This is a genomic window from Bartonella sp. HY761 (assembly GCF_026743145.1).
Lineage (GTDB): Bacteria > Pseudomonadota > Alphaproteobacteria > Rhizobiales > Rhizobiaceae > HY038.
On record NZ_CP104889.1, the window covers coordinates 1 to 55,938 of the forward strand.

At 39.5% G+C, this 55,938-nt stretch carries 50 protein-coding genes and 1 pseudogene; 21 read left to right on the top strand and 30 right to left on the bottom strand.

Features of this window, described 5'->3' with window-relative positions; genetic code table 11:
* Positions 1-120 precede the first annotated feature (120 nt).
* From N6A79_RS15435 to N6A79_RS15445, 3 genes are all read left to right on the top strand, one after another.
* Positions 121-1,176: a replication initiator protein A gene (locus tag N6A79_RS15435; protein ID WP_262080949.1), complete on the top strand. Its 1,056-nt coding sequence runs from the start codon at positions 121-123 to the stop codon at positions 1,174-1,176.
* Between the two features lie 107 nt (positions 1,177-1,283).
* Entirely contained in the window at positions 1,284-1,538 is a 255-nt protein-coding gene (locus tag N6A79_RS15440; protein WP_262080950.1) for a ribbon-helix-helix domain-containing protein, read from the top strand.
* 1 nt (position 1,539) lies between these two features.
* Complete coding sequence (locus N6A79_RS15445; RefSeq protein WP_262080951.1) at positions 1,540-1,857, top strand: type II toxin-antitoxin system RelE/ParE family toxin; 318 nt, start codon at positions 1,540-1,542, stop codon at positions 1,855-1,857.
* Positions 1,858-1,981: 124 nt separating this feature from the next.
* Here N6A79_RS15445 and N6A79_RS15450 read toward each other — a convergent pair whose 3' ends face one another.
* From N6A79_RS15450 to N6A79_RS15460, 3 genes are all read right to left on the bottom strand, one after another.
* Complete coding sequence (locus N6A79_RS15450; protein ID WP_263499754.1) at positions 1,982-2,380, bottom strand: stability/partitioning determinant; 399 nt, start codon at positions 2,378-2,380, stop codon at positions 1,982-1,984.
* Positions 2,381-3,067, bottom strand: coding sequence for a ParA family protein (locus N6A79_RS15455; RefSeq protein ID WP_262080953.1), 687 nt, complete (start codon positions 3,065-3,067; stop codon positions 2,381-2,383).
* Positions 3,068-3,354: 287 nt separating this feature from the next.
* Entirely contained in the window at positions 3,355-3,885 is a 531-nt protein-coding gene (locus N6A79_RS15460) for a hypothetical protein (protein WP_263499755.1), read from the bottom strand.
* Positions 3,886-4,138: 253 nt separating this feature from the next.
* Here N6A79_RS15460 and N6A79_RS15465 point away from each other — a divergent pair, with 253 nt between their 5' ends.
* Positions 4,139-4,825, top strand: a complete 687-nt coding sequence (locus N6A79_RS15465; protein ID WP_262080953.1) for a ParA family protein — start codon at positions 4,139-4,141, stop codon at positions 4,823-4,825.
* The gene (locus N6A79_RS15470; protein ID WP_263499754.1) at positions 4,826-5,224 is read left to right on the top strand and encodes a stability/partitioning determinant; all 399 of its coding nucleotides are present in this window, start codon (positions 4,826-4,828) and stop codon (positions 5,222-5,224) included.
* 124 nt (positions 5,225-5,348) lie between these two features.
* Here the strand turns inward: N6A79_RS15470 and N6A79_RS15475 are convergent, their stop codons facing one another.
* From N6A79_RS15475 to N6A79_RS15485, 3 genes are all read right to left on the bottom strand, one after another.
* The gene (locus tag N6A79_RS15475) at positions 5,349-5,666 is read right to left on the bottom strand and encodes a type II toxin-antitoxin system RelE/ParE family toxin (RefSeq protein ID WP_262080951.1); all 318 of its coding nucleotides are present in this window, start codon (positions 5,664-5,666) and stop codon (positions 5,349-5,351) included.
* Position 5,667: 1 nt separating this feature from the next.
* On the bottom strand, positions 5,668-5,922 hold the full coding sequence (locus N6A79_RS15480; protein WP_262080950.1) for a ribbon-helix-helix domain-containing protein: 255 nt from the start codon (positions 5,920-5,922) through the stop codon (positions 5,668-5,670).
* 107 nt (positions 5,923-6,029) lie between these two features.
* Positions 6,030-7,085 (bottom strand): replication initiator protein A, encoded by a 1,056-nt coding sequence (locus N6A79_RS15485; protein WP_262080949.1) that lies wholly within the window; start codon positions 7,083-7,085, stop codon positions 6,030-6,032.
* A gap of 544 nt (positions 7,086-7,629) precedes the next feature.
* Here N6A79_RS15485 and N6A79_RS15490 point away from each other — a divergent pair.
* From N6A79_RS15490 to N6A79_RS15540, 11 genes are all read left to right on the top strand, one after another.
* Positions 7,630-7,965 (top strand): PRD domain-containing protein, encoded by a 336-nt coding sequence (locus tag N6A79_RS15490; RefSeq protein ID WP_262080948.1) that lies wholly within the window; start codon positions 7,630-7,632, stop codon positions 7,963-7,965.
* Positions 7,966-8,094: 129 nt separating this feature from the next.
* The gene (locus N6A79_RS15495; RefSeq protein ID WP_262080947.1) at positions 8,095-8,457 is read left to right on the top strand and encodes a glycine-rich SFCGS family protein; all 363 of its coding nucleotides are present in this window, start codon (positions 8,095-8,097) and stop codon (positions 8,455-8,457) included.
* Between the two features lie 3 nt (positions 8,458-8,460).
* Entirely contained in the window at positions 8,461-8,754 is a 294-nt protein-coding gene (locus N6A79_RS15500) for a DUF4312 family protein (RefSeq protein WP_262080946.1), read from the top strand.
* Positions 8,755-8,785: 31 nt separating this feature from the next.
* Complete coding sequence (locus tag N6A79_RS15505) at positions 8,786-9,562, top strand: DUF4311 domain-containing protein (protein WP_263499757.1); 777 nt, start codon at positions 8,786-8,788, stop codon at positions 9,560-9,562.
* 8 nt (positions 9,563-9,570) lie between these two features.
* Positions 9,571-10,239, top strand: coding sequence for a DUF4310 family protein (locus N6A79_RS15510; protein ID WP_263499758.1), 669 nt, complete (start codon positions 9,571-9,573; stop codon positions 10,237-10,239).
* Positions 10,240-10,318: 79 nt separating this feature from the next.
* A complete protein-coding gene (locus N6A79_RS15515) occupies positions 10,319-11,455 on the top strand; it encodes an amidohydrolase/deacetylase family metallohydrolase (RefSeq protein WP_263499759.1) in 1,137 nt (378 codons plus the stop codon).
* Entirely contained in the window at positions 11,439-12,551 is a 1,113-nt protein-coding gene (locus N6A79_RS15520) for a DgaE family pyridoxal phosphate-dependent ammonia lyase (RefSeq protein ID WP_263499760.1), read from the top strand. Before N6A79_RS15515 ends, N6A79_RS15520 begins: the two co-directional genes overlap by 17 nt.
* Position 12,552: 1 nt before the next feature.
* A complete protein-coding gene (gene dagF / locus N6A79_RS15525) occupies positions 12,553-13,293 on the top strand; it encodes a 2-dehydro-3-deoxy-phosphogluconate aldolase (protein WP_263499761.1) in 741 nt (246 codons plus the stop codon).
* Between the two features lie 115 nt (positions 13,294-13,408).
* Positions 13,409-15,340: a BglG family transcription antiterminator gene (locus tag N6A79_RS15530; RefSeq protein ID WP_263499762.1), complete on the top strand. Its 1,932-nt coding sequence runs from the start codon at positions 13,409-13,411 to the stop codon at positions 15,338-15,340.
* A gap of 64 nt (positions 15,341-15,404) precedes the next feature.
* Positions 15,405-17,420 carry a phosphoenolpyruvate--protein phosphotransferase gene (ptsP, locus tag N6A79_RS15535; protein ID WP_263499763.1) on the top strand — a complete coding sequence of 672 codons (2,016 nt, stop codon included), beginning with the start codon at positions 15,405-15,407 and terminating at the stop codon, positions 17,418-17,420.
* A 471-nt stretch (positions 17,421-17,891) separates the two neighbouring features.
* Positions 17,892-18,140: a hypothetical protein gene (locus N6A79_RS15540; protein ID WP_263499764.1), complete on the top strand. Its 249-nt coding sequence runs from the start codon at positions 17,892-17,894 to the stop codon at positions 18,138-18,140.
* On the opposite strand, the gene tssA is transcribed toward N6A79_RS15540, so the two are convergent.
* The 23 genes from tssA to N6A79_RS15655 all read right to left on the bottom strand — a co-directional run bounded on the left by tssA (position 18,137) and on the right by N6A79_RS15655 (position 52,075).
* A complete protein-coding gene (gene tssA, locus N6A79_RS15545) occupies positions 18,137-19,651 on the bottom strand; it encodes a type VI secretion system protein TssA (protein WP_263499765.1) in 1,515 nt (504 codons plus the stop codon). The genes N6A79_RS15540 and tssA overlap by 4 nt on opposite strands.
* Positions 19,651-23,307 (bottom strand): type VI secretion system membrane subunit TssM, encoded by a 3,657-nt coding sequence (gene tssM, locus N6A79_RS15550; protein WP_263499766.1) that lies wholly within the window; start codon positions 23,305-23,307, stop codon positions 19,651-19,653. Before tssM ends, tssA begins: the two co-directional genes overlap by 1 nt.
* Positions 23,308-23,321: 14 nt before the next feature.
* Positions 23,322-24,125 carry a type VI secretion protein gene (locus tag N6A79_RS15555; protein ID WP_263499767.1) on the bottom strand — a complete coding sequence of 268 codons (804 nt, stop codon included), beginning with the start codon at positions 24,123-24,125 and terminating at the stop codon, positions 23,322-23,324.
* Positions 24,122-25,684, bottom strand: coding sequence for a sigma 54-interacting transcriptional regulator (locus N6A79_RS15560; RefSeq protein ID WP_263499768.1), 1,563 nt, complete (start codon positions 25,682-25,684; stop codon positions 24,122-24,124). Before N6A79_RS15560 ends, N6A79_RS15555 begins: the two co-directional genes overlap by 4 nt.
* Positions 25,684-28,347 (bottom strand): type VI secretion system ATPase TssH, encoded by a 2,664-nt coding sequence (tssH, locus tag N6A79_RS15565; protein ID WP_263499769.1) that lies wholly within the window; start codon positions 28,345-28,347, stop codon positions 25,684-25,686. Before tssH ends, N6A79_RS15560 begins: the two co-directional genes overlap by 1 nt.
* A 53-nt stretch (positions 28,348-28,400) precedes the next feature.
* Positions 28,401-29,252 (bottom strand): type IVB secretion system protein IcmH/DotU, encoded by an 852-nt coding sequence (gene icmH, locus N6A79_RS15570; RefSeq protein ID WP_262080924.1) that lies wholly within the window; start codon positions 29,250-29,252, stop codon positions 28,401-28,403.
* Positions 29,249-30,610 carry a type VI secretion system baseplate subunit TssK gene (gene tssK / locus N6A79_RS15575; protein WP_262080922.1) on the bottom strand — a complete coding sequence of 454 codons (1,362 nt, stop codon included), beginning with the start codon at positions 30,608-30,610 and terminating at the stop codon, positions 29,249-29,251. The genes icmH and tssK overlap by 4 nt, the downstream gene beginning before the upstream one ends.
* Positions 30,611-30,619: 9 nt before the next feature.
* The gene (gene tssJ, locus N6A79_RS15580; protein ID WP_262080920.1) at positions 30,620-31,165 is read right to left on the bottom strand and encodes a type VI secretion system lipoprotein TssJ; all 546 of its coding nucleotides are present in this window, start codon (positions 31,163-31,165) and stop codon (positions 30,620-30,622) included.
* Positions 31,166-31,168: 3 nt separating this feature from the next.
* Positions 31,169-32,665: a type VI secretion system-associated FHA domain protein TagH gene (gene tagH / locus N6A79_RS15585; protein ID WP_262080919.1), complete on the bottom strand. Its 1,497-nt coding sequence runs from the start codon at positions 32,663-32,665 to the stop codon at positions 31,169-31,171.
* 5 nt (positions 32,666-32,670) lie between these two features.
* Positions 32,671-33,690, bottom strand: coding sequence for a type VI secretion system baseplate subunit TssG (tssG, locus tag N6A79_RS15590; protein WP_262080918.1), 1,020 nt, complete (start codon positions 33,688-33,690; stop codon positions 32,671-32,673).
* Entirely contained in the window at positions 33,654-35,417 is a 1,764-nt protein-coding gene (tssF, locus tag N6A79_RS15595; RefSeq protein ID WP_262080973.1) for a type VI secretion system baseplate subunit TssF, read from the bottom strand. Before tssF ends, tssG begins: the two co-directional genes overlap by 37 nt.
* 77 nt (positions 35,418-35,494) lie before the next feature.
* A complete protein-coding gene (tssE, locus tag N6A79_RS15600; RefSeq protein ID WP_263499740.1) occupies positions 35,495-35,980 on the bottom strand; it encodes a type VI secretion system baseplate subunit TssE in 486 nt (161 codons plus the stop codon).
* An 11-nt stretch (positions 35,981-35,991) separates the two neighbouring features.
* Complete coding sequence (tssC, locus tag N6A79_RS15605) at positions 35,992-37,500, bottom strand: type VI secretion system contractile sheath large subunit (protein WP_262080971.1); 1,509 nt, start codon at positions 37,498-37,500, stop codon at positions 35,992-35,994.
* Positions 37,501-37,583: 83 nt separating this feature from the next.
* On the bottom strand, positions 37,584-38,120 hold the full coding sequence (gene tssB, locus N6A79_RS15610; protein ID WP_262080970.1) for a type VI secretion system contractile sheath small subunit: 537 nt from the start codon (positions 38,118-38,120) through the stop codon (positions 37,584-37,586).
* Between the two features lie 711 nt (positions 38,121-38,831).
* Complete coding sequence (locus N6A79_RS15615; protein ID WP_268547689.1) at positions 38,832-40,610, bottom strand: ABC transporter ATP-binding protein; 1,779 nt, start codon at positions 40,608-40,610, stop codon at positions 38,832-38,834.
* Positions 40,603-42,402, bottom strand: a complete 1,800-nt coding sequence (locus N6A79_RS15620) for an ABC transporter ATP-binding protein (protein ID WP_263499742.1) — start codon at positions 42,400-42,402, stop codon at positions 40,603-40,605. Before N6A79_RS15620 ends, N6A79_RS15615 begins: the two co-directional genes overlap by 8 nt.
* Before the next feature lie 17 nt (positions 42,403-42,419).
* On the bottom strand, positions 42,420-43,724 hold the full coding sequence (locus N6A79_RS15625; RefSeq protein WP_263499743.1) for an MFS transporter: 1,305 nt from the start codon (positions 43,722-43,724) through the stop codon (positions 42,420-42,422).
* Between the two features lie 5 nt (positions 43,725-43,729).
* Entirely contained in the window at positions 43,730-45,847 is a 2,118-nt protein-coding gene (locus N6A79_RS15630) for a TonB-dependent receptor (protein ID WP_263499744.1), read from the bottom strand.
* A gap of 152 nt (positions 45,848-45,999) precedes the next feature.
* The gene (locus N6A79_RS15635; protein ID WP_263499745.1) at positions 46,000-48,270 is read right to left on the bottom strand and encodes a TonB-dependent receptor; all 2,271 of its coding nucleotides are present in this window, start codon (positions 48,268-48,270) and stop codon (positions 46,000-46,002) included.
* A gap of 16 nt (positions 48,271-48,286) precedes the next feature.
* Positions 48,287-49,609: an MFS transporter gene (locus N6A79_RS15640; RefSeq protein ID WP_263499746.1), complete on the bottom strand. Its 1,323-nt coding sequence runs from the start codon at positions 49,607-49,609 to the stop codon at positions 48,287-48,289.
* Between the two features lie 180 nt (positions 49,610-49,789).
* A complete protein-coding gene (locus N6A79_RS15645) occupies positions 49,790-50,758 on the bottom strand; it encodes a helix-turn-helix transcriptional regulator (RefSeq protein ID WP_263499747.1) in 969 nt (322 codons plus the stop codon).
* A gap of 84 nt (positions 50,759-50,842) precedes the next feature.
* The gene (locus tag N6A79_RS15650; RefSeq protein WP_263499748.1) at positions 50,843-51,658 is read right to left on the bottom strand and encodes a helix-turn-helix transcriptional regulator; all 816 of its coding nucleotides are present in this window, start codon (positions 51,656-51,658) and stop codon (positions 50,843-50,845) included.
* 222 nt (positions 51,659-51,880) lie between these two features.
* Positions 51,881-52,075, bottom strand: a complete 195-nt coding sequence (locus N6A79_RS15655; protein ID WP_263499749.1) for a hypothetical protein — start codon at positions 52,073-52,075, stop codon at positions 51,881-51,883.
* 15 nt (positions 52,076-52,090) lie between these two features.
* Here N6A79_RS15655 and N6A79_RS15660 point away from each other — a divergent pair, with 15 nt between their 5' ends.
* The 3 genes from N6A79_RS15660 to N6A79_RS15670 all read left to right on the top strand — a co-directional run bounded on the left by N6A79_RS15660 (position 52,091) and on the right by N6A79_RS15670 (position 53,092).
* The gene (locus N6A79_RS15660; RefSeq protein WP_268547692.1) at positions 52,091-52,273 is read left to right on the top strand and encodes a hypothetical protein; all 183 of its coding nucleotides are present in this window, start codon (positions 52,091-52,093) and stop codon (positions 52,271-52,273) included.
* A 198-nt stretch (positions 52,274-52,471) separates the two neighbouring features.
* Complete coding sequence (locus tag N6A79_RS15665) at positions 52,472-52,921, top strand: SMI1/KNR4 family protein (RefSeq protein WP_263499751.1); 450 nt, start codon at positions 52,472-52,474, stop codon at positions 52,919-52,921.
* Positions 52,922-52,969: 48 nt separating this feature from the next.
* Positions 52,970-53,092 carry a hypothetical protein gene (locus N6A79_RS15670; protein ID WP_268547694.1) on the top strand — a complete coding sequence of 41 codons (123 nt, stop codon included), beginning with the start codon at positions 52,970-52,972 and terminating at the stop codon, positions 53,090-53,092.
* 45 nt (positions 53,093-53,137) lie between these two features.
* On the opposite strand, the gene N6A79_RS15675 is transcribed toward N6A79_RS15670, so the two are convergent.
* A complete protein-coding gene (locus N6A79_RS15675) occupies positions 53,138-53,788 on the bottom strand; it encodes a hypothetical protein (protein ID WP_263499752.1) in 651 nt (216 codons plus the stop codon).
* A gap of 237 nt (positions 53,789-54,025) precedes the next feature.
* Between N6A79_RS15675 and N6A79_RS15680 the strand changes: the two are divergent.
* Both N6A79_RS15680 and N6A79_RS15685 read left to right on the top strand, forming a co-directional pair.
* Positions 54,026-54,320, top strand: a pseudogene (locus tag N6A79_RS15680) (DDE-type integrase/transposase/recombinase); the annotation flags it as partial.
* Between the two features lie 948 nt (positions 54,321-55,268).
* A complete protein-coding gene (locus tag N6A79_RS15685) occupies positions 55,269-55,820 on the top strand; it encodes a recombinase family protein (protein WP_262080955.1) in 552 nt (183 codons plus the stop codon).
* Positions 55,821-55,938: the final 118 nt, after the last annotated feature.

Genomic DNA, 55,938 nt, shown 5'->3' on the forward strand with positions numbered 1-55,938 from the left:
AAGTGTGTTTTATTTTGCGGTTTGGTACCTAATACCACGAACTTTGGTACCTAAAATCTTGATATTGGCACCTGATAACACGAATCTTGACAACGGTACCTAAAAACACGAATATAGGCTATGGAACCTGATAACACGAATAGATTCTCTCAGCTTATACCCGATCGTCATCCGCAACATGATTTGTTCATTTGTGATGTGTCTGATGCTGTTTTGAAAGATGTGATGCAACATTTGGAGCATCCCTTTTATTCTCTATCCAAAAAGCCGGAAACCTGTGTGCGCCGTTATGAGCATAATGGCCATTGGTTGGAAATTACGCCAAGTGTTAAAGGCCTTGCGACTATTTATGATAAAGATATCCTGATTTATTGTATTTCGCAGATTATGCATAAGATCAAACAAGGAAAGCCGGTTTCACAGCGCGTTCGGATTAATAGTCGTGATTTATTGATGTTTACCAATCGTGGTACATCGGGGCGTGATTATATGGCATTGATTGAAGCCCTTGATCGGCTTGAAGGCACCCGCATTCGCACGAATATTGTAACGGGTGACGAAGAACAGATTGATGGTTTTGGTTTGATTGATGCTTCCTCTATTCGTCGTAAACACGGTCTTGATGGCCGTTTATTATGGTGTGAAGTTAAATTATCCGATTGGGTTTTTAGTGCAATTGAAGCACAAGAAGTTTTAACTCTGCACCGCGATTATTTCCGGTTGCGAAAACCACTTGAGCGGCGTGTTTATGAAATTGCCCGTAAGCATTGCGGTCAACAAGATAGCTGGAAAATAAGCCTTGCTTTATTGTTAAAGAAAACGGGTTCGCAAAGTTCAGAAAAACGGTTTCGTCAAATGATCCGCAATCTTGCCCAACACGATCATTTGCCAGATTATCATGTTGCTTTTGAAGCTGAGCATGACATGGTAATGTTTAAAAACCGTGGCACGATGAAAATCACCCATCATGTTGAAAATCGACCAATATGGACTGGGCAACTTAGTAGTGCTGTCTATGTTGATGCACGCGAAGCGGCACCTGGTTGGGATATTTATATGTTAGAAGATGAGTGGCGGGCTTGGCTTGCAGAAAATGAGATTACGCCCAATTATCCAGAAAAGCATTTTCTAAAATTTTGTTCAAGTTGGTTTTCAAAAAGAGGAAAGCCGGCTTAAGCCCCCCCCTGCTCTAGGGTCAGGACCTAACGCTTGATCTTATCATTGCTAAAAATATTCTTTTCTGCTATGTAAGTATATATAATTATATGTAATACAGGTGATTTATGCCCCGCACAACAATTATGACCGTTCGCCTTGGCGAAACATTAAGTGATTATGTATCCTCACAAGTTGGCGGTCATGGGTGCTATGATAATATAAGTGAATATGTACGTGATCTTATTCGTAAAGATAAGGCACAGCATGAAGCCCAAACCTTTGATCGCTTAAAAAGTGAATTACAATTGGCTTTTGCAGCTCCCGATGAAAGTTATTGTGCACTTTCAGCTGATGATATCATAAAGCGTAATCGCACGTAAGATGGCTCATTATCTCATTCAGGAAGCGGCAAGCTATCGTCTTGACGAGATTTACCGCTACAGCCAACATGTTTGGGGCGACACACAGGCAGAGGCTTATATTCGTGGTCTTTTTGATGCCTTTGATAAAATAGCCAATCAAACTCTTATATCGCGGGTTATTCCTGCAGAATTTGGTGTCAATGGCTATTTTTGCCGCTATCAGCATCATTATATCTATTGGAAACGACTTTCTTCAGGCGATGTTGGTATTGTGACCATCTTACATGAAAAGATGCATCAAAGTGAGCGGATACGAGAACTTTTTGATACGCCTTAGAGTGTGTTGTTTGATTGATTGTTAAAACAATAAAGCGCTTTTTTATTTTTTAATTTGTCGCACATCCAGCCCAAAAATTGAAACAACTTTTGGCAAAAATGCTTTTTAAAAAAAGCCCCCTGCCCTATTTGGCTTTATATTCTTTTTCTAACAAGGCAACAGCTTTTTCCAATGTTTCACCAAGTCCCCATTCTTGACTATCGGCAATGGCGCAAAAGGCTGCAATGGTTTCTGGTCGCGCTTTAAGATTGAACTGGGCATTGCGTCCAGTACGGCGGCGGCGAGGCAAAGCCACCTCTTCTTTTATGATTGGCGCTGCTTTTTTGGGTTCACGACTTTTAAAGCCTGCAGCTTTTGCAGCTTGACTTGCTATTTCACTAGCTAGCTGTTTGGTATCTTCTTCTTGACCATTTGATGAAATATCTTTCGCTTTATCCGCTTTCTTTTCTTTAGGCGCCCATTCATCAAGATTGAAATCATCCAAACTATCAGCAAAGCCAAGACTTGCTCTTTGTTTTGTCATTTATGCCCCCTGCCCGCTTTCATTGACTTGCTTTAATTTCGCTATAACTTCACCAGTGAATTCTTGCGCATTGATACGGGCCTTTTCAATATTATTAACTTGCTCATTGGTTAAGGCAGATAAAAGCCCACCATAATCAAAAATATCACGATAGGCAGCGCGTTCGACAATTGAAGTTTGAAAAACATCAATGCCGGCTTGATTGAGTTGATCGCGTACATTTTTAAACGAACGGGATATAACAGCTGCACTTGTGCGCGTGAATAAGATACTATGGGGAATGGGTCTTCGCGCGAGGCGTTCTTGATTGCGAATGAGCTTAATAGTTTTAGCCGCCCCTCTTGCATCCATAGAAGCGCCTTGAGCAGGAATAATCACTAAATCTGACATACCAATAGCATTAGCTACCATCAAGCTAGCCGTACCTTCCAAATCGACAATAACAAATTGCGCCTTCTCTGCCGCCTCTTCTATCGCATCAACAATGCTATCTTCGCTCACATCAGCAATAATGGTAATATTATCGGGCTTGCCATCCAACTTTCCCCATTGGGAAATCCACCGTTCAGGATCTGCATCGATGATGGTGACTTTTGCACCTCGGCTAGCAAGTTCGCTAGCAAGAAGCAACGCAGATGTGGTTTTGCCTGCCCCGCCCTTTGGATTTGCAAATGATATGGTTGGCATAATCATTCCCTTTTTTAATAATATTGACGCATAACTACATCATAGTAGCTAACAAATAGCTAACCGATATTAAAAAAGTACCAAAAGCCTATCAATAAACTATCAATATATTATCTGATAGCTATCTAGTAGCTGTTAGATATCTTATTGATATTTACAAGATATTTGGAAAATATGTTTAGGCATAACAGTTAGAAGCAAAGCATAAGTTAGCACGAATTGATAATGATCCAATTGCTACCCATCATTTTATCATCACATAAATATAATCTTAGCCGTTAGCCAGTTTACTGTATTTGACACTTCTTCAAAACGTCTGAGATCATTTCACCCAATTCCCCATCATTGGTAGTAAACGCGTATGAATTATTTACGCCTTGATACGTCGTTTCAAATTTAACTGTCTTCGCTTTTTGCAAATATCCCATAAATTGACGAAAATTTTGGGCTGTAGCGATTTTATCATCAACATAAATGAAGGCGCTCTGCGATCCTGCGCTTACCTCAGCAGATATGATCAAACTATTCATCTCGTCAAAAGTAACCTTTATATCTGTGATGCCACTTTTAAAACCGCCAAACTCCCATATTTTATACCTAAATCGTCCACCATCACCAGGTATACAATCAAAATAAATATCGGGACCACCATAACCATCTAGACCATTGGCATTTTGAACAACATATACTGTTTTCTTCAATTCGTCATTATAGCGCGAATAAGTTTGGTAATATTCTGTTTCAAAATCATCGGCAGCAGCCAAGAAGGGCAGGTACGTAAATGCAAAGACAGCAGTTGCTATAATTTTAGCTATCATAATTCTTTCAACTTTTCTTTTTACGTCGATGTTTACTTAACAAGTTATATAACTTTTAAAAGCGACTGGCGAATACTTTCACAATATATTTTAATTGAATTCCATACTTGATATCTAACAGCTACTAGATAGCTATCAGATAATATATTGATAGTTTATTGATAGGCTTTTGGTACTTTTTTAATATCGGTTAGCTATTTGTTAGCTACTATGATGTAGTTATGCGTCAATATTATTAAAAAAGGGAATGATTATGCCAACCATATCATTTGCAAATCCAAAGGGCGGGGCAGGCAAAACCACATCTGCGTTGCTTCTTGCTAGCGAACTTGCTAGCCGAGGTGCAAAAGTCACCATCATCGATGCAGATCCTGAACGGTGGATTTCCCAATGGGGAAAGTTGGATGGCAAGCCCGATAATATTACCATTATTGCTGATGTGAGCGAAGATAGCATTGTTGATGCGATAGAAGAGGCGGCAGAGAAGGCGCAATTTGTTATTGTCGATTTGGAAGGTACGGCTAGCTTGATGGTAGCTAATGCTATTGGTATGTCAGATTTAGTGATTATTCCTGCTCAAGGCGCTTCTATGGATGCAAGAGGGGCGGCTAAAACTATTAAGCTCATTCGCAATCAAGAACGCCTCGCGCGAAGACCCATTCCCCATAGTATCTTATTCACGCGCACAAGTGCAGCTGTTATATCCCGTTCGTTTAAAAATGTACGCGATCAACTCAATCAAGCCGGCATTGATGTTTTTCAAACTTCAATTGTCGAACGCGCTGCCTATCGTGATATTTTTGATTATGGTGGGCTTTTATCTGCCTTAACCAATGAGCAAGTTAATAATATTGAAAAGGCCCGTATCAATGCGCAAGAATTCACTGGTGAAGTTATAGCGAAATTAAAGCAAGTCAATGAAAGCGGGCAGGGGGCATAAATGACAAAACAAAGAGCAAGTCTTGGCTTTGCTGATAGTTTGGATGATTTCAATCTTGATGAATGGGCGCCTAAAGAAAAGAAAGCGGATAAAGCGAAAGATATTTCATCAAATGGTCAAGAAGAAGATACCAAACAGCTAGCTAGTGAAATAGCAAGTCAAGCTGCAAAAGCTGCAGGCTTTAAAAGTCGTGAACCCAAAAAAGCAGCGCCAATCATAAAAGAAGAGGTGGCTTTGCCTCGCCGCCGCCGTACTGGACGCAATGCCCAGTTCAATCTTAAAGCGCGACCAGAAACCATTGCAGCCTTTTGCGCCATTGCCGATAGTCAAGAATGGGGACTTGGTGAAACATTGGAAAAAGCTGTTGCCTTGTTAGAAAAAGAATATAAAGCCAAATAGGGCAGGGGGCTTTTTTTAAAAAGCATTTTTGCCAAAAGTTGTTTCAATTTTTGGGCTGGATGTGCGACAAATTAAAAAATAAAAAAGCGCTTTATTGTTTTAACAATCAATCAAACAACACACTCTAAGGCGTATCAAAAAGTTCTCGTATCCGCTCACTTTGATGCATCTTTTCATGTAAGATGGTCACAATACCAACATCGCCTGAAGAAAGTCGTTTCCAATAGATATAATGATGCTGATAGCGGCAAAAATAGCCATTGACACCAAATTCTGCAGGAATAACCCGCGATATAAGAGTTTGATTGGCTATTTTATCAAAGGCATCAAAAAGACCACGAATATAAGCCTCTGCCTGTGTGTCGCCCCAAACATGTTGGCTGTAGCGGTAAATCTCGTCAAGACGATAGCTTGCCGCTTCCTGAATGAGATAATGAGCCATCTTACGTGCGATTACGCTTTATGATATCATCAGCTGAAAGTGCACAATAACTTTCATCGGGAGCTGCAAAAGCCAATTGTAATTCACTTTTTAAGCGATCAAAGGTTTGGGCTTCATGCTGTGCCTTATCTTTACGAATAAGATCACGTACATATTCACTTATATTATCATAGCACCCATGACCGCCAACTTGTGAGGATACATAATCACTTAATGTTTCGCCAAGGCGAACGGTCATAATTGTTGTGCGGGGCATAAATCACCTGTATTACATATAATTATATATACTTACATAGCAGAAAAGAATATTTTTAGCAATGATAAGATCAAGCGTTAGGTCCTGACCCTAGAGCAGGGGGGGGCTTAAGCCGGCTTTCCTCTTTTTGAAAACCAACTTGAACAAAATTTTAGAAAATGCTTTTCTGGATAATTGGGCGTAATCTCATTTTCTGCAAGCCAAGCCCGCCACTCATCTTCTAACATATAAATATCCCAACCAGGTGCCGCTTCGCGTGCATCAACATAGACAGCACTACTAAGTTGCCCAGTCCATATTGGTCGATTTTCAACATGATGGGTGATTTTCATCGTGCCACGGTTTTTAAACATTACCATGTCATGCTCAGCTTCAAAAGCAACATGATAATCTGGCAAATGATCGTGTTGGGCAAGATTGCGGATCATTTGACGAAACCGTTTTTCTGAACTTTGCGAACCCGTTTTCTTTAACAATAAAGCAAGGCTTATTTTCCAGCTATCTTGTTGACCGCAATGCTTACGGGCAATTTCATAAACACGCCGCTCAAGTGGTTTTCGCAACCGGAAATAATCGCGGTGCAGAGTTAAAACTTCTTGTGCTTCAATTGCACTAAAAACCCAATCGGATAATTTAACTTCACACCATAATAAACGGCCATCAAGACCGTGTTTACGACGAATAGAGGAAGCATCAATCAAACCAAAACCATCAATCTGTTCTTCGTCACCCGTTACAATATTCGTGCGAATGCGGGTGCCTTCAAGCCGATCAAGGGCTTCAATCAATGCCATATAATCACGCCCCGATGTACCACGATTGGTAAACATCAATAAATCACGACTATTAATCCGAACGCGCTGTGAAACCGGCTTTCCTTGTTTGATCTTATGCATAATCTGCGAAATACAATAAATCAGGATATCTTTATCATAAATAGTCGCAAGGCCTTTAACACTTGGCGTAATTTCCAACCAATGGCCATTATGCTCATAACGGCGCACACAGGTTTCCGGCTTTTTGGATAGAGAATAAAAGGGATGCTCCAAATGTTGCATCACATCTTTCAAAACAGCATCAGACACATCACAAATGAACAAATCATGTTGCGGATGACGATCGGGTATAAGCTGAGAGAATCTATTCGTGTTATCAGGTTCCATAGCCTATATTCGTGTTTTTAGGTACCGTTGTCAAGATTCGTGTTATCAGGTGCCAATATCAAGATTTTAGGTACCAAAGTTCGTGGTATTAGGTACCAAACCGCAAAATAAAACACACTTTTCTTCATTAAAAACAAAAACTTAACAAAACTAAGATTCCCCTTAACACTATATTTAACTCAATATTTAACACCAGTACCCTGTGGATAAGTTTTTAACCAATAAAAACTAATGATCATCAAGAACTAGCCGGAACCCACTCAATCAAACTTATGTCATAATTTTATTTCAGCAATTTTTCTTATCCAAGATAAGCCGCATATCTAATTTTACAACAAAATCATTTTATCTTTGGCTTATATTAGCTTGCAATATGCCCTATTTTTGACACTAAATTTCCTCTTTTCAATTTTAAAAATTAATTCAAAACAAATAGATAGTTGTGTGGCTTGCCTTTTTTCCGTTTTGTAGCGGAAAAAAAATCAATTGAAGATATTTTCAGCTGTGTTTTGATAAGTCGATAAATTAAAAAATGGAAGTGTCCATGTCAAATCAACTACAGACAAATGCTACTGAAACGATAGCTACACAAATTCAAACTTTGGCAACAAATGCCATGGTAAAAATTCCGGACATTCTACAAAGGAATGGTAAAGCTATGGATGATGAGCAGATAGAAAAGCTATCCGCTCATGTCTTTGCAATGGCTCGGCGCGCTTTAACCAATGAAACTTTACCTGAGTTTGATAAAAGTCTTTTTGACGAAGTTTCTGAAAAATCTATTTCTACAGCGCGTGAAATTGTTGGCCTGTTTGATGGCCTGTCTGATGACGAAACTTACTTGTTGTCCATTCATTTTGAGGTTGCGCAAGACCTTTAAAGTGCAAAAGGGCTAGATCATTAACATTAATTATCCGACTAATTCAAAATATATAAAAAAATACATTCTGGGCTTTGTTTAAAACAATAAACACATATTTTTCAATTCATTAGGAATGGGACGTCACTCATGTCAGAAATCACTATTGTTATAGGCGATCGTTTAGGAAAAGGTCAAAAAGTTGCTGCCGGTGCAGAAGCTGCTGGGGCAAAGGCTATTGTTATCCCTGGTATTGCAGCTGACATGAAGCTTGGCGATGTCATGAATGCAGAGCAAGCAACCCTTGGTATTTCTTTTTGTGGTAGCGGTGGAGCCGGCGCAATTACAGCTCAATCTAAATATGGCTATAAGGCAAAACACAGCTTACGCTCAGTTGAAGATGGTGTATCTGCCATAAATGAAGACTTTGTCGTTCTTGGCTTTGGTTTTATGGACACAGAGGAACTAGGTGAAAAGCTTGTTGAAGCCTATAAGAAAAAGCACGGACTTTAGAGCATGCTAAAAACCTTCGAATTAGACGTAGAAGTATCTGGCAAAGGGCAGACCAAGCAACATGCATTTGCGGCAGCCCTTTCGGGTACACAACGTGCGGTTGGAAAGAAGGGAGATAACGTTCTTGTTCGTATTCAACCACAAGATGTTTACGTATTAGAAGCACGCGAAATGACGCGCGTTGATCGTTTTTTATTCATATTTTTACCACGTGAACGCAAGCAATATTACGTCAAATTGAAGGTGACCGTTCAGGTGAGCGTAATTGAGACGGATCATATTGAATTTAAAAGATAATTGATCGGTCTTGCTGAGGGAGATCAAAATAATGGATTTCATAATTCTTATAAAGTCGCTGATCATAGGTGGCTTTATTGGTACTGCGGTTGGCGCCGGCGCTGCTCGTATGTTTCATGCCCCAACAGTTCAAGGTATGGGTGCATTTCGCACATTAGGTGAAATGAATGCCTGCGAGGGAGATCCGGCTGCCCATTTTTCATTTGGCTTAGGTTTTTTCTTTAATGCATGGGCATCAATTGTTGCCTCTGGTGCAGCGACACAAGATGTTGATCATCGTATTATCCCAAACTGGGGGGCTGCGGTTCTTTTAATGAAAAATCGCAATGTTGCACAAACAATGCATGATCCGCGTAAGATGGCTATTGCTTGCGGTATCATTGGCGCAATTGTTATTGCATTTTTGAATACAACCGCTGCGGCAGTGCCTGAAGAATTGCGTATTACTGCGGTTATGGTGCTTGTGCCTGCTGCCAATACTCTCGTTAATATTGCAATGCCGGTTATTTTCTGGCTTGCAGCAATTGGCGCAAGTAAGCGGGCGGGTTTTTGGGGTACTTTATTTGGGGGGCTTGCTCATATGATTATGGGTAATGCAGTGCCAGGTATAGTGCTTGGTATTTTACTTGGAAAAGGTATTGATGACGGCGGTTGGAACCATGTGGTTAAAATCATGTTTGCGGCCATTATTTGTCTATTTGCATTAAGTGCATTTTTCCGTGGTTTTGATATGCAACTATTAACGCAGTTCCATTTAACCGTTCCTGAATGGTTATCCGATGTTCACGGTAAAATCAGCGGTAAATAGGGAGAATTATGATGCAAGATGCTACTCATACTGAAGTAAAACCAAATGTTTGGTTTAGCGAATGGTTATTTCCTATTCTTGTTGGTGTGCTATCTGCGGGAGTTTTTGCCGGCACTCATATGTATTATGTCTATAAGGTGGGCGCATTTAATGAAGTTGCTTTCGTTGCCATGCTTGCCGATGGCATAAATACCGGCGTATATGGTGCAGTTGCGGCCTTTGGTGCAAGCTTTTTATTTGCCCGTATCATTGAAGGCTCACTTGTTGGTATTCTTGATATTGGCGGCGCTATTATGACCGGCGTGGGCCTTGGAATTCCAGCCCTCTTTCTATCATTTGGTTTTGTTTGGCCTATCGAAAATTTTATTCCCTCCTTGCTAACAGGTTTTATTTTAGGTCTTGTCATTGGTGGGATTATTATTTTCGCGCGTAAATTCACCATTGGTCAAGGCAATTCTACCTATGGGGCTGATGTTATGATGGGGGCAGGTAATTCTTCAGGTCGCTTTCTTGGGCCATTGATTATTCTTGCTGCCATGCAGGCATCTATTCCCATTGGCGTTGGATCTCTCATTGGTGCACTTATTTTCCATCTTTGGAATAAACCTATCACCGGTGGTGCTATTTTAGGTGCTATGCTCTTTGGTTGGTTCTTTCCAATTACTATTCTTGGATAGGGGGAAGCTGAAAGGCACGTTTTATAACGGCGCCTTTCAGCCTTTTTAAATTTCTTTTAAAAAAATCTTAGGTAAGTCAATGTTTGATATATTGTTCGAAAATGCGCGTTTAGCAAATGGTGAAATCAAACATATTGCTATTACAGATAAAAAAATTACTTCTATTCATCAAGAAAATGGTTTAGCGGCAAAACGTGTAATAGATCTGAAAGGTCAAACCTATTTAAGTGCTGGCTGGATTGATAGTCACGTTCATTGTAATCCAAATTCTCCTATTTACTTTGATGACCCTGATGCTATTGGCATTGCTGGTGGTGTAACCACTGTTATTGATGCAGGTAGTACTGGTGCTGATGATATTGACGCTTTTCGCTTGTTATGCAAAAAATATAAAACCAATGTAAAAGCACTTCTTAATATTTCTCGTATTGGCTTAATTACACAACACGAATTAGCTAATCTTAATGATATAGATATTCCATTGGCAGGGCAAACCATCTGTAAACACTGCGGATTTATTCTTGGTATAAAGGCACGCATGAGCGGCAGCGTCATTGGCGATAATGGTTTAAAACCATTAGAAATGGCAAAGCAAATCCAAAGAGAAAACAATAATATTCCCTTAATGGTGCACTTTGGTAACAAGCCACCGATGGTTGATAATATTCTTGAATATTTAGGGCAGGGAGATATATTAACTCATTGCTATCATGGCAAACCCAACGGTATTTTAACACCTGAAGGCCAATTGCGCAGCGCAACTAAAGCGGCGCTTGATCGCGGCATGGTACTTGATGTTGGCCATGGCGGCGCTAGTTTTTCGTTTAAAATTGCCAAGCAGGCAATGGATATAAATATTTATCCTAATACTATTAGCTCTGATATTTATTGTAAGAATAGAATAAATGGTCCCGTTTATGGCTTGGCCGCAGTTATGTCTAAGTTTTTAATGCTTGGCATGTCATTAGAAAAAATTATTACAAGCGTAACGAGCAATGTCAGTACTACCTTTAAAATCGCCAATAAAGGGCGTTTAGAAGTTGGTTATGATGCGGATTTAACCCTTTTTAATATTTCTAATCAACCGCAAAACGCACTTGATAGCGAGGGCGTTAGCCAAAAATGCCAACAAAATTTTGTTCCGCTTGCCGCTGTGGTTGCAGGTGAATTATTCCCAACACGCGAGGGAGAAAGCAATCATGACATCGATTTATGAAAAATATAATGTAAAGCCTGTTATTAATGTGTCAGGTCGTATGACCAAGCTTGGCGTTTCAACTCCCCATCCACAAGTGCGTGATGCCGTATCTCATGCCTTGGGCGAATATTTTGAAATGGCTGATTTGGTTGATAAAACCGGCGAATATATTGCAAGTTTATTAAATGTTGAAGCGGCACTTGTTGTATCGTGTGCTTCGGCAGGTATTGCTCAAACGGTTGCAGCCGTAATTACCAAAGACAATAAAAATTTGGTTTTTAATCTACACAGTAATAAGCAATCCGTACCAAGAGAAATTGTTATTCCAAAAGGACATAATGTCAATTTTGGTGCTCCCGTTGGCACAATGATTGAACTTGGCGGCGGTACAGTTGTTGAAGCTGGTTGGGGCAATGAATGCTCAGCTGAGCAGTTAGCCATGGCAATTACACCTAATACCGCAGCCATCATGTTTGTTAAATCGGCACATTCTTTACAAAAAAGTGTGTTGAGTGCTGAACAAGCGGTTGCGGTTGCTAAAGCCCATAATGTGCCAATCATTGTTGATGCGGCAGCAGAAGTTGATTTGCGCGTTTATTATGAAATGGGCGCGGAATTGGTTATTTATAGTGGCGCAAAAGCAATTGAGGGGCCAACCAGTGGTTTGGTGCTTGGCAAAAAACAATATATCGATTGGGTAAAGTTACAATCCCAAGGTATTGGGCGCGCCATGAAAATTGGCAAAGAAGGCATTATTGGTCTTACTGTTGCTATTGAACGTTATTTGCAAGAAACACCAGAAACAGGTGCGCAAATGAGCGAAAGATTACAACCTTTTTTAAGCGCGATTAATGACGTAACCGGATTGCATGCCGCCATTATACGCGATGATGCAGGCCGAGACATTGTTAGAGCAGAAATTACCATTGATCCAGATCTTTACGGCCATAATGCGCTTGCGGTTGCCAAAGCTTTTCAAAAAGCCAGCCCAGCAGTTTATTTTCGTGAATATCACGCCAATGAAGGCCGCTTAGAAGTCGATGTTCGCAGTGTAAATAACGAACAGTTGGCTTGGCTTGCTCAAATATTTAAAGATTTTGCATCAGGAGAATAATATGAAACTTAGCGCAAATTATTATAAAGATCGTGTGTGCCTCAATGTCCTTGCAGGTTCGAAACAAAATGCAATTGAAGTGTATGAAGCTGGCGAAACCTATGTGCTTGTTGGTGTTTTATCAAAAAATTATCCAACAGTAGAAGCAGCCCTTAGCGATATGCGCGACTATGCGGCCCTTATCGATAATGCCGTATCAGTAGGGCTTGGCGCAGGTGATCCAGCTCAGTCAACCATAGTTAGCCTTATTGCTGAACAATTGCAGCCGCAGCATGTTAATCAAGTCTTTACCGGCGTATCGGGTACCCGCCAACTCTTGCGTCAAAATGAAACCTTGGTTAACTCGCTTATTTCGCCAACAGGTATTGTGGGCAAAGTATGTGTTTCAACCGGTCCGCTTAGCTCAAAAGAGACCCCAGCAATTATTGATGTTGAAACAGCAATTGCTATGGCGAAAGATATGGGCGCAAGCTCATTAAAGTATTTTCCGATGGGTGGGGTAAAGAGCCGCGATGAATTTGAAGTTGTTGCTAAAGCATGTGCAGCAAAAGACTTTATATTGGAGCCAACTGGCGGTATTGATCTTGATAATTATAGCGAAATATTACGCATAGCCCTAGAAGCTGGCGTTAAAAAGATAATTCCGCATATTTATAGCTCTATTATTGATAAAGATACAGGTAATACACGGCCTGAAGATGTGCGCCAATTATTGGCTATGACCAAAGACCTTCTTGGCTAATAACATCCTATTGTGTTATTTAGAATATTCTAATAATAGGCTAGGTAACACAATATTTACGGTTAAACCAGTCTGCAATTTTGCGTCAAATGATGAAGTGTGAGAGGAGGATTCTATGCCCGGTGCCGTTAAGTTTCCTTATCTGCGACTTGAAAAACTTTTTGAAGAATTGCGTGATACTGTTTTACCGCAAGATGAACTTGCCCGCCGTCTGTCGGTATCAACCCGCACCATACGTAATGATATTGATATAATTAATTCTATTTTGGCGGATCATGGTGCACGTTTCATTTTACAACGGAATAAAGGGTATCATCTAGAAACTGATGATGTCTCTATTTTTGAAGGTACAAACCAACAAGAAATTTTCAATAAATATATACCGCGCAGTGCAAGCGAGCGGATTATGTATTTACTGGTGACGTTCTTAACATCATCTTATTCATTAAACTTGCAAAGCCTTGCTGATAAATGGGGCTGTAGCAGAGCCGCCTTACAAACAGATCTTGCTGATGTTAGACAAAAACTTAGTGATTATGGCTTAGTTATAGAAATCCGCCCAAGGCATGGCATGAAATTGGTAGGGGCTGAAACCGCAATTCGATTATGTTTGACTGATATTCTACGTTCTATTTCGCGTATTAATAGCGACCACCCGATTTTAGCCTATGATATTGTTTTAGCGGATGCATTAGAAATAACACGTTCAAAAATTTCACAGGTTTTAAGTACTGCTACCTTGCGCCTAACGGATGAAGGATTGCAGTTTTTAACACTTTATTGTGCTGTTGCTGCCAAAAGAATAGTAGAGAACTTCCCTATCGAAAGTTTTAGTGTTGGTGAAATGGGCGAGGAAATCAACCGCGCAGCACAAACCATTGGCGAATTTTTGTCCACTTTGACAAGCCGGAAATTGTCGGTTGCAGAAATTGCATTTTTAAAAGCAAATATTGCGGGGCGTGCAACTGCCCAAACACTACCAGATGATATTAATGGCGATGATGCTAAAGATTTGGCTCATTTTATATTAGCTTACATCAATAAGCATTACAGCTATGATTTACGTCATGATGAGCAATTGCTGCAGGATTTAGTCACTCATATTCGTCCAATGATAACACGGGTTCGTTATCAAATTGATCTCCCTAATCCGGTGTTAGATGATATTAAACAAAACTATGCTCTTGCTTATGATATGACCTTATTGGCAATTTCAAATTGGTCAAAACATTCATCTTATACTATTTCAGAAAACGAAATGGGGTTTCTCGTTTTACATATTGGGGTTGGATTGGAACGCCACTATCAAATTGGCTATGTGCGCTATCCACGCGCTCTTTTAGTTTGTGACAGCGGCAATGCAACTTTACGCAACCTTGAGGCTTTAATTCAGCGCCATTTTCCGCAAGTTGAAATTAGAAATTCTATGAATTGTCAAGATTATAATCATCTTGATGTGGTTAAGGAAGATTTTGTAATCGCTAATACAAAAGTTGAAAATAAGAATGCACCAGTGGTGGTTATATCAAACTTTCCAACTTCTTTTCAAATAGAACAATTGGCAAAATTGGCAAAAATCGACCGTACTCGCCCCTATATATTAGACCAATATTTTTCCGAAAAACATTTCTTGGTCGCGGATAAAACTATGACGCGCGATAAGCTTTTTGCTTATATTTGCGGACAATTGGCACAAGAGGGCTATGTTGATGAGCGGTTTTTATCATCTGTGCAGGAACGTGAAGCGATAGTCAGCACGATGCTGGGTGATGGCATTGCGCTGCCGCACGCATTGGGACTATTTGCACAAAAAACCACAATTTACACCGTTTTAGCACCACATGGCATTGAGTGGGGGGGCGGGGAAATTGCTCGTTTAATATTTCTCATTGCTATTAGTAAGGCGGAATATGAAAAAGTATTGTCAATTTACGACATTTTTATCTCAATACTTCGCGACCGAGCTGCAGCAATTTTAGCTCAATGCAAAGATTTTCAATGTTTTAAAAAAAACGCTTTATCAGTTTTAGTTCCTGATATTTCTTAAATGTTGGTTTTTATTTTACGTAATAAGATCAACCGCTTCACGCTTATTTAAAAAGGGCACCATAATGTGTGAAAAACTTATTTCGCCAGAACTTAACATTTTAAATCCTGCGGGTTTGCATGCGCGCCCTGCCGCTGTTTTTGCCAGTAAAGCGAAAACATTTGCATCTGCCATTAATTTAATTGTCAATAATAAGAAAGTGAATGGTAAGTCAGTTGTTGCGATTATGGGGCTTTCAACACGCAAAGGCGACTTAATCCAAATCGAAGCCATAGGCGATGATGCAAGCCAAGCTATTGATGATTTGACTAATTTAATCAACGATCGCTGTGGTGAACATGACGAGGAAGCACCAGAAGAAATTATTGCAGATCTTGCGACAACAGTTTTAGCAGAAACAAAAACAATCTTAACCGGTGTTGCAGCTTCACCCGGCATAGCAATTGGCAAAGTGTTTCAATATAAATTGCAGCAATTCGATATTCATGAATATGCCGATGACTCAAAAAAAGAACAACAATTATTTGAAGATGCTTTGGTGGAAGCTTCTGGACAAATTGAAGTTATAAAAGCCGCTCTTGGTAGTAGTGCCAAACAAGCTATTTTAAGTGCCCATCAAGAATTATTGCAAGATCCAGATTTACTAGCGTTGACTTATGCAGGCTTAGCGGAAAAGAAAACAGCAGCTTTTGCGTGGCGGGCGGCATTTAGTGCTTATTCTGCTAAGCTTGAATCGCAAGAAAATAATTTGCTACGCGAACGTGCGACGGATATTCGCGATATAGGGCGGCGGGTTTTGGCTATATTGGCAGGTACAGATTTAAAGAAAATTGAAGTTCCTGAAGGGTCAATCCTTGTCGCAGAAGATTTAACGCCATCGGATACTGTTGCCCTTGATCCTGCACGGGTGGTTGGCTTTTGTACGCGTACTGGCGGTGCAACCAGTCATGTCGCTATTCTTGCTCGCTCACTAGGAATACCGGCTATTTGCGGAATTTCTCAACGCGCTTTATCTTTACCTGATGATTTATTGGTTATGATGGATGCTTCACAAGGATTTTTAAATATTAATCCTAGTGAACAAGATATTCAACAAGCCCATGATGAACAAGATCGTATCGCTGCGCGCCAAAAGGCAGATCAAGCTGTGGCCCATCAGCAAGCCTATACGAAAGATGGTTGCAGGGTTGAGGTTGTTGCTAATATTCGAAATGCAAATGATGCACGCGAAGCTATTGAGCATGGTGCTGAAGGTGTTGGTCTTTTACGTACGGAGTTTTTATTTGCAGATAAGGCAACAGCACCTGATGAAGTCGAGCAAAAGCGCGAATATTGCGCAATTGCCAATGCGCTAGGCAAAGATAAACCCTTGGTCATTCGCACCCTTGATGTGGGGGGTGATAAACCATTGAGTTATCTGCCGCTACCTGCTGAAGATAATCCATTTTTGGGGTTAAGAGGAATTCGCGTTGGCATCGTACGACCTGATTTATTGCGTATTCAAATTAGAGCTATCTTGCAAGCTGCGGGTTTATGTAAATTACATATTATGTTCCCCATGATTACCTCGATTGCTGAATTGCGGGCTTCTAAAAAAATTGTCGAGGAGGAATGCGAAAAGCTCGGTGTCAGTGGCGTTAAAGTGGGCATTATGGTCGAGGTACCATCTGTCGCATTCTTAGCCGAGCGTTTTGCTGCCGAAGTTGATTTCTTTTCGATTGGCACCAATGACCTGACGCAATATGTCTTAGCCATGGATCGGGGGCATCCCGAATTGGCGCGTTATGCCGATGCTTTACATCCAGCTGTATTAACGGCAATTGATGTAACGTGTAAAGGTGCAGCACAACATGGCAAATGGGTTGGTGTTTGTGGTGGCCTTGCTTCTGAACCTCTTGCAACGCCTTTATTATTAGGACTTGGTGTAAAGGAACTTTCTTGTAGTACACCGGTCATAGCAGAGATCAAAGCGATTATTTCTCGGTGGAGCTTATCAGATTGCCAGAAATTGGCAGAAAATATTTTAACTCTTGACGATACCGATGCTGTTCGTAAAGCTTTAAAACAACAACAACGCTAGGGCGCAAATTTAGCTGTAAATTTGTTCAATAGAAATGACATCCTTTTTCCTAAAGTCTTGGGAACAGCAAATTTAGTCAAATCAAGAAAATTCTAGGCCTGCCGCAATTACAATTTGCGGCAGGCCTAATGATTTTAATCAAGAAACGCTAATCAATATAAATATTTTCAATGTTTGTTGCAAAACCTATTGGTAATTTTCTGTCTCTTAAAAAAATAACTTTAATTGACAAGTCGAAGAGCTCCACCAATTTTACATTCTGTATATTTAAAATATCATAGAGTTATTTCATTCGAAATAATCTTAATATTGCAATAATTATAATATTATAATGTTTAAATATTTCCATATTAAATAATAGAAAATTATTTAAATAATAAATATTTTTTGTTTTGAATTTTCAATTCACCATGCTAGAGGATTATATTATTAAATATCTAAATTTATATTGATCTTATCAAAGGGTGAAAAATGATAAAATTATCTTTATCTTTTTTAAGTATATTATTACTATTCTCTTTATCCGCTTGCTCCACTGTTGATGAGAATATAAAAAAGTCATCTAATAATTACGTTGAGGAAGATCCTTTTAGATCAGGCGAGCGAACAAACTATAATCCAGGTAATAGCGTTTTTAGTAAAACTAAAAATCAAATCCGCTATTGTAACTATTATGATGAAGATGGTTTCGCTTATGAAGCGCCCTGCGGAAAACCCTAAACCTTTGTAAGCTGAGTAATACGTGCGATTAGATCTGGTTCAAAATCTTTAACAAACAAACTACTTATTTCATTTTGCAATCGATTAGCCTGCGCTGATACTAGTTTTTGCATTCCCCATTCGCTTAAACATTCAAGCATTAGCATTTCCCATAATGCATGAGAGCGTGGGCTATCTGCAGTTGGTTCAGCATCTTCCAAAATTTTGATAGCTTCATCAACCTTACCATTATTGGCCTTTTCGCGCGCTACACGGATAAGTGTATGCAAATCTGCACCAATCATTTCATTATTATTGTTACTTCCAGATGTCTTTCGAAGGTTTTTAAACTCATCAATCCACGCCTTTACATCTTGTGAGATAAATGGGTCGCCATTCATAAATTGTAATTTAAAAAGCCACGGTAGAGACGCGACAAATTGTGCCGTTTCTTGATAAATAGCATCTGCAGCCGATTTTCGTTCACAAACAAGTGCTAATTTATATGCTAAAAATTGCCCTTCGATCCAAAATGGTTGCAAATGGCAGCTTCGCTCTAATTTTTGCGCTATTTCGTGATCAATTTGACCGCGCTCAACAGCTATTTTATATTCATCAATTGCATTGGTGGATACAGGCATGATGACAGTTTTAACATCATCTTTACGTTTTAACTCTGGTGGATTATGGATTCCATACCATGTTGCAAACCGACGCAAGCGATAAGATAAGGGATTAGTAATGTCAACATTTAACAAAAAATCTGCGACAATAGCAAGGCTTTGCTTTAACGCGCGTTCATTCTTTCCATCCAGCACCAAATTTTCAGGATGAATTTCAATATTGGGCTGGCTAGCCTGCGTCTTTTCTTTAACCTCAACAATCGGTTTTGCTTTGACAGGCTCTTTAAGCATTCGTTCTAAAGAAGGCAGCCCATTTTCATCTTGAGCAATCGAAAGCGCCTCAACCTTATTCGCAAGCGACAATATCTTTAGTTCAAGATCACTATCAAAAGATTTAAGATAATCAGAGGTCGATCTAAAACTTTGAGTTATGAGGCTAATTTGATCATCGTTTAGTCCTATCCGCAATGAATAATCATAAAGTTGGTCTATCGCATCGACTAATTTACGTAAAACAGGCAAGCGTTTTTTGGCAACGGGATAAGCATTATCGCCCCAAAGGTTGATGAAGCGCGCAAAAATTGCTGCCCCAAGCGTTAAAGGTTCTTCACATTTTTTTAGGCTTGATAAAGATTGCAGTATGAATAAGATAAGACGAAAATCCTTGGTTTCCGTCTTTAACAATATTTCACTTTGTTCACAAACCCATTCCCAACGGATTGTTGAGTGGTTTAGGGTACCACGTTTCATCATTTCAGTGTCTATTAAATCATAGACATCATTTTCATCAATGGCCACTCCCACAGGGGCTTCTTTGTCTAACTGAGCGCCTATGGCGAGAAAAAGCGAATTTGTATTGATCCAATCCAAATTCGTTATACCATTTCTTGGGAAATCATTGACACTCATTATAATTGCTCTGGGAGTTTTAAGGATATAAGTGGCTTTAGAACAAATGGGTTCTTATCAGTCGCTGACATCTTAATTTTATATTTTATTTGACCATTACCAATATTGAAATTTAATTCAGCGCTATCGGGTAAAACATTTGCTACTGTCGCACGATCAAAAAGACGGAAACTTGACCAAAGACCAGAATAAGTTATTGAACCATTATTACCTACTGATAATTGGCTAATATCTTGGTTACTAGATAGTGCATTTGGCCATAATATACTTATCGGACGTGACGGCCCATGACTATAAGGAACTAATTGTCCCTCGATATTAAGGACACTACGAGCAATATTGCCGCTCATTGTTACTGGTTCAACCGAATAACGCAATGTTGGAACACCATCAGCATTAAAGAAAATATCGCGTACAGCGCGAATTTTTGCTATTTGAGCTATGAAATTTTCGCTGACACTTAAGCTCTGCCCATCAATCATAATTGGTGTACCATTATTGGGATTCATAAATGTTTTCAAATGATCATTGAAAAATTTATCAAACTGTCCCTCTGGCCCAAAAAATCTTTGAAACTCGGTAAGGGATACTTCTTCCTTGCTGTTAATGTTAAATGGATAACGTCCTGCCAATTCTACATTAAAGGTTCGATAAACACTATTTTGCCAAACAGATTGTAAATCTGTCTTGGCGGCATCAAGAATAACTTTCCAACTATTATCAGCTATTTGTGCATAAAATTTATCAAACGGCTTTGGCATATTGCTACCAGTTCGACGTATGATAAATATAGGATCATCCCCCTGCAACTTGGCGCGCTCTTGAGCTTTTTCCAAAGCCACCGGTTTGCTTGATTGTTGCCCACTAAGAATAGCGCGCATATAAGCTTCTAAACCAGAAAGTGGTGCCATTGTTTCTTCAAGAGGCGGAGTTTGCCCCTCTTTTGCAGTGACCAATGCTGAAAGATCAGCAAAAGCACGGGTAATACGCAAAGCATGTTCACGATTTTTGTCAAACAAAATTTGGGTTTTAGGTTGCTCTGCATTAGTTTGCGTTGGTTCAGCAGGGTAGATTTCAGTTTCTGCCTTTATCAAATTAAGCAGTCTTCCAAATGGTGCAGAAGATCCATTAATTTCAGATAGAACGCGCCCTGCATCATCAATATTTCTAAAATCGGAGATATTAAGATTATTAATCATATTTTTCCAATAATTGATATAATCCGTAGCATAAGCATGACGTATTTTTTCAATGAAAGCTTGAAGATCTTCTTCTGAATATTTTATATCTTTACGTTCCCCACTAACCCAAGCATCTTCAATCGCGATGACAGATAAATCCTGACTTTTAGGAACAAAGAAATCTAAAAAACCGCGTTTGGTGTAAAAATAGGGAACAGAAAAATCTTGTGATAAAGCTTCATTATTCGCGCTATGCTTAAAGACAATATCGAAACTTGATGCTCCTATTTGGTTTCTTAAATTAAGCCCATTTGGAACTTGACGTTGCGCGAGAGTTTTCAAGTTACGATAAAGGCGCACATCACGCGGCACTTCACGCAAAGCAAGCTGTGTTGTTTCAACCAGTGGCTGATCAATAGGAGCAGCAATGTGATTGGTCGAAAGCGCATAATCTAAATGCTGCAAAAGACCTATTTGTTTATCTTCCTCACCTTCAAAACGCCTTTGCCAATCATTTTTCAACCAGGCTATTACTGTTGCTTTACCTCGTGAATTCGTACTATCTGTTGCATCCAATTCTTTACGGCGTTGAATATCACCAAGTAGTAAATATACGCGCAATGCATCAAGACGTTCATCACTATTATAAGTGTTGGGATTTTGACCAAGCCTAATGATTTCAGCCTTAATTTTTTCGGCAATACTCGGCAGGTAGCGATCACGCAATAAATCTTCATAAGCTTTATTTACGACGGGTCCCACTCTGCCACCTTGGTAAAGTGCGGCATAACGACGAATTTCACCCTTTTCTTGCCAATGGGGAAATTCACTATTTGCAGCCGAAATTGCATTTAAAGCTGGTAAAAGCTGTACTTCACTTCCATAAGCGCTCGCATCATGGGGTAAATTAATAAAATTTTGACTAGCTTTTAAAACATTATTAGCGCGAGTAATATTATCTTTGCTCGTTTCAGCCAAAATAAAGCACAATACTAAAATACTGATGGAACTAACCAATATTGTCCCACGCAAAACAAAGCGCTTATGTTTTTCAACAATTTGGTTATCACCCGCAAGACCGGCCTCTCTAAAAATGACATTTGTAAACAGCTTACCTGTAAAATATGGAGTACTATTACCAGAATATGCCGGCATTACCGGCAAAGTCATATGATAGTCATTTGAAATTTTGGTTAATAAAGCATTGAATGGCGCACCTTCCTGAACCGTAGATGTAAAATAAATACCTCTGACCATTGGCGGAGTTGAAAAGCGATCAGATAAAAGTGCTTTTTTAAAAAAGTCTGCAATGATTGGCCCAGATGCTGCAAATTCGCGCAAAAAAGTATATATATTTTTACGAATTTCAGTTTCACGTTGATTATTGACCCTGTCAACTAAATCATCATTGGCCTCGGTAAGAAAACTGCTAAATAGTTTTTCAAAATTATTCGCCCATTCATCAGCCTGTAATTCATCAAAAATAGCGAAGGAAAAACCAAAAGGTTCTTGCCGTTCAGCCTTTGACAATTGTGCAAAATAATCTCTAAACCCCGCCAATCGATCTAGTTTAGTCATAACAATGTGAACGGTAAAACGTGTGCCTAGCTTTTCAGCAATTTCAACAAGACGCGCATGGATGTTTTGCGCCATTAGATTGCGTGTTTCACTATCCATACGAATTAGATCAACAACATCGAAAGTCAATACGACACCGTTTATTGGCCTACGTGGGCGAGCCTCGTTTAAAAGGCTCATAAATGCCTGCCATAAACGCTTACGGCTGTCTTTCACAGTTGTTCGCACAACTGGAATATTGGGATCTATGTCGTCATTGTCCAACCCATCAAAGGAGATTGGCGTCCTCATATCAAGCCAAGAACCAGGAATGTCGAATAAAACACTTTCACGCGTTACCCAATATTGCGGCAATTCATCGCTAATGGTTTTATTTATATGCGCTTGCTTTAATTCATGGGTCAGCGGAAAATTTAACTCAGAGTCTTGTATTAACGATGTTTTGCCTGATGTGCTCGGTCCAATAACTAAATACCAAGGCATTGCATAAAGAGTGCGCGCGCCTTTATCTTTTCCCATCCATTTATCTTTGATGGTTTTCATAGTCGTGCGAAAGGATGCATTTAAAATAGAGATGAGTTCACCCACCGGGTCGCGGGGCTTTATTTCTTCTTCCACTTGCTTTTTAGGCTTTTTCTTGGCAGCAGAGCGTGCCAAGAAATAATTATTTAAACCCCATAGAATAATTAATACGCCAATAACAATAATACGATTGGTCGTTGGCTTTAACGGTGTATATTCTAAATATTGAAAGCCTGGCCCATAAAACCAGACGAAGCATACCAATAGAACAAGAATAATTGTGCTAATAAATAAACCTGAACCAAAACTACGTGCAATCATTTTAAATGTGCTGTTAATACGGCTTAGGAGTGAAGTGAAACCAGAGCTTTGCATGATCGTTTATTCCCTTACCAATGGCACGCGGTTCTAAGCGGCTTTAATCTTGATGCAATATCATTCATATCAAAGATAAATGCTCTGGGGCCATCGGGATAGTTAACTTGTAATTGCAACCGTTTATAATTGGCTAATGTCTTTATCGTATCGATACTTTCTAAACCGCGCCCGGCAATTATCACTTTACCATCTTCTACATCACGCCAATTAAGGTGAAACACGCTGCCAGTACCCGATGAAAGTGAAATATTGGCTTGTAGTGTTTTTATAGGTTTTGGTAAAAGAACCGCTAAAGTTGAAATATCATTTTCACAACTTAGCATCATAATTGCCTGATCTTCGATAGCGCGATCTGTAGGGATATCGGTCTCTTTCATGGTCATAAAAACATCTACTGTTTGTGGTGTCCATTGATGCTGAATAGAATTTTCATTACGCTCTGGCCTGTTGGCTGGGCTTAACATGACCTTTTCATAATCGATCTGAGTTAAAAGCATGGTTTCTTGCCAAGGTCGCATGCGCAATACCCAATTTACATCATTTGCTTCACGCAAATTTTCTAAGGTCTTTGCCATAGTTCGAAGTGGGCCATCGACTTTGAGTATTTCTTCTGTGACTGTAACAGGCGGTTTAATAGCAACAGGTGTCTCGAAGATTGCATCAAAACACAAAAGTCGTTGATTGCGATCTTCAATAACGCGACATTTTATCGCCTCTTGATTGATGTTTTGTGCATTAGCCTGTGTTTGAAGTGCGAACCCTGCAAAAAGAAAACACAATGACTTGAATGCAATAAGCCTATATTGCCTGTTCATTTTCTTAAAACCTCCAAGTCATATTTTTTTAACTTATAAAACAATGTGCGCTCAGATATTTGCAAAGCCTTTGCCATATCCTGTTTAGACCCTCTAAATTTTTGTAAAAATTGGCTTAATATTTTTTCTTCAAAGTTATCGCATGCTTTTTGGAAGCCATCTTTTAAACTTGTTTCTTCAAACACGGTTGGATGGCATGTATCGATAGAGTTATCATCATAAGTTTGCTGCACCAGTTGGGCGGTAATACTGCCAAGCTCTTCAGCGCTATGACAAATATTTTGAACCAATGAACGCAATTGCCGGACATTTCCTGGATAATGTAGCTTACTAAGCACCGCTACACTTGCATCATCAAAATAATAATCGGTATTATAAGTTTGATTATAAATTTCAATAAAGTGTTGAGCTAACATCGCAATATCAGATATGCGATCACTTAAGGGTGAAATAAGGATACGGCTTTCAGCAATTCGATAATATAAATCGCGCCTAAAATGTTTTTGTTCAACCATAGAACCTAGATCCTTATGAGTTGCACATATAATACGGGCTGAAAATAAACTCTCTTCAGTTGATCCTACTTGCCTGTATTTTTTTTCTTGTAAAACGCGCAATAATTTTGCTTGCAAATCAAGCGGAAGATCACCTATTTCATCTAAAAATAATGTTCCATTCTTAGCTTGACTTAGAAAGCCTTCCTTATTTTTATCGGCACCCGTAAATGCGCCTTTCACATGCCCAAAAAAAGCACTTTCAATAAGATTAGCATTTATTTCAGCCATATTGACCGCAATAAATGGCTCAAGGCGACGATCAGAAAAATTATGTAAAGCATGAGCAACTAATTCTTTGCCTGTACCTGTATCACCTAAAATCAAAACAGATGAGTGTGTTGGCGCCAGCTTTTTTATATCATTGCGAACTTTTACAATATTGGTAGAACTTCCCAATAGGGTGTTGGCCAATTCCTGATTTTTTAATTGGTCATGTCTTGCAAGTGTTGAATTCAATGTTTTTATTGAATTTGAAAGCTGTTTTTCACGAAAGCCTATCATTTCTATGCTAAAATTCATCCGTGTAAAAACAGCACAATGATTGGCAAAGCTCTGAGCAATTGCCAAATTTTCTTGCGTAACAGATAGGTCATTACCAATTACAAAAAAGACAAGATCAGGATATTGATTATCTTTATAAACTGCAGGCACGACAACAAAGCCATCAAAATTTAAAACTGGGAAAAGCTCCTGTTTTAAACGTCTTAAAATCGGTAAATCTGTATATTTTATCGAAAGTGGTGTTACTTGCTGAAAAGCCCAATATAAAGGCGATCCTGCGCGTTCAGCTTCATCAATTCCAAGCGTTATATAGTTTTGTTTATGTGGCCAAGCTGCAAGCTCGATGAGATTTTCATTGGTTTCATCTCGGCCACATAAACAAACGGCACTTGCATCAAATAATTGGCTTAATGCTTCAACCATGAATAAACGCATATCAGGCGTCTGCCTAATATGTAAAATATCGGTATATTTTGGCAGAAAATCTGTCAAAGCAATCATTATTGCGCAGCCTCGTTTATCTCTTCGGGCTGCTCAGCAAATGTAAAATTATAAGACCCATCTTCATTAATATCGACTAAAACGCTGATTAGGTTTTTTTCAGTTAACCGGCTTTCAAGAATAGTTCGTGATATTTCGGGTAAAATACGCTTTTGAATTAATTGATCAATGAGACGTGCACCGCTTGCGGCTTCATTGCAAAGACTTTCTAAATGCTCAATGGCCCTACTACTGATTTCAAAAATAAGCCCTTGACGCTCAATAAACATATCTGCAAGTTGCGTTAATTTTGCCGCGATAATATCGCGCATAACTTCCTTACTAAGCGGCATATAAACCGTGGGTTGCATACGTGCTAAAAGGGCTGGCTTAAAATGCTTGGTTAAGGCAGGTTTAATTTCACTTAATATATCATCAGATGTTTTTTCAGGAGAGTTTAAAGCACTTTCGGTGATGCTATGGCTTGCAAGATTAGAGGCGAGGAAAAAAACGACGTTTTTACAATCTATTTCTCTGCCTTCGCCATCGGATAAAATACCCTTATCAAAAACTTGATAGAAGATGTTCAATACATCGGCATCGGCCTTTTCAACTTCGTCTAACAATACAACTGAGTAGGGTTTTTTGCGAATAGCTTCAGTCAAAATACCACCTTCACCATAACCAACATAACCGGGAGGCGAGCCAATAAGACGTGATACGGTATGTTTTTCTTGAAATTCGGTCATGTTGATGGTTGTCATAAATTGCTCACCACCAAAGAGTTTGCGGGCAACTTCTATTGCAGTTTCAGTTTTACCCACACCCGATGGACCAACCAATAAAAACACCCCTAATGGTCGGCCAGATTTGTGTAAATCCAGACGAGAGGCTTGCAATTGCTCTTGAATAATTTGCAAAGAATAGTCTTGGCCTTTAATAACATTTGCAATATTATTTTTTAAATTCAATAAACTATCAATTTCATCCTGTGCCATTGACGAAACAGGAATTCCGGTCCAATCAGAAATAACGGCGGCAATTTCTTGTGGGCCAACTTCTAAACTAACCAGGGAATATTCACGCCGTGCATCTTCAAACCTTTGACGAGCAAGGACTATTTTTTCTTGTAAAATTGCCTTTTCATCATCAGTTTGTTCAGCTAATTTTTCGTCTCTTAAGGTCTTTAGTTCATTTATGAGGGTTCTTTGCTCACCAAGAATTTCAGTTAATCGCTCCTTTTCAATATTAATATGAACGAGCTTATCATGGATAAGGTCAATGCGTTCTTGCAATGCTTTATCATGATGGCCAGCAGCAATATCGCGCTCGATACTATCTTTTTCACGCTCTAACGCTTTGGCTTCTTGAATATATTTTTCAATTTGTAAAGGCATGCCAGTGGCGCCGGCTTTCACGCGCGCGCAGGCGGTATCAAGCACATCAATAGCTTTATCTGGTAATTGGCGGCCGGTAATATAACGCGAAGACAACCGCGCTGCAGCTTCCACCCCTGCATCACTAATATAAATACCTTCATGCGCCTTTTCATAGGCAGGAACAAGACCACGAATAATGATGCTGGCTTGTTCTACACTTGGCTCATCAAGCTTTACAAGTTGAAAACGACGCGTTAATGCAGGATCTTTTTCAAAATATTTTTTATATTCAGACCATGTTGTTGCAGCAATAGTTTTAATTTCCCCGCGCGCTAATGCGGGCTTTAAAAGATTAGCAGCATCGCTACCCCCAGCATTTCCGCCTGCACCAATCAGGGTATGGGCTTCATCAATAAATAAAACCGTTTGTTTGTCGGCATTCTTTAACTCATCAAGGACAGCTTTTAACCTTTTTTCAAACTCACCTTTTACTGAAGCGCCGGCCTCTAATGCGCCCATATCAAGACCATAAATCTCAGCACCTTGAAGGCTTTCAGGTACATCATTATTAACAATTTTGTAAGCAAGTCCTTCAACAACTGCAGTCTTACCAACGCCTGCATCGCCAACACAAATAGGATTGTTTTTACGGCGGCGTGCTAAAATATCAATAATTTGGCGAATTTCATTATCACGGCAAAAAACAGGGTCGATTTTACCTTCTCTGGCTTGCTGTGTGAAGTTTTCAGCATATTTTTCTAAAGCACTTTCGCTCACAGCAGTTTTTTCTGCTTTTGTGCTGCGATCATTATCATTTGAAAAAATTTGCTCAACAGAACCACTTGTTAAGCTAAAAAATCTGTTCATTAATGTTATAGGTGAAACTTTTTCTAAAATATCAATATATTCATAACGACAATAACGGGCAGGATCTCGAACAAGCGCCAACAAAATAGCACCGCCTCTGATTTTTTGTTCATTAAGTTCCAACGATGTAATTAACCATGCCGCTTCTAATAAATCGAAGATCAACGGCGATAGGGATGGCATTTCGCCATTGCTCACGCGAAAGCGGTTAAAGCAACTGCGTAATTCATCACTCAATTTATCAAAATCAAGATTTAAATTGCGGAAAATTAGCCTAATATCATTGCTATTTTGCTCACATAAAGAAACTAAAAGATGTTCGATGACAACTTCACGATGGCCCGCTCCAACACAGACATTAGATGCCTCTGACAACGCCGTATGGCATGCTTTGTTAAGACGATCAACCAATTGGCGTCTGATATCGATATTTGCCATAATAATTACCCGCTTTAATCTTATGTATAAATTGTTTTGATAGTGAAGAAGAATTACTTGGCTAGGACACCCGAGATATCCCTAATAATACTTCCCGTGTAAGCTTCAGTATAAATAAAAAATGCAAAATACAGTAAAATCGCACAAGCAAGCGCGATTAACACAACTGCAATAACTGGAGTTTGCCATTTAATTTCATGTTTTTTGATCACAACATGGTCAGCCTCAAAAAGGCGCAACGTGTCTGGATAGCCACGTTCCTTACGGATAGCGTCATGAACGTCTTTAATGAACGTTTCAAGGTTAAGTTTACCATTATGCTGAGGTCGATATTTTCCCTCATATCCTAAAATCATACATAAATAGAGAAATTCAACAATATCTATGTAACGATGAGGCTCATCCATCAACCGATCAACAATGACAAAGAATTTTTCACCACCCCAAGTTTCCTGATGGTATAAGGCAAGCAAACTATTTTGCGACCAACGGCTATTTTCTCCCCATGGTGTGATAAGGACGGCTTCATCAATCACACTGCATAAACAATATCGAAACGCCAAAATAGTTACGCGGTCATAGCCAAATTTATGTAGTTCCAATTCGATAGCATCAATTTCATGGCAACAGCGTTTATGTAAATCTTCTACATCGTCAAAATTACCAAGATTAGAAATGCGCATAATCAAAGCAATCAACGGAGATGCGCAATCAACAATTTTATTAAGCGTCATTCCCCGCAAGGCAAAGGCGAAATTTTTGCCTTTATTGACAGAGGAAGAAAGTGGCCTTGGTTTGGCTATCTCGGTGTCAATGGTATCAATATCTGTAATTCCGTTACCAAGATAAAAGCCGCCTGGGTCCTTTACCTTTGGCACATTTGAATTATCTATTATTTCGTTCATGCTATGCCTCCATTATCCCGTCGTCCACGAATAGCCCAGAACTGCATTTCCAAATCAGGAAATTCACCAGCAATATGGAAAGCAAAACCGCTCGATTTTATAATATTTTTCCAACCACTTGAGTGATGATCAAGGAAGAAATAAGTATATTCTGCGTGATAGGGTAGTTGGCGTGGTGCAGTTGCTAATGGTTGTAATACCACGCCTGGAAGATGGTGCTGAACCAATTCTCTGATTTTTTCAATCGAAGAGATCTTAACCTGCGAAGGAAATGTTTTTGCAAGACGATCGAGTGGCATTGCGGCCCGAACCGCCAAGACAAAGGAACATGTTTCAATAAGTTCACTATCGCTAATAGGCGAGGTAAGTACACCATATTTATGTTTTTGCAATGGTAGTGCGATAGCATTTGGCTCAAGCATCACAGAAAGTGAACGGCGTAAGGACGCTATAAGCGGATGAAAACAAATATGTGGCTCTTCATGCGAATAGACTGGCCAAATTTCAGGTAAGCGTCCTTCATGGGTAAAGGTCGCCAGTTCGCCAGCCGCCCCAGCAAAAAGCTCAAACAGCCGCTCTGGATGAATACGCATGATGGTACTTAAATGCTTAAATGTAGGGCCTAAACGATTTGTTGTTTGCAAAAGCATAAAATCTGCAACATCAGCAACGCCGCCTTGAGTTAAGCCACCAAGACGTTGCGCAATCTGCTGGGAGCGTTGATTGAGTAACCCTGTAAAGTCATCCAAAACGCGGCGTAATTGCGGTAATGCTTGAATATCATAAGCAACAGGCATAAAATCTGCATCTAAAATAACGCTACCATCGCTACGTTTTTCTTTGATACGAGCAATAGGAATACAGCTATAGGAACTGCGGTCATCACGTTCGGTTAGAAGTGTTAGACGTAATTGACCAACCTCGATATCCCAAGGATCAGCGTCGTCACTGGTGACATCGCGTGTTTCTTGGTTATAAATATTTAACCGTGCGGATTCCTTGGCGCTTTCCTCAGTTAAAATTTCTGCAACACCACTTGTCCATAATGGCAAGCATAAATAAATAGTTTCATTAACGATATTGGTACCACTCACATCTAATGCTTGCGGTGCAGGTGTTTCACCAGGAATTTCAAAAACTGTTCTATCGGGAAATATGCCCATTGCATGAACGATAGATATACGTCCATGCAAGAGATTTTCTTGATTTATTTCAATTGATTCAAGTCCATATTGATAGGCATTAATAGCATCGCTACGCCGACGCGTAATATATTCGTGATAGCGTGTTTGCTGTTGAAAATGATTTGGCCGAATAAATTGCCCATCTTTCCAAATGGGAGGATTGCGTAATGACACCGTTAGCCCCTATCTATGAACCTGAATTGCAACACCAGTGTGTACAATTGGAACCATTATTTTATATTGTTCTCCAGTTGCATTCACCTTTTCAACGGCCTTCCAAGTTACGTTGTCCATATTGGCATAAGCTGCAACAACAGCGATAAAATTCGTTGTATCGGTAAATTTAAATGGCGTTAATACTGTTGACTCTCCTGGCTTCACTTGTTTTTTGACATGGCGAATATAGGATGTTTCCAAAGCCTTTTTGGGATCTTCAAAAAGTGAATAATAATCGGCACCTTCAAACTCATCAGGATCGCTTAATTGGAAAACCCACACATCAATTGGTGCGTCTCCATATTCAGATGTATTAGCTTTTTTATCTGCATAAACTGTAATGAGCGCGGTTGATGGCTTATCCGATTTTTGTTCACCCACTGGCAAACTAGGGTCGGCCATAATTTGCCCCATTTTTTTCATAGCTTCCGCACTTTGGGATGGAGTGCATGCACTTGCTGCAACTCCTAATAAACCAATAGATATAATTGAAAAAACTGTTTTAACGCGCATGCCTCAACCTTCCAATGTTTGTTCGCGCATTTGGCGATCATAAACTTGACTATAAACTTCCCAAAACATACGCGATAAGCCACCTTGCTGTTCTGAGCGCATTTCCTTGTAATAATGCTGGTACATTTCCCAATGCCAAGCATCTAGATCGCCGGCGCGTGGCGCATGGCCTTTGTATTTCTTAAATCTTTTTGCCAAAGCCACTGGACCAAGTGAGCGCAAGACCATGTCAAGTGCCTCTTCAACTGCTTTTTCATTAGCCTTTTGATGATATTGGATCAGTTGAAGGCTTTCTTCTATTGCTGCGCGTGCCGATAGGTGAACGGGACTGCGAACTAATAAAAGATCTTGAATAACTTCTTCTACTGACTTTTTTAGGCGCAATGGATTGTCTTCAATGGCATGAAGATGGGTTTCAGCCAGATGACTTTTATCGGATAATTCTCGCTGATAGCTTTCCATCAGCCCAGAAATTGCTGCCTTTAATGCTTCACCAACATCGCCCATCAGCCGATTTGCTTGAGGAACAGACATTTTTTGTATAGGTAATCCTAATGCCGCACATAAGGGGCGTAAAAGGACATGATCAACCAATTCTTCAGTGCCATTTTCAACCGATACATCAGCAAGATATCGATCGCGAGTAAAGACATCACCGATATTGTGATGATTTTCTGCATTTGTTACTGCAGCCCCAGCCAATTTTTCAAGATATGAATCTAAATCATCATCATTCTGAGTTTTTGAGGATGTTTGCCCCGACATTTTTTCGCCCCTTACTTTTGGCATATTCATATAAGCCGAACCTGGTTGTAAATCGTCTGGAATCTCAGCAAATCCAGCATCTTCAGGTTGCACATCAATAAGATCACCGATCTTACTCGCCATATAATTTTTATCTGCCTTTTCGACCTTATCGAATAATTTTACTGGATCCATTTCGTGGGTAGAACGACTATCAACGCTTTCCTCAATGAGATTGATTGGATCAACATCTTGAGCACGCTTCACTGTCTCACGCATTTTAATGCTTCCACCATTATTCATGGCTTTACTTTCAAAAAAATTCTGTGCAGTGATATCTTCGTCTTCTTGTTGATCTACTAATGTACCAACGGAAACAAATCGTTTTGCCCAACGCTCGCCGCGTGTTTCCAATCGATCCGCTTCATTTAATGTCATCTCAACAAAAGCAGTGACTGAAAACTTGCCAATTTTTATCGTGTCACCATCGGTAATTTGAATTTGTTCACCTACTGGCAAATGTGCCTTTGCACCATTAATGGAAAGGCCATCGACAACGAGAGATTCTAGGCAAAATTGATGGTCAATATAATGGATACAAGCGTGATTTGGTGCAATACTGCCATCGCGATCAACAATTTGCCAATCAGCAATGTCGGCCGCGCCAATGATACCACCGCTTTCATTAAAATCTCTAATAGCGCTATAGCCACCACTCAAATCATCGGTATTATTAATGACAAGACGTAAATGCATTGCGTTTAACTCCTCACCTTAATAATCACATCACGGACTTCGTCGAATTTTCTATCCCCTAAGAATGTTGACCACCCCAAACGACTTGGACTATTTTTGGCTAATGTAATTGGATAGGCTTGTTTCTTTTTGAGGCCTAATTTTAAATCGTAACTAAGCTGATCGCGAAACATGAACTCAACGAGACCGCGTAAGCTATTAAAATCTTTGCCATGAGGTAAGAAATCCTGAAATCTTTCAAAATCAAGATCTTGTATGACAATGCGGATTTTTCCTTGAATATCTGTTGCGAATGTGCCCGAAATCATGTTTTGGCCTAGAACGCAATTTTTTTGGCCCAGCCTAGTTAATTGATGCGGAGCAATTTTTACCTTTCGCGGCGTCCATTCTTCGATCCTAACCGTTTCAAGGTTAAAGGCGCGCGAAATGACCGTTGAAAATAAAGCTGGTGAACGGTTTCTCGTTGATAATAAACCAGCAAAGCATAGCAGTTTGGGCCAATAAATATTCGTAAATTTACGAGATTCACCACTACCAAGCCCAAACATGGAATAAATCCAAGTGGAAAATTTATCCTCACCACCAGGTTGGTAGCGCCTAAAATATCGTGGTTGGCGCCATGCTCGATAGAGTAAACCAATAAGCCTATTATGAAAGAAATCAAAAAAATCTTTGGTAACCGATTTATCCTGCTCATAATGAGCAATTTGCTCGGCATAATAAGATGGTAGGACGGTACTTGCCCCATGAAGCCCCATAAATGTGACCTTCATTTTATATCTTTCTAGATCAGAGCCGTCATCAATTTTTTTTATCCGCACGATGTCAGACGTAGGAAACCCCAATGCTGAGTCAACTTCGAAAAGAATTTTCTCTTCAAAAGCTAATTCATGAGTTCCCACTTCGATACCATTATCGATTGCTTTTTCAACAAGCTCAATTGCTTCAAACGCCGAAAATTGTCGAGCATTTTGTGATAGAAAGCCACCTAGATCAGCGGCTGACGTCCGATCTTTGCTGGCCATTGGTATATTTCTCCGTTTTCTAGTCCGTGTACTTCCAATTCATGGAAAGAGTTAACTGTTGCATAAAGAGTAAAAAATTCAGCAAGAACTGCTGCGAATAAATACATCTCTCCTTCGGTATAAAAAGCACTTTCATTGATCTGCATAATTGATTTCAAACCACGAACGGGAAGCCCTTTAAAAAGCAAGTCAATTGGCTTGGTTTTTAAATCAACAATACCATTAATACGTTGTTTCGCCGCCCGTTCAGCTTGGCGATTGGTTAGGCTTTGATAATCATAAATAGATAGCATTGCGGCCAAAGCATCATGACTTAGCAATGACATATAATTCAATGAAAGGTTGGAGATGAGGTTCCAATTAAGAGTACCGTCAAGAGGAGGATAAATGGGCTCCGTTGGCCGCGTAATATTTGAATAGGATACGAAAACAGGTGCTTTTTCAGTTGGTATACAAATATCACCAACCGCTAACTCTTGACAAAGATCGCTGTTAAAGCACGTAATGTCGATCGAAACTACTTCTTCACTTGGTACTGCCGGCTCACTGTTATGTAAAACAAATGACACATCATATTCAAAACCATTTGTACGCAAGGATTGTCGAGGTCGACTATAAAAAAACACTTGTTCTGCTAATTGATTAAATCCCACCTCATGGTTGAAGGACTCAAAGGCTGGATAATTGCGCTCAATGAGAAAGTGTTCTTTATCATCAGATGCCCTTTGGCCTTTAATTGCATCAATTGAAAAAATCTCTATATGGTCAGTATCAAAACCTAAGGGACGCACACGATAATGCGTCTTTGTATGTTTAATAATTAACGGTTCAGCATCCGTTTCAAAAAGATTAACTGCAGGCGCGCAATATAATTTTATATTATCAGTTTTTAACCGCATATCGGACGGTACTGCTCGCTCAAAATCAATCTCTAGTGAAAAATCACTTTCTTCTGTATTTTCAAAGGCTGCCCCTAGTTTAAGAAGATCATAGCCGTAGAATTTATCTGGAAATACAAAATATTCTTGTAATAAACGGTGGCCATCAAATGCGTTATTTTGATGAGGTAAAATAGACTCTTCGCTTGCAAAACCAATGGGAGCTATATTGTTTTTTGAAATAGACTTGCGTTTGCCATTTTTAAAAACAATTGAAATTTTCTTTAAATATCGACCGAGCCACAAATAGAGCATTTGGCGCACAGGCATGTCACCACACAAAGTTAAACGCAAATCCTTAAGATTTATTTGACTTAAAGGAAGACCTGATAATGTTTTGAAATCAATACGGATTTTAGAGGAGTCGCGGGAACGCTCTAAAGCAACATTTTCAATTTCCAACGGATAGATGGGGCAGTCTGAAATCGTTTGGAAAACGCATTGTTGACCACGAATTGAATTTGACAAAATAGCAGAGCCTTTTGGTAATATGTGTCGCTCTGTTATAACACGGTCCGCAGGGGTAAATTTCATCATTGTTGTTGATGGAAAAGGACGTAAAAAATTAGGCCATAATAATTTGATAACAGAAATAGTAAATTCTGACATCTCGTCATCAATTTTTTCACGAACCCTGCTAGTTAAGAATGCAAAACCTTCTAGTAATCTTTCAACATCAGGATCTGTGCTCGTATCGGCTAAATAACGAGCAAGCTTAGGATTAAGCCGTGCGAAATCACGCCCACTATCTTTCAAGTAACTTAGTTCATCTTGAAATAGTCGGCTCATATAATTCCCCATTCTATAATAATATCAATCAAAGCAATAATATTAATAATTCTAAAAAATAGAGTTATTTCAAATAATTATGATGGGTAAAAATGACCATCTCTCATTGCAATATCTATTCTAATTTGTTCTTCACCCTTGGCAATTTTTAACATGGCAGTAATGAAAAAATTCAATTCCAAAGGCGAATCCACATCGGACTGAGACTTGACCTCCACATTAAAAATTCGCGGCTCTGCTGTTGCTATGCATTTTCTTATTGCATCAATTAATTGCATGGAAACTTCAAAGGAGCTCACTGTACTATGATTAAAATCAGGGATGCCCAGAGCCATATTCGAAAGAGCGCCCCCTGCATGAACATTGAGAGCACGATTTAAGTTTCTCTTTATAGATCTGATAATGCCATCAATCTCATAGGTGTAATGAGTTTGCGGCAAGCCTTCATCATCTGTAATCAACCGATCAAGCAGGCTACCACTTGCAATTCTTGTTTTCGCATCAATGACCTGTTTCTCTGGTGTCCCAGAAGGTTTCTTCTGGGACGTGGAGTAAATTCTCATAACTTATAATCCTAATCGGATTCAGTTGTTGATTTTTCAAGTTTACCAACAAGCGATAGCTCAAAATTAGCGCCCATATATTTAAAATGGGGACGTACTTTGAGAGCAACCTGATACCAACCTGGATCACCAGCTACATCAGAAACATCGACACTAGCTGAGCGTAATGGTCGTTTACTGCGAACCTCTGATGGTGGATTTTCCTGATCCGCAACATATTGCTTAAGCCAAACATTTAGTTCACGTTCTAAATCTTCACGCTCTTTCCAAGAGCCAAGCTGTTCGCGCTGTAAAACTTTCAAATAATGGGCAAGACGATTAATAATCATAATGTAAGGAAGTTGTGTTCCTAATTTATAATTGGTCTCGGCTTGTTTTCCTTCACGTGTATTGGGGAAACGTTTAGGCGCTTGCACGCTATTGGCTGAGAAAAATGCGGCGTTATCAGATCCCTTACGCATGGTAAGCGCTATAAAACCTTGTTCAGCCATTTCTAATTCACGGCGATCTGTTATTAGCACTTCGGTTGGAATTTTAGCATCTAGTTGACCAAGAGATTCAAATAAATGTACAGGAAGATCGTGCACTGCACCACCGCTTTGAGGACCTATAATATTTGCGCAAAAACGGTATTTTTCAAAGCTTTCGACAAGTCTGGTTGCTAATGCAAATGATGTATTTCCCCAAAGGTAATTTTCGTGTTCAGAAGCAACATCTTCAGTATAAACGAAATTACGAACTGGATTATCTAAAGGGTCGTAAGGTTGACGAAGGAGAAAACGTGGGCCTGTTAGTCCGACATAACGGGCATCTTCAGATTCTCTAAAAGCATTCCATTTGCGAAAACGTGGGCTATCATAAACTGAAGCCAGTTCTTTTACTGCTGGCAAGTCAATATTACTGTTTATACCATACATTTCAGGTGATGCACCGGCGATAAAAGGCGCATGAGCCATAGCCCCAACAGATGATACATATTGCATCAACTTAATATCAGGCGCTGAAGGACCAAAATTATAATTGGCAATCATAGCGCCCACTGGCTCGCCACCGAATTGACCATAATGAGCAGAATAAATATGTTTATAAAGCCCTGATTGTACAACCTCTGGAGCTTGATCAAAATCTTCTAATAATTCTTCTTTTGAAGCAGATAGAAGATCAAATTTAATATTTTCACGAAAATCAGTGCGATCGACAACGAACTTCAAACCACGCCAAGCAGCTTCCAATTGCTGAAACTTTTTATGGTGTAAAATCTGATCAACTTGCTGGCTAATTTTGCGGTCAAGTTCGGCGATCATACGATCAACAGTATTTTTATTGACTTTTTCATTAACATTTTTAGACTTTAGAAGATCATTGATAAGAACTTCTACGCCCTTTTTTGCAATATCATATTCTTCTTGGTCTTTTTTATAAGTTGTTTGTTCAAGTAATTGATCAAGAAGCGAGCCATCTGTAACTATAAGAGACTTTGCGTTTGTTTCTTCCGAACCATGTGCTTTAGCTGCAGTCATTATACTACCCTTTTGATATATTTCAAAATTATGAATCTGTGACAAAAGTCAGATGTTGACATCTTACTGAAGATAAATGCCCACTATTTATCCGAAGGCTCTTCGGTAAGACTGGTTGCCCCGGTAGATTCAATGGCAGCAAGTTCTTTTAGAATTTTTTCGCGGCTATCTTTGTCATCAATAATATTTTGAATTGTTTGCCTAAAGGATGGAAAGTTTCCAAGAGGCCCCTTTAATGCATTAAGTGCATCGCGCAATTCTAAAAGCTTACTAAGCTCAGGTACCTTTTTAGCAATTGCATCCGGCGAAAAATCATCCAAGGAATTAATATCAAAATTAATTCTTAGCTCATCATCTTTATTGGCACTCAATGTATTAGGAACTGCTACAGCAATATTGATCTTCTGATCTTCCATCACAGCATTGAAATTATTTTTATCAATAGATAAAATTTTTCGTTCCTCTATTGGTGTTTGATCCTCTTGCCCTGTAAAATCACCCACAAAGACCATACGTAATGGAAGTTCTTTTTCTTCCTGTTGCCCTAATGTCGCTGGCGTATATTTTATATTCACACGCTCTTTTGGTGCAACACTACCCTCTTTTGTGCCTCTAGCCATTGAAAACCCCGATTTCAATTAAAGTTTATGATTGGAACGTCATGCTTACTAAACATTATCTTTCCAAGATAATTATAAATACCGCTTTTAAATTATTGCACCTAAGTCAGGAGCAATTTATAACAAAATACCCTTTTACAATAGAAGTATAATTTACAAATAAGTAATATATACATATTACATTGCCGATGTCATTTCAGTCAACAATAAAAATAGCTTTATACTTAATTATTGATTTAATTTATAATTAGTAATATATTATATATTAATATATTAAATTATAATATAAGAACTTAATTTTGTTAATTAACACTTATTTTTTATATTAATATTTATTATATTAGAATATACTTTATATTATCACGATCTCCAATTTTATGCGAGATTGCGTAAGTTTGCTTATTGAATGTTTCTCTTCTAACTAAGTTTTTCGGCCGTTTGCATAGGGTACATTCAGCAACATGATAAGCAAAAGATAATAGCTTGATGACATAGGCTAGCATCAAAATACGAGCGCTCATAAAGCAATTGAAAATAAGTTTATATATAGCATTCACTTTGCCCTTGAAGGACAATAAAGTACGAATATAGAAAAATCTAATCCTATAAATTAGCAGGCCTGATAATAGTCAAATGGATTTAGTTTGCGATTACTCACATTTTAAATCGAAAACAAACGCAATTTATAACACTATTAACGGTAAAGTTAGGTCAAACTCTAACGTGCCAATTTTCAGCTTGTTTGCGCCTTTCCCAAAAAAATCTATAAGTGCCGTCTTTCGCCAATAAGCTTTGATGGCTACCTTGTTCAATAATTTTACCCTTATTAAGCACTAAAATTTCATCAGCCGATTGAATCGTCGATAATTTATGGGCAACAAGGATTAAGGTTTTGTTGGATACTAAAAATGCCAATGCTTGTTGAATGGCGCGTTCATTACTGGCATCAATTGCTGCTGTTGCTTCATCCAAAAGCACAATTGGCGCATCTTTTAAAATGGCGCGGGCAATTGAAATACGTTGGCGCTCGCCTCCTGATAGGCTGTCGCCAGCTTCACTAATTAATGTTTGGTAGCCATTGGGTAAAGCCAAAATAAAATCATGGGCATTGGCAGCTTTGCTTGCTGCCTCAATTTCGGCTTTGCTTGCCGCTTCGCGGCCAAAAGCAATATTGTCATAGATAGTTCCGGCAAATAGATAAACATCTTGAAAAACAACGGTTATCATTTGATTTAGCGTTGCTTCATCCATGTCGCGCACATCAATGCCACCAATGGTCACGCTGCCTTGGTTAACGTCCCAAAAACGCGCAATAAGATTAAGGATTGTGCTTTTGCCAGAACCTGATGCGCCAATAATTGCCGTTGTGCTTGCAGCTTTTACCTTAAAGCTCACATCTTGCAAAACCTCATTTCCCGCAATGTAGCTAAAGCCAACATTTTGAAAGGCAACATCATAATCGGTTGGCACTTTGCTGGTGGTTGGTTCTAAAAGCGGTTTTGCAGCAGCAATGCGGTCAAGACGGATTAAGGCGGCATCTGCAATGCGCGTTTGTTCCATAACACTGATTAATGCTAGCAATGGCGCATAGGCGCTAAAAATTAAAATGAGAAAAGTCACCAAGCTTGCAAGGTCAATGGCGCCGCTAAAAAAGCGCCAGCCAGCCATAAGCATAATAAGCGGTATGCCAAGACTAAGCATACCAGCAAATAAGATAAGCGGTACAGTTAGTTGTAAAACCAGCTTTATCGATATATCACGAAAGGCTTTTAGGGCATTATAAAAGCGTTGTTGCCCCGTTTCCACCAGATTATAGGCCTTAATAACGCTAATTCCTTGCACATATTCAATCATATGGGCTGCTGCATCTGCTTGGCCATCTTGTCGCTTAATGCCAAGAGCGCTAAGCCGTTTATTTGACCATAAAAATATCGGCACTGATAGTAAAATCGATATAAAGGCGGCAAGAGCCACAGCAAAATCACGCCAGGCTAAAAATGCCAACACCATCAGCGGAATACCAAAGGCTTGGGCAATACGCGGCAAAGCATCGGATAAAAAGCCTTCAATGGCTTGCATATCACTGGTAAGAGCGCTTACCGTGTCGCCTTTATGGCGCGAAAGGTGAAAACCCATTGGCAATTTACGTAAATGATCAAGAAGGGTCATACGCAACTGGCTCGCTAATGCGTAACTGGCCGACCAACTATTGGCGGCACTTAAATAGCCAAATAGCATTTGGCCGATAAGCGATACAATCATTAATGCAATAATTTGCCCAATCCAAACAGCCGTTAAAGGACGGCCATCAATGAGGTTTGTTACCACCCAAATCATAACCCCAAAAGCAAAACCAAGCGCTAAGGACTGCGCAAAACGAAAAAAAATACCAATTAGCACTTTGCCTTTAAGTGGGCCTGCCAATTGCCAAAGTCTTTTTAGGCTCTGCACGTCCGAGCGCGGTTGATTATTTGTGCTTTGATTAATCATTTTGCCCACCTTTTTCTTTTTGATCTTGGCTATAATTATAGTCTTGCCATAATTGTGCATAAATGCCGCCTTCATTAACAAGACTTTGATGATTGCCTTTGGCGACAATTTGCCCGTGGTCAATAACCAATATTGTATCAGCAGCAATAATTGTGCTGAGGCGATGGGCAATCATAATAAGGGTGCGGTTGGCAATTAAAGCGCCAAGCGCTTGCTGTAAAGCGGCTTCATTATCAGGGTCGGCAAAAGCGGTTGCTTCATCAAGAATAATAATTGGGGCATTTTTTAAAATAGCGCGTGTAATGGCAATGCGTTGCCTTTCGCCGCCCGATAGACGCCGCCCCAATTGGCCTAAATGGGTATTATAGCCTTGTGGCAAGGCCAAAATAAATTCATGGGCTTGGGCGCTTTGAGCTGCGTTTTCAATATCGGCTTGGCTAGCAGTCTTATTGCCACAACGAATATTGGCTTCAATCGTATCAGAAAAAAGAAAACTATCTTGAAAGACAAAAGCGACATTATCCATTAATTGTTGCAAGCCAATATCACGCACATCAACACCGGCAATGGTTATTTTGCCGCTATCAACGTCATAAAAGCGGGCAATAAGGCTTGCCATCGTGCTTTTACCTGAACCTGATGGGCCAACAAGCGCGGTAACACTGCCGGTTTTTGCGGTGAAACTTATATGATGTAAAACCTCGCGACCTTGATAGCCAAAGCAAACATCATCAAAACATATATCGCTATTTTTTAAGTCAATAACCGCGCCGCTGTCCTTTTGCTCGGCTGTATTGAGCAAGTCGCCAATTAACATCGATCCCATGCTGATATGGGCAAGGGTGTGAAATTGGTTAAATAATTTAAGCAATGATTGGCCGTAATTACCGCCTAAAATTAAGAAAAATAGCAGCGTTGGTAAATCAATAGTGTTATAATATAGCAAAATAACGCCGACGGGTAAAATAACCGTTATATTGGCAAGAACCAGCGAATAAAATGTGCTGCCAAGCGGCAAATATAACTTAGCCGAGGCTAGCTCAATATCGGTATAATCTTGCACTGCCTTTGCTGTTTGAGAAAAACTCTCGCCGCTGCGGTTGAAAATTTTAACCACGGGCATCGCGGCTAAATATTCAACCATTGACGCATTCATGCGGGCGCTTGCCGCTTGATAGGCACCAGCCAAGCGGCCGCCGCGCATCATCGCCATGGTAAGCAGCACAAAAGATAAAGGCGTGATGATAATAGTGGCAATCGCCATGCGCCAATCAACAATAAAAAGCCAAATGGAAACGGCAATGAAAGTTACCAAGGCGCTGATGCCTTCTGGCAAACCATGGGCGGCAATTTTTTCCAAAGTTTCAGGATCATCAATCATTATTTTTTTAGCGTCGCCACTGCGACGATTAGCAAAAATGCCAAGTGGTACACGGGCAATATGGCGGGCAAGACTGCTCCGCAATTGGTAGATGATGTCATAAGCGGCAATATGGGAAAAACTAATCGAAAAGCCAAGTGATAGAAAACTGATGATAACGCTGATAAGAGCAAAAAACGCATAAAGCACAAAAGTGCTTAAGGAGGCAGTACCAGCAATTGCCGCGCTTACAAGTTGATAGACCAGCCAAACCGGCACTAATTCGCAGGCAACTGCTAAACACGCAAGCAGCACTGATAAAACTATCTTAACCCGCGAATTTTGGCTATAACGAATGATAAGTTTTAAACTTGCGAGATAATCTGGCTTTTTATCAATTGCTAGTTTTGATGCTGTTATCGTTTCTGCCATTTTAAATACACTTCCTCTTAAGAATTGTTGGTTTTTAAGGGTGCAAGGGCGGCTGGTGAAAGCCTTGCTTTAACCAAGCGTGCGGCAAGTAAAATAAATAAACACCCAGCTGCAACCAGCAGAAACATCATGCCATAGCCAAGCATGGCAGCAAGGCCGATAACCATGCCAGCTAACATCATTTCGCCAACGACATTCACACTTTGCAACAAGGTGACATCGGTACCAGCTTGTTTGCCAGAGCCGCCAAAAGCCATGTTAAGAGTGGATGCACAAACGGCAATAATACCGCTGCCAATATTGAGTAATAAGGTTGCGCAAATAACACTTCCCCAATTAACGCTTACTGTGCCAAGTGCAAGTAAACCCCAAAAAGCTAGCCCCAGCATAACAATAAATACGCCGCTGCTAAGCCCAAACCATAAGCGATAGCTGGCAAGTTTACTGCCTATTGGGCTACCAATAAAAATTATAACAAGCCCACCCAAGGTGGTAACAATTCCAGTGTCTCGGCTTGTCCAACCAAGATCAACAAGAAATAATTTGGTAACACTGACCCCGCCGGCATGAGTACCGCCATAAAGAAAGGCAAGCAATAATAAAGACCAGATGCCACGGCGGGCAAAGCAGTCTTTTAGGCGGGCTTTGTAAACCACATGATCCGCAGGTGATAAGAAAGGTTCTATAGGATATTCCTGCCAAATAAGCGCAAGGACAAAGGCAAAAATTGGAAATAATGTTAATAAAAGCAATAGGGTTTGTTGGCCAAGGCTATCAATAAATAACAAAGTACCGCCGCTTCCAACCATGAAACCTGCCATCATGCCGCCAATTTGCAAAGCATTGGCACGGCTTAAGGCACCAGCACGAAGCCGCTCTGCTGCAAGCCCATCGGTGGCGGTATCTTGGGTTGCACTGGCAGTCATGCCAACCGCCATGAGTATCATCATCAAAATAGCATTATCACTTGTTATAGGAATAAAGGCTAAAATGATCATCGATAGGATCAAAATTGCTTGCATAGCTAATAGCCAGCTACGCCGCCGTCCAAGCCGCGCACTCCAATGATTATCAACCAAAGGTGCCCAAAATATTTTTAACACCCAAGGTAATCCTGCCAAGGGTACAAAGGCTAATAATTCAAGCGAAACCCCATTTTGGCGCATGATGACCGGCAATGCTTCCATCGCTAATCCCATTGGCAGGCCTTGCGAAAAATATAAAGCACCAATAAGCGTCATGAGCAAAAGGTTATTTTCCCCCGTTTTGCTCTTAGCTGATTTATCTTGGTTGATAGTATTATTTGCGCCTTGTTTCATCATATTATTTACCACTTAGCCGCTAAAGTGAAGCCAAAGCTACGCCCTAAAGCGGCAACCCCCATATCGGTGCCAGCATAGTTGAAATAGTTTTTAAGATAGGTTTCATCGCTTAGGTTTTTGCCCCAAAGGGTTGCACGCCACCAATCTTTTTCAATGCCAATATGGGCGTCTATAATATTGGTTGGTTTTTGCCTAAATTCATTATTGGCAGTAAAAGAATAGGAGCTGCGATAGCTATAATCGACCCCAGCACGGATAAGCCAATTATTTTGCAATTCGTGCTGCCAATTTAAACTGGTGTTAAAACTGTGTTTGGGAGCAAAAGGCAAGGGATTGCCGCTATAGGTTTGCCTTAAAATTTCATCAATGAAATCATCATATTTTGCATCTGTATAACCATAACCGCCGCTTAGCGATATTTCATCATTTATTGCAAATGTACCCTCTATTTCAAAGCCTTTCGAGGTTGCGGCGGCAGCATTGCGATAAACACGGGTAAATGGCGTTGTATAAATAACCGCTTGCTGGTTTTTCCAATCAATATAAAAGGTTGCGGCCGATAGGGTTAAACGTCCATCCAGCATGGTGGTTTTGGCACCAATTTCATAGCTCATTGTGGTTTCAGGATCGTAACTATTAGCGCGACCATCGGCTTCAATATAGGGGCTGATGCCACCAGCTTTATAACCACGGCTTATTTTTGCATAAGCAATATTGCCCGGTGAAAAATGCCAAGTCGCGCTTATCTCTGGTGAAAAATTGGTAAAGGAAACATCGTCGGCGGCAAAACCAGGATTACCAAACATAAAAGTACCGCTTGGCGTTGAAATTTTAGATGTTGTATCTTTGCGGTCATAGGTTAAACGGCCACCGGCTGATAATTCAAGCTTTGGCAAAATAAAATAACCCACTTCACCAAAGGCCGAATAGGTATCATTTGTTTGTTCAAAAATATCGCGGCTTAACAGACTACGCGGTAAATAGGCAAAATCAAAAAACTGCGTGCCTTCAAATTTTTCATGCATATAAAATAAGCCACCCATCCAACGCAATCGCTCATCATCATGTGACGTCAAACGGATTTCTTGGCTAAATTGGCGTTGCTTTTCCACCTGCGCTTGGATAATTGATGGCGATGGGGTAAAATCACCATCAAGATATTGCGAAAAATTATGACCGCGCATGGCGGTGATTGAAGTCAATTCAAAGGCATCAAAATCATGATCAATTCGGGCAGAAAATCCACCGGATTTAACATTATTTTCAGGGGTAAAATCATGGTCGGCTTTATGTCTTAACGCGAAGTCAAGCGGTGCATACCAAAGGCCACCATCACTTTTATCTTGCGAAAAATCACCAATAATTTTTATGCGTGTTGCATCGCTAATCTCTCCTGCAACCACAATGCGACCAGTAAAGTAATCCACATCACTAACATGGTGATGATTATAATTATTGACGATATAGCCATCATTTAAGCTCCATGAGGCATCAACCCGCATGGCAAGGCCAGTGTTCTTTATCGGTGTTTCAAATGCGGTTCTAACGCGTTTTTCGTGATTGCTGGCATAGGTTATATCAAGTTCTGCGCCCGGCTTATCTCCCGGCGAACGGCTTAAAAGATTAACCGCGCCGCCAATGGTGTTTTTGCCATATAAAACCGATTGCGAGCCACGCACAATTTCCACCCGTTCCAAGCCATCTAGCAAAGTGGGATAGCCTAAAGGGCGTGCGACAAATACATCATCAATAAACAGGCCAATCGCCGGCGAGCGATCCACACCGCCTGATATGCCAAGAGAACCAACACCGCGTATGGTAAGTGGCCCACCTTGGCCGTTAAAATTGACATTTGGTGCATGAAAGGCTGCATCTTCAAGATTGGAGACACGGCCTGGCACCAATTGATCTTGCTGTATAACGCTTACCGATACAGGACTATCTTGAATTTTTTCTTCGCGTCGTCTTGCGGTAATAATAATTGGTTCTAAGACCATATTATTATCCTCTGCAATGGGCGCATGGCTGATTGGTTGCGCCGCCACGCCATCTATCAATAAAACGGCGCAAAGCGCTCCAATTAAACTATTTGACCATAAAAATCTAAACCGGCTCTTAATCATGATAATTCCCCTCAAGTTTAATATTTTTTAAAATAGTTTATTTTTGATAACAAGCAGGTGGACTTTCGGGATCGCGTCAAAGATTTTAGGGATCGCGTTAAATTGAGCCAAATTGCACTTTGGCCCAATTTTTTTAAGATAGCTGCAACAATTTAAAACCGCACTGCAATGCCGGCGCCATAGGTTGCACCACGGGCATAAGAAACACCAAAGATAGATTGACCATCGGCATTGGTGCCAAAATATTCTTTAATATTTAAATATTGCTTATTTAAAAGATTATCGCCAAAGACATAAAATTCGCCCGATCCCCAATCTAAACCAAAGCGGGCAGATACAATATGAGCTGGATTGAGTTTGCCGGTATTTGTCGCGTTGGTATAGCGAGTGCCTAAATAATTATAGCCAAGGCGCGCATTAAATTCCTTATTGGCTAAAAAGCCGTTTATCCCGAGATCTTCGCCAAAAGCATGATATTCAACAGCGGCTTTCCCCGACCATAATGGCACACTTGGCAACTTATTACCGCTGCGTATTCCTTCTTGTAAATCAGAAATTTGTTGAGAAACATTGCGCAATTTACTGGTTGTATAAGCAACACCGCCGCTTAAAATAAAATATTTGCCAAGCAAATATTTACCATCAAGCTCAAAGCCCGCACTTTGCGCGTCAATATTGACATTGTAGCCGCTTACATTTTGATAATCCCATACCATGATTTGTTCGTCATGCATATCGTTAAAAAATGCAGCTGCGGTTAATTCAAGGCGATTTTCTAACAAAGCGGCGCGGCTACCTAGCTCATAAGTTATAATGTTAGATGAGCCATAGGGCTTGCGGGCAACGCCTTGCCAATTTAACGCATTTTCTTGGCCAAAGCCGCCGCTTTTATAGCCGCGTGAAATGCTGGCATAGCTCATTATATCCTTTGTCCAATCATAGGATAAGGCTGCTCTTCCAGTTAAAAATTTATAATCTTCCTTGCCATGCTCTTCAAAATAGGGAATGGCACCATTTAAGCCATCACTAAAGAATTGACTATCGAATTTCTTGCTTTCATGGGTCGCGCGTCCACCAAACGATAATTTTAGTTTTTCAGCTATTGGATAGGTCATTTCACCAAAAATGGCTTGGCCAGTTGTGGTTGTATTATAAATACTCGTACCAGTGGCGCTTGGGCCATAATACCAATTTTCTTTGCTATTATCGCGCATTGCTTTATCTTGATAAAATACAAAACCCGTAAGCCAGCTTATATTTGCTTGCGGCATGGAGCTTAAGCGAAATTCTTGAGAAAAGCGTGTGTCACGCTTATCATAGCTACTAAAATTCGTCTTGGGATCAAGAAAATCTTGCGGTGACAAACCGCTAATATCGGCAGCAAGCAAAGCATCGGGATAGTTATAAATATTGTAATTAGTGACTTTTGAATAGCTGGTTTGTGCAGTAAAAGTTACCGTTTCAAAATCATGCTCAAATCGTGAATTAATTAAATAAATCTTGCTGTCATCCTTACCAAGATTTTGTGCACCAAGTTTATGTGCAAAAGGATGATAGGCAATATAAGTGATGGGGGTAACTTTGCTATTTTCACCTTGAATACTAATTAACCAGCGGTTTTCCGCATTGGGGGTGAAAAGCAGCGAGCCGCGGCCAACAAAACTACTATCCTTGCCAAGTTTGTCGCCAACAAGATTATCAATAAAGCCATTTTCTCCATTTCGACGAATTGCGATGCGACCGGCTAAAATATCAGGAATAATCGTGCCATTCACCATGGTTTCAGCGCGATAAATGCCATCGCTACCAAATTCACCGCGAATAGTCGCAGCAAATTCGTGGCTTGGTTCTGCTGGAATTAAATTAATGGCACCGCCGGAGGTGTTACGGCCAAAAAGGGTGTTTTGCGGTCCTTTCATAACCTCAACCCGTGCTAAATCAAGATAGGAAGAAAAAGATGCGCCAATTGGTAGCGGTGCACCGTCAACAAAGGTTAAGACTGAGCTGTCATCGGGACTAAGTGGGGTTAAGATTGGGCCAACGCCGCGCATCACCACAAATGAATTAGACCGATCGCCAAAAATACCAGCACTTGCTCCTGCAACATCACGCAATGCCGATGCGCCATCAATAATACGTTTTTCCTCTAAACTTTCGGCTGTTTCAACATGGACTGATGCTGGTACATCTTTTATATTTTCTTCGCGCTTACGGGCGGTAATAATAATTGGTTCAAGGGTGGTACTTGCCTCATCTTGTCGTTGATGTTGGCTTTGCGCCCCTTCTTGAATTTGTCCCCGATCTTGAGCCTTCGCCGATATAAGAGGCAGAGCAGGGGACACCAAACAACTTGCTAATAATAATCGTCCAGCCATTTTATAGGTTATAAGATTTTTCAAGGATAAAGACATCGTTAAAGACATGGAAAACCTTTCATGACTAAAGGGAACGGGTTAAACAAGAATAGAGGGCTGCCAGATTTTTGGCCGGATTAAGAAAAACCAGCACCATGGCAAAAAGGCTTAATAAAAAAGCCAAACCAAAAAATGCCGATAGGCCGATAAACGTAACAATGCTACCAGCCATTGATGCGGTTAATAGCGAAAGAGTAAGATCAATTGAAGCAAGCATAGACACACGGCTAGCGGCGGTATGGTTATCGCCGATTTGCTGGCTTAACCACAGCGATAGAGCTTTTAAAGGGGCTATAAAGGCATAGCCAAGTGCCATATAAATAAGAGATATAAAAATGGCAAAAGGCGCATTTTGCCATTGATTGACACAGATTGCCGTTACTAGAAATATGATTGCGGTGGCAAGGCTCATCCAACCGATAAGCTTTAAGCCATTATAGCGCAATAAGATATGGCCGCTGATAAGGGCTGCACCAAGTCCCAAAGCATTGCTGCCAAATGCGCCCAAAAAGCCAACGAGGCCAGCAGAAACGCCAAAATCTACTTGCATAATTGGTAGATAGGCCGTGACCAAGCCTAAGCCCATTTTAGCAAAAAGCGCAATGAGGATAAAATGCCAAATGGTTTTATGGCGCAAAAAGGCTAAAAATGCCAAAAAAGACTGGGTTTGACCTTGGCTTTTTGCGTCTTTATGGCTGTTGGTCTCTATCGCTAATGCCGGCCTTACTGAGATTACTATAAATAAAAAGCCGGTTGCAAGCGCCGTGCAAATAATAATTGCACTAAGAATGATAAACCAGCTTTGACCATTCGCGAAAAAGGCAATCAACCCTAAAATAATACCACCAATGGTAAAGCCGATCACTTGCCAAATACTGGCATAGCGATAGCCTTGTTCATCTTCAGTAATAACAGCAAAGCCATCAAGTGCAATGGTGCCTGTGGCCAAAATGATAAAAAGCAAACTTGAAAGCACCATTAGCAGCGCAAAATTAGCACTCGGATCAACCCATAAAAATGCTAATAAAGTAAATGTTGCAATGAGCGCGGTTAGCAAAATAATATGGCGATAAGCATTGGGTGCGCCTTTTGCATAGCTATCAATAAGGGGTGCCCAAAAAACGCGCAAAGCATAGGGTAAATAAACCAGTGAAAGCAGGCTTATAGAAGCGGCAGAATGTCCAGCTTCGCGCAGCAATGCTGGCAAAAGATAAAATATATAAGACATGGGAATGGCGGTAACAATATAAAATGCGCCATAGCATAAATAGCGCAAACGTCGTTGCCCATAAGGCGCATTTGTAGGTGGATTTGTTGGCGCATTTGATTTTGCAATTGATTGAAACACGATAATCCCCGTCCTCCAAAGGATAAAACCGCTTGCGATTTTTGAATATCTTTGTTGAGTAACATCTTTACTTCAATGGATATAGAAAGTCGGCTTGTGGATTTCGGGATAATTCTTGTGTTATTCGATCAACTTTATATTTAAGCAGTCTCATGCTTATGGATTTTTAAGATGACAGCTTTATTTAAATCGATCAACTGTCGGTGCATGGCCAAAATGATTGCGATAGGCATTGGTAAAATTTGCTGGATCAGAAAAGCCACATTGATAGGCAATTTCTGCAATATGCAATTGGTTTAAACGCACTTGCATGCGGGCCATTTCCAATAATTTGCCGCGCAAATAAGTGGTAATAGATACACCAAAGGTTGATTTAAAAGCCCGCCTTAATGTGCTTTCATTGGTGGCAAATCGGCTCGCAATATCGCCAATTAAGTGCCGTTGATTAAGATGCGCATCAAGATAGGATTTAACCTCATAAGCAAGTTCATGATGGCGGCGGTTAAAATTGCTTTTTATTGGCTGGGCACTTAGAGCTGTAATACATTCTGCAATGAGGGCAAGTGCTAGTCCGGTGATCTCTATTTGCGTAACATAGCCATTTAAAGGTGAGGCATAAATTTTCTCAAGAATTGTTTGCATGGTTTTGGTTAGCGGCAAATTGCTCAAGCATGGCGCATTGCCAGCAATGAGTTTAAGTAATTCATCGGGTATAGGTTCATCCTTGGCTATTTGCTCAAAGAAATCTGCATTAATATAAAATGAAGTCATTTTAACATGCTGACCAATTTCCTGTCTTTCATGATGCTGACATATTTTACCACATCCACATAGGGTAAGCTCATTGGTATTGTCCATGATTATCGGCTGGTCTTCGGCATAGCTGACCCAATTACCCTTAATGGTTTGGCCTATAAATAAACCTGGCTTAAGATCCATTGCTGCTTGGAAAGGTTTTGTTGTGGTAAGGTCGCAATCAAAATATTGAATATTAGGAGTTAGTAACTTGCCGCGATAACGTCCCTCAAAATCACCACTATTTGAAAAATCAACGGATGGATCGCAGTTTTCGTGGCGAGCGACAATGTCATCCACCATTATAATACTATCGCAATTTGGTAGATCAATATCTTTGTATGGGGTGTCCATTTTTCTTTGTCTTTCTATCAAAGATATTTTCAGCCAAATTTGAAACCGCGTCCTGACCCTAGATTAACGCGGTTATCTCAGCCATCAAGACCGATTAATTTGCGATGGTGAAAAGCCAAATTTTTTGCGAAATTCGGTGGTAAAATGGGCAGGGTTATATCCCATATCATGGGCAACGCGTGAAATAGAGGTTTCGCCTGCCTCTAAAAGTTGACGCGCTTCTTCTAAACGGCGCGCCTTGACATAGCTATAAACTGGCATGCCAAAAATATCACTAAATCCCGCACCAAGTTTGCGGGCATTGGTGCCAACCATGCGTGCTAACTCCATAACCGTTGGTGGATTGGCAAGATCTGCCAATAAAATTGCTTTGGCAGCATGAAAACATTCAATATCCCGCAACGACCATTTGGTTTGCTTATCCATATTATCACCAGCTTCAGGTAATAAATAAGCCATTAATTCAAGCGCCTTGCCTGTCATATAAAGCTGGCGCGATTGCCCTTTAAGGGGGCAAAGCAATATTTGGCTCGAAATTGTATTGACTATATGGGAAGCAGTATGTTGCATTTTGCCAACCGCATTCATTATACTGGAAACGGTTTGTTCGCCAAATTGTACTTGTGCTTTTAAAGGGTCAAGGTGCAAAAATACCGCACTTAAAGCACCATCAGCTAGCGAGCGATGACAACTTTCTGAAGGTTCTTCGCTTTTAAATATGGTCATTTGGCCTTTTTGCCAAATATGATTGCCAAATTCAGTGTGGTCCACCTCAACCAATCCTTCAACCACGACCCCCAGCCAAATACCTTCATCCATAAGCGAGCGCCATTTATAGTCGCGTTTGACATTCATTGTGTCAAACATGATCGTTAATCCGGCAGTTTCGATAATTTCCATGCCGCTACCTAATGATGACTTTAATGATATACTTGATTATTATCTTCAAGTTTTATACCCAATCATTGATAAAATCAACCATCGGTATATCTGCTGCAATAGGGCATTTTAACGTTTGATATCATCTTTTCCGCGTCGAAATAGGTAATATCGATTATATAATCATAAGCAAAATGCTCTTTACTGCCATCACCTTATCTCATTCTTGACCGCTCATATCTTCTATTTTAGCAATGGTAATGACACCGGTATTGTGAATTGAAACATTGACGCACCAAATTCTTTTTCAGCAACATCAAAAAGCGTACGCGCACTTTCCTCGTCCACAACATCACAAATGACCACCTTAGCCTTGACACTTAAAGTTTGAAGCTCTTTTGCCACCTGTTCAATGCTATCTTCGTTAGCGCTAACCATTATATTGGCGTTCTCTTGGGCAAAATGCTATCAATACCAACCATTTGGAAAAATACATCAAGCTCAGGAAATAATTCATTTAATGGCTTTGAGTGTGCGGGTGATAGTGAAGCGAAAATATTAGAATATCTCGTCAATAACTATAGACTTGAACAATTATCTGCAAGTACTTTGAAAAATGATACCTTAGGAGATTAAAATAGTAATGCTTCAAGCATAAAGAGCAGAACTAGCATCTTGTAAATATTATTCACAAGGAATTAAATACTTCTCCACCAAATATGGTATGAATATTGAGTATAGTTTTATGATAAAAATACAGGACTTAAAACTACATATATATGGGGTAGAACAGGAAAATTCCTTAGGTGTTGCCAATAATAAAGAGTGTTAAATATGGCTGATATGGAAATTGTAAAAGCAAAATTTGAAGAAGTTAATTCACGCAAGCTTGTGCCTGATATATTTGGCACACCGCGCACGTTAAATCCCGTTTTGTCAGAAAAAGATATTATATTTTTTCAAAAAAAATTTAGTGTCGAATTGCCAGAAGATTATATATTTTATCTTACAAATATCGCCAATGGTGGTTTAGGACCAAGCATGGAAATGATCGCACTTGATTTAAATGGTGTAAAAGATCCACGAATATATGGCAATTTCATTGATGACTCCATTGATTTAAGCGAGAAATTTTCTTTTGAACAATCTTGGAATGATAATGAAATTTTACGTTATGAATGGAACAACGATATTCCATACGAGTTATTAATTAATTATTATTCACCGAAGAGAATTAGTGGGTGTGTTCCAATTGGTGTTTTTGGTTGTGGTGAGATTGCATGATTAATCGTTAATGGCCCCCAATTTGATAATATTTGGCGCGATGATCGGTTGAGGAAGAATGGTATATATCCATTAAATGAGAGCGTAAATACAAGCTTTTCAGACTGGTTAGATATGTGGCTTGATGATGTTTTAAATGGTGTTGGCCAATATGATCGTCGCGGCGATTAAAGGTCGCTGCATTAAAACTAAGTTTTTAATCATTATAACTAACGGTTAATTAATGATATTGCCTTCTAAAACATACCAACCATTAGCAAAATACCAGATATCACCGCTACTTTGCCATATCTTATAATAAGGCGTAAAATCAACTTGGTAATCAATCATTTCTTGCATCAAAAATATGGTAATATTTTTTGACTTAGTTAGAGAATATAATGCGTCATAGAGACAACTACATATTGTATCAGATTTGCTAAGTGTTTTATCAAATAACTTATAAAAAAATGTATCTGTAATAAAATCACTTACGCCTCCGCCAATAAATTTTTTACTTTTAATTGTACTTAAGAATTCATCTTCATTATTCGTTGCACGCCAAAATCCTTTTTTAAGATTGTTAAATACACTTATATCAATGTTTTTAGAGAATATTTCTAAGTTTTTTGAAAAATTTTCGCAAAAACTATAAAATTCTAATCGTGAAAAAACTGAATTATTAGGCAATACATAAAGGCTATTATTTTTATTGTCTTTTAATAATTTTTCAATTTTTCTAATGAGTATATCCCCTTGACGAAGAGAAGAGAATGCCTCTTCCAAAAAAAATCGATTTGCATTAAATGGAATAAAACCTTCAAATTCTGATGAATCTATTATTTGGCCAGATAATACAGACTGCCATTTTTTCATTTTTTCAAACATTATAATTTTACCTTGTAGAGTTTAGAATTTTTTGAGCTTCAGGAGATAAAGAAGAAACTCCATTCGATTGCCAATCGTTTATAAAATTATTTATTTCATTAAATAAATCTAGCCTTGTCGCAAATATTAATTGTAATCTGTGTTATCGTAAAAATATGAAAACTTGAGACTATGCTTCGCTGTTTTAGGAAGGCATAGATGCTAGCAAGATTAATAAGTTATTTCATCGTGCAAGGAATGATTTTAAAGCTAATTTTAATAGTTCGGCACTTTGATGCACTGATCATTATTCAAGCTATCAATTGGTATGAGTATTATTTTTTAAGCTATAGAAATATTATTGGAGCGCGAAATTTTAGAAATCCCCATTACGGTTCTGTTCGCATTGATGAGATCTACATCAAGGTTAAAGGCCAAGGATTAAATTTGCGGAAATATCTCTATCTTAGCTCATGATAAACACGGCGTTTCCATTGATTTTTTGACAAAAGCATCGAGGGATAAAGGTGCTGCCATGCGCTTTTTCCGCAAAGCTTTCAATCATTCAGGACAGCTAAGCGAACGATAAATGGCTACGAGCCAGCTTCAAGCTTAAAAAGATTTGGGTCAAAAGGTGCATGAAAATTAAAGAAAAAACAATTGCTACACGATATATTTGTAATCAGACAAGTTAACAATACCTAAAAACTAGGCGTTCAAAGGCGTAAATGCATCAAATTTAAACTTTGCGACAAGGCCAAAAAGGATTTTTAAATGTTCAATAATGATATTAACTTTAACTATGAAGAATTAGAGAAAAAAATAGGCGAAGTACTCTATTGCTGTGATTTTTATTTTTTTAAATGCCCTAAATGCAAAACAATATATCTATATGATATATGATGGGGGAAGTTTTTTCTTTAACCCCGACAATATAAAAGAAGTTGTAAACGAGTCAAATTTTAAATGTTTAAAATGTGGTTTTGAATTTACAGCCAATGATAAAGTATCTAACGGCATTTGGTTCGGTGATAATCAAGACCCCAAGTTTCATGTTACAAAAAAAGATGTTCTTTCCAGTAATTGGGAATGGGCAATAATTAAATAAGGGCATTGCCAGAATAACTTTGCATTTGAATAATGGCGTGATATTTTTGCGCCATTAGTAAGATCAATCCTAAGCAATCAGTTAGGGCAAAAATGGCTTTTTGAACGTGATGCGGCTGGCCGCGTCATTAAAGAAATAGACTTTGCTGGTCTTATACAAAATTATAGCTATGATAAAGCAGATCGCATTATCGCAACGCAATATGCTGACGGCGCAAAGTTAAATTTTGCTTATGATAAATCAGCGTTTTTGAGAAAAATTAATTTAATTAGCTTTTATGCGGATGGTTTAGCAGTTTTTATTCTTGAAAACCATTCTTGAAATAGTATTCTCTTTTTAGTAAGATTAATTGAGTTTTAAGAATGTTAATTTGGCTTTGAAGGAAAAGAGAGCATGCTGATTGGTTATGCCCGGGTATCAACACAAGATCAAAATTTAGAATTACAACAAGAGGCTTTGTTGAAAGCAGGCTGCGAGCGAATTTATGAAGATAAAATGAGTGGAAGCAAATCGGAGCGACCAGGTTTAACCAAAGCCATGGAAATGCTGCGTGAAGGTGATACCCTTGTTGTTTGGAAGCTTGATCGCTTAGGCCGCTCAGTGAAGCATTTGGTTGATCTTGTTGGTGAGTTACAAAAACAAGGTGTTAATTTTAAAAGTCTAACGGATTCGATTGATACGGGTAGTGCTTCTGGTCGGTTCTTTTTTCATGTTATGGCAAGTTTGGCACAAATGGAACGAGAATTGATTATTGAGCGCACACGGGCAGGTTTAGCGACAGCAAGACAAATGGGTCGTGTTGGTGGTCGTCCGCGTAAAATGACCAATAGTAAGCTCAAATCTGCCAAAAGCCTTTTAGCTAGTGGTATTCCACCAAAAGATGTAGCAAAAAATCTTGGCGTTTCAGTTCCTACCCTTTATCGGTGGGTTCCAGCTAGTTCTTGATTATCCTTAGTTTTTAATGGTTAAAAACTTATCCACAGGGTACTGGTGTTAAATATTGAGTTAAATATAGTGTTAAGGGGAATCTTAGTTTTGTTAAGTTTTTGTTTTTAATGAAGAA

Coding starts and splice junctions, on each gene's coding strand:
- dagF (WP_263499761.1), top strand. CDS start 12,553: ATGAAACTTAGCGCAAATTATTATAAAGATCGTGTGTGCCTCAATGTC.
- tssM (WP_263499766.1), bottom strand. CDS start 23,307: ATGCAAAGCTCTGGTTTCACTTCACTCCTAAGCCGTATTAACAGCACA.
- N6A79_RS15455 (WP_262080953.1), bottom strand. CDS start 3,067: ATGCCAACCATATCATTTGCAAATCCAAAGGGCGGGGCAGGCAAAACC.
- N6A79_RS15615 (WP_268547689.1), bottom strand. CDS start 40,610: ATGATTAATCAAAGCACAAATAATCAACCGCGCTCGGACGTGCAGAGC.
- tssH (WP_263499769.1), bottom strand. CDS start 28,347: ATGGCAAATATCGATATCAGACGCCAATTGGTTGATCGTCTTAACAAA.
- N6A79_RS15460 (WP_263499755.1), bottom strand. CDS start 3,885: ATGATAGCTAAAATTATAGCAACTGCTGTCTTTGCATTTACGTACCTG.
- N6A79_RS15540 (WP_263499764.1), top strand. CDS start 17,892: ATGATAAAATTATCTTTATCTTTTTTAAGTATATTATTACTATTCTCT.
- N6A79_RS15465 (WP_262080953.1), top strand. CDS start 4,139: ATGCCAACCATATCATTTGCAAATCCAAAGGGCGGGGCAGGCAAAACC.
- N6A79_RS15470 (WP_263499754.1), top strand. CDS start 4,826: ATGACAAAACAAAGAGCAAGTCTTGGCTTTGCTGATAGTTTGGATGAT.
- N6A79_RS15685 (WP_262080955.1), top strand. CDS start 55,269: ATGCTGATTGGTTATGCCCGGGTATCAACACAAGATCAAAATTTAGAA.
- N6A79_RS15510 (WP_263499758.1), top strand. CDS start 9,571: ATGATGCAAGATGCTACTCATACTGAAGTAAAACCAAATGTTTGGTTT.
- N6A79_RS15450 (WP_263499754.1), bottom strand. CDS start 2,380: ATGACAAAACAAAGAGCAAGTCTTGGCTTTGCTGATAGTTTGGATGAT.
- N6A79_RS15475 (WP_262080951.1), bottom strand. CDS start 5,666: ATGGCTCATTATCTCATTCAGGAAGCGGCAAGCTATCGTCTTGACGAG.
- N6A79_RS15555 (WP_263499767.1), bottom strand. CDS start 24,125: ATGAACAGGCAATATAGGCTTATTGCATTCAAGTCATTGTGTTTTCTT.
- tssB (WP_262080970.1), bottom strand. CDS start 38,120: ATGGCTAGAGGCACAAAAGAGGGTAGTGTTGCACCAAAAGAGCGTGTG.
- N6A79_RS15665 (WP_263499751.1), top strand. CDS start 52,472: ATGGCTGATATGGAAATTGTAAAAGCAAAATTTGAAGAAGTTAATTCA.
- tssE (WP_263499740.1), bottom strand. CDS start 35,980: ATGAGAATTTACTCCACGTCCCAGAAGAAACCTTCTGGGACACCAGAG.
- tssC (WP_262080971.1), bottom strand. CDS start 37,500: ATGACTGCAGCTAAAGCACATGGTTCGGAAGAAACAAACGCAAAGTCT.
- tagH (WP_262080919.1), bottom strand. CDS start 32,665: ATGCATTTACGTCTTGTCATTAATAATACCGATGATTTGAGTGGTGGC.
- ptsP (WP_263499763.1), top strand. CDS start 15,405: ATGTGTGAAAAACTTATTTCGCCAGAACTTAACATTTTAAATCCTGCG.
- N6A79_RS15500 (WP_262080946.1), top strand. CDS start 8,461: ATGCTAAAAACCTTCGAATTAGACGTAGAAGTATCTGGCAAAGGGCAG.
- N6A79_RS15505 (WP_263499757.1), top strand. CDS start 8,786: ATGGATTTCATAATTCTTATAAAGTCGCTGATCATAGGTGGCTTTATT.
- icmH (WP_262080924.1), bottom strand. CDS start 29,252: ATGAACGAAATAATAGATAATTCAAATGTGCCAAAGGTAAAGGACCCA.
- N6A79_RS15675 (WP_263499752.1), bottom strand. CDS start 53,788: ATGTTTGAAAAAATGAAAAAATGGCAGTCTGTATTATCTGGCCAAATA.
- N6A79_RS15625 (WP_263499743.1), bottom strand. CDS start 43,724: ATGATGAAACAAGGCGCAAATAATACTATCAACCAAGATAAATCAGCT.
- N6A79_RS15630 (WP_263499744.1), bottom strand. CDS start 45,847: ATGATTAAGAGCCGGTTTAGATTTTTATGGTCAAATAGTTTAATTGGA.
- tssJ (WP_262080920.1), bottom strand. CDS start 31,165: ATGCGCGTTAAAACAGTTTTTTCAATTATATCTATTGGTTTATTAGGA.
- N6A79_RS15620 (WP_263499742.1), bottom strand. CDS start 42,402: ATGGCAGAAACGATAACAGCATCAAAACTAGCAATTGATAAAAAGCCA.
- N6A79_RS15485 (WP_262080949.1), bottom strand. CDS start 7,085: ATGGAACCTGATAACACGAATAGATTCTCTCAGCTTATACCCGATCGT.
- N6A79_RS15445 (WP_262080951.1), top strand. CDS start 1,540: ATGGCTCATTATCTCATTCAGGAAGCGGCAAGCTATCGTCTTGACGAG.
- N6A79_RS15635 (WP_263499745.1), bottom strand. CDS start 48,270: ATGTCTTTAACGATGTCTTTATCCTTGAAAAATCTTATAACCTATAAA.
- N6A79_RS15655 (WP_263499749.1), bottom strand. CDS start 52,075: ATGGTTAGCGCTAACGAAGATAGCATTGAACAGGTGGCAAAAGAGCTT.
- N6A79_RS15560 (WP_263499768.1), bottom strand. CDS start 25,684: ATGATTGCTTTGACAGATTTTCTGCCAAAATATACCGATATTTTACAT.
- N6A79_RS15520 (WP_263499760.1), top strand. CDS start 11,439: ATGACATCGATTTATGAAAAATATAATGTAAAGCCTGTTATTAATGTG.
- N6A79_RS15515 (WP_263499759.1), top strand. CDS start 10,319: ATGTTTGATATATTGTTCGAAAATGCGCGTTTAGCAAATGGTGAAATC.
- N6A79_RS15440 (WP_262080950.1), top strand. CDS start 1,284: ATGCCCCGCACAACAATTATGACCGTTCGCCTTGGCGAAACATTAAGT.
- N6A79_RS15530 (WP_263499762.1), top strand. CDS start 13,409: ATGCCCGGTGCCGTTAAGTTTCCTTATCTGCGACTTGAAAAACTTTTT.
- N6A79_RS15645 (WP_263499747.1), bottom strand. CDS start 50,758: ATGGACACCCCATACAAAGATATTGATCTACCAAATTGCGATAGTATT.
- tssA (WP_263499765.1), bottom strand. CDS start 19,651: ATGAGTGTCAATGATTTCCCAAGAAATGGTATAACGAATTTGGATTGG.
- N6A79_RS15650 (WP_263499748.1), bottom strand. CDS start 51,658: ATGGAAATTATCGAAACTGCCGGATTAACGATCATGTTTGACACAATG.
- N6A79_RS15480 (WP_262080950.1), bottom strand. CDS start 5,922: ATGCCCCGCACAACAATTATGACCGTTCGCCTTGGCGAAACATTAAGT.
- N6A79_RS15435 (WP_262080949.1), top strand. CDS start 121: ATGGAACCTGATAACACGAATAGATTCTCTCAGCTTATACCCGATCGT.
- tssF (WP_262080973.1), bottom strand. CDS start 35,417: ATGAGCCGACTATTTCAAGATGAACTAAGTTACTTGAAAGATAGTGGG.
- N6A79_RS15495 (WP_262080947.1), top strand. CDS start 8,095: ATGTCAGAAATCACTATTGTTATAGGCGATCGTTTAGGAAAAGGTCAA.
- tssG (WP_262080918.1), bottom strand. CDS start 33,690: ATGGCCAGCAAAGATCGGACGTCAGCCGCTGATCTAGGTGGCTTTCTA.
- N6A79_RS15490 (WP_262080948.1), top strand. CDS start 7,630: ATGTCAAATCAACTACAGACAAATGCTACTGAAACGATAGCTACACAA.